Genomic DNA, 44662 nt, shown 5'->3' with positions numbered 1-44662 from the left:
CCGATATCACTATCGAGTGTACTAATGATGAGTCTTCTGCCAATACTGGTGTCGCTACAGGTTCTGATACTTGTGGTACAGTGACCATCACTGAGTCTGATGTTGAGACTGCCGCTTGTGGTAATACGAAAACTATTGTGCGTACTTGGACAGTAACTGATGAATGTGGTAACGCTGTTTCTGCAGATCAGACTATTACTGTTATCGATACGACTGATCCTATTATTAATGTTCCTGCAGATATCACTATTGAGTGTACTGATGATGAGTCCTCTGCCAATACTGGTGTCGCTACAGGTTCTGATACTTGTGGTACAGTGACCATCACTGAGTCTGACGTTGAGACTGCCGCTTGTGGTAATACGAAAACTATTGTGCGTACTTGGACAGTAACTGATGAGTGTGGAAACGCTGTTTCTGCGGATCAGACTATTACTGTTATCGATACGACTGATCCTATTATTAATGTTCCTGCCGATATCACTATTGAGTGTACTGATGATGAGTCTTCTGCCAATACTGGTGTCGCTACAGGTTCTGATACTTGTGGTACAGTAACTATCACTGAGTCTGATGTTGAGACTGCAGCTTGTGGTAATACAAAAACTATTGTGCGTACTTGGACAGTAACTGATGAATGTGGTAACGCTGTTTCTGCAGATCAGACCATTACTGTTATCGATACGACACCTCCAACAATTGATAATACAAATACAAGTGATATTGTTATTCAGTGTGGTGTAACACCTGATGGAACTTTAGAAGCTTGGCTTGCTAATAATGCTGGTGCTACAGCAAACGATACTTGTGGAAATGTAACTTGGTCTAACGATTATGGTGCTAATACCAATGTAGATTGTGCAAATGGTGCAATAACTGTAACATTTACTGCAACCGATGAGTGTGGAAATGCTGCTAGCACAACTGCCACCTACTCTATTATAGATACAGTTGATCCTGTATTAACAATTCCAGCTGATGTAACCATTGAATGTACTGAAGATGAATCTCCTGCTAATACAGGAACTGCAACTGCAACTGACGATTGTGCTTCACCTAATGTGTCATTCTCTGATAGTGAAGTTGCAAATTGTGGAATCACTAAAGTAATTACTAGAACTTGGACTGCTACTGATGCTTGTGGTAATAGCGTTTCTGCAGATCAGACCATTACTGTGGTAGACACGACTCTTCCAACATTTACGGTTCCTGATCCAATAACTATCGAATGTGATGTAGATTCAAATGATCTTACTATAACTGGAGATGTGTTTGATGAGGCAGATAACTGTTCAACAGGATTAGAAGCCGATTATAAAGATATAATCATACCTGGAAGTTGTCCTAATTCATTCGAAATTCACAGAAAATGGAGACTATTTGATGATTGTGATAATTTAGCAACTGAAGTTCAAATTATTACTGTTGTTGATACTAGAGGGCCAACATTTACGGTCCCTGCAGATATTACTATTGAATGTGACGTTGATCCAACAGATCTAACGATTACAGGTGATGTGACAGATGAAGCTGATAATTGTTCAACTGGACTTGAAGCAACCTATTCTGACAGTGTTGCCGCTGGAAGCTGTGCTAACGAATCAGTAATCACACGTACTTGGACTTTAACAGACGAGTGTGCTAATACAACAACTTTAGTTCAAACAATTACTATTGAAGATACTACAGCACCTACCTTTACGGTACCTGCAGATATCACAATTGAATGTGACGTTGATCCAACAGATCTCACAATTACAGGTGATGTAACGGATGAAGCTGATAATTGTTCTGCTGGACTTGAAGCAACGTATTCTGACAGTGTTGCTGCCGGAAGCTGTGCTAACGAATCAGTAATTACGCGTACTTGGACTTTAATAGACGAGTGTGCTAATACAACAACATTAGTTCAAACAATTACTATTGAAGATACTACGGCTCCTACCTTTACGGTTCCTGCAGATATCACAATTGAATGTGACGTTGATCCTACTGATCTAACAATCACAGGTGATGTAACGGATGAAGCTGATAATTGTTCAACTGGACTTGAAGCAACCTATTCTGACAGTATTGCTGCCGGAAGCTGTGCTAACGAATCAGTAATTACACGTACTTGGACTTTAACTGATGAATGTGCTAACACAACAACTTTAGTTCAAACAATTACTATTGAAGATACTACGGCTCCTACCTTTACGGTTCCTGCAGATATCACAATTGAATGTGACGTTGATCCAACAGATCTAACAATCACAGGTGATGTAACGGATGAAGCTGATAATTGTTCAACTGGACTTGAAGCGACCTATTCTGACAGTGTTGCTGCCGGAAGCTGTGCTAACGAATCAGTAATTACGCGTACTTGGACTTTAATAGACGAGTGTGCTAATACAACAACATTAGTTCAAACAATTACTATTGAAGATACTACGGCTCCTACCTTTACGGTTCCTGCAGATATCACAATTGAATGTGACGTTGATCCAACAGATCTCACAATTACAGGTGATGTAACGGATGAAGCTGATAATTGTTCTGCTGGACTTGAAGCAACGTATTCTGACAGTGTTGCTGCCGGAAGCTGTGCTAACGAATCAGTGATTACACGTACTTGGACTTTAACAGACGAGTGTGCTAATACAACAACTTTAGTTCAAACAATCACTATTGAAGATACTACAGCGCCTACCTTTACGGTTCCTGCAGATATCACAATTGAATGTGATGTAGATCCTACAGATCTCACAATCACAGGTGATGTGACTGATGAAGCTGATAATTGTTCAACTGGACTTGAAGCAACGTATTCTGACAGTGTTGCTGCCGGAAGCTGTGCTAACGAATCAGTGATTACACGTACTTGGACTTTAATAGACGAATGTGCTAATACAACAACTTTAGTTCAAACAATTACTATTGAAGATACTACGGCGCCAACTTTTGATGTAACACTTCCTACAGATGTAACATTAGAATGTGACGCTGTTCCTACAGCAGAAACCATAACAGCAACCGATAATTGTGGTGATGCAACTGTGACCTTAGTAGAAGATATTACTGATGGTAGTTGTGCTAATGAATACGTTCTAGTAAGAACATGGACAGCAACTGATGCTTGTGGAAATGAGACAATTCATACACAAACAATTACAGTAATTGATACAACGGCCCCAACATTCAATGAAAGCTTACCTGCTGACATGGATGCAGAGTGTGATTCAGTTCCAGAGGCAGCGATTTTAACCGCCACTGATAACTGTGGCGATGCTACTGTAGATTTTGAAGAAGTTATTACAGAAGGTGCTTGTATTGGAGATTATATTATTGAACGTACCTGGACTGCAACTGATGCTTGTGGTAATGATGAAGTTCATATTCAGATCATTACTGTTCAGGATACCACTGCTCCTACATTGGTAACACCAATCGATGATATTACGGTGGCTTGTGATGATATCCCAGATGTACCGAATTTAGTATTTGAAGATGCCTGCTCTAATAACATTAGCGTTGATTTCAATGAGGAATCTACTCAGGCCAATGACTTTGACGACTATGAAATTATAAGAACCTGGACCGTAACCGACGATTGTGGTAATGAGGCCATTTTCACTCAAAATATTACTGTTGAAATCAGTAATGTGATCACTGCATTCGATGCTAACCGTTGTGTGCTTGACGCTGAGTTCGATTTATTCGATCTGTTAGAAGGTGATTTTGATATGAATGGTACTTGGAGCGTTGTTGCTGGAAGTGCTACACTAGACGGTAGTTTCTTTGATCCTTCAACGGTTGAAGTTGGTATTTATACCTTCAAGTATGCAATTACTGAAGGACCATGTCCTACTGAAGTTGAAGTTAATGTAGCCATTGATGATGATTGTTTAGTATTAGCTTGTGGTCAGGATAATGTAGTGATTTCAAAAACAGTAACAGCTAATGGAGATAATTACAATGAGTTCTTTACAGTAACTGGTATTGAGCCTTGTGGTTTCACAATAGAATTACAAATATTCAATCGTTGGGGTGCGGAGATTTATAAGAATAACAACTACCAAAACGATTGGAATGGTGACGCCCACGGATCATCTGTAGGTGTCTCAGGAAAAGTCCCAACAGGAACGTACTACTATGTAGTTAATTTAAGAAATAGTGGATTAGCACCATTTGCAGGTCCAATCTATGTTGCAACTGATAAATAAACTTAACCGATGAAGTTATCTAAATTTTTAAGTATTGCGATCTTTATATTAGGTATTTCAACTGCCTTTGCACAGCAGTTACCTCAATTTACGCAGTACATGTTCAACACCATCTCTATTAATCCGGCTTATGCAGGAAGTAGAGAAACATTCAGCGCCGTTGGTCTACATCGTAGTCAATGGGTTGGATTAGAAGGTGGACCAGAAACACAGACCCTATCTGTACATTCCCCGTTAAGGAATGATCAAATTGGACTAGGTTTGTCATTTATCAATGATAAGTTAGGATATGAAAACTTCTCATATATCTATGGAGATTTTTCATATACCATCAGAACAGGTGCAAATTCTGAATTGGCTTTTGGTGTTAAAGCTGGATTTACTCATTATAATTTAGATGAAGAGTTACTTAACGACCCATCTGTTGTAAATGATCCATTCTTCAATGATGTATCTAATCGATGGAGTCCGAATATTGGTGCAGGGTTTTACTGGCACTCTCAAAGATGGTATGTCGGGTTATCTGCGCCGAGAATTCTGAATACAGATTATAATAATGGGCAACAAGGTCAATTAGACTATGTGGCTTTAGAACGTGTAAGTTACTATTTTACTGGAGGTTATGTTTTCGATCTTAGTGAAAACACAAAACTAAAACCATCTGTTTTATTGAAAGCTACAAACGGTGCGCCATTATCATTTGATATTTCTGCCAATTTCCTGTTTAATGAAACCTTTTGGATCGGTGGCGGTTATAGAATTAACGAATCTGCTGCTGCCATTGGTGGTATTGCCGATTTTCAAATTTCGAAACAATTGCGAATTGGTTATGCTTATGAATACCCAATTTCAGATATTAGAGCTTATACAAGTGGCACCCACGAAGTACTGCTTATGTTTGAAGTATTTAAGAGTAGACGTATAAAATCACCTCGATACTTCTAAAAAGAAACGATTATGAAAACAAGACTTTTAGCATTTTTATTTATACTAAGCTGTTCTCTATCGTACAGTCAGACCAAATTAGCTGATAAATTCTTCAAGAATTATGGCTATATAAAGGCTATTGAGCTTTATGAAAAAGCCTACGAAAATGGTGATGATAGTGCTCACGTATTGACACGACTTGGTGATGCTTATTATAATAATTCAAATTCTGAGAAAGCGGCTTATTGGTATGGCGAAGCTTTAAAAGCCTATAAAAAAATCGACGCAGAATATGTTTATAAATATATCCAATCCTTAAGAAGTATTGGAAACTATGAGGAAGCCGATAAGTGGTTTAAAGAACTGAGTGCGGCTCAGCAAGGCGACAGCCGACTTAAAGGTTATAATCCCGATGAAGTAGATATTTATGATAAATTAACCTCAAAGAATGAGGTGATTGTTAGAATTGATAATCTGGCATTTAACTCTGAAAACTCAGATTTTGGTGCATACATTTATGACGATCAGCTTTATTTTGCATCTGCTAGAAATGACAACGGTAAAGTTTATAGTTGGAATAAAGAACCATTTCTAGATCTATATCAGGTTGCACTTACAGACGATGATGGTGTTATCTCTTATGGTACGGCATCAGAACTATCTGGTGAAGCGGTGAATACAGAATATCACGAAGCCTCTGTAGCTTTAACAAACGACGGTAAAACCCTTTATTTTACGCGCGATAACGTTAACAAGCGTAACCGTTTAAAATACGATAAAAAAGGAACCACACATTTAAAACTTTATAAGGCGACTTTAGAAAACGATCAATGGACAAATATCGTAGAATTACCATTTAATGATGAAGTATTTTCTACAGGTCACCCAGCATTAAGTCCAGATAATAAGACTTTATATTTTGTTTCTGATCGTGAAGGAGGCCTTGGCCAGTCTGATATCTATTCAGTTTCTATAAATGACGATGGTTCGTATGGAACACCAGAAAATCTTGGTGAAAAAGTAAATACTGAAGGTCGTGAGATGTTTCCATTTGTGGCTAAGGATTCTACATTATACTTTTCTTCCGATGGTCATCTAAATTTAGGTTTGCTTGATATTTTCAGATCAGACATTTTAAAAGGCTTTCGTACCGACCCAGAGAATATGGGCTCACCTTATAATAGTGGCTATGATGATTTTGCATATTTTGTAAACTCAGACACTCAGAAAGGATACTTCTCCTCTAACCGACCAAATGGTAAAGGAAGTGACGATATTTACAGCTTCAACGCGCAACAATGTAAGCAAGAAATCGCTGGTACCGCGCGCGATAGTAAATCTAATGTTACGCTCATCAATGTGACCATCAGACTTATTGATGAAACCGGTAAAGTAGTTGACGAACTAAAGTCTGAAAATGGCGAATACACCTTTACTGTAGACTGTAATAAGACATATACTGTTGTGGGTAGTAAACCCGATTATAAAGATGACCAACAATCTTTGACAACGACAACAGATAACGATAAAGTGAACACTGTAGATCTTAACCTAGAACCCTTGATTATCGATAATCAGATCGTTATTAACCCAATTTTCTTTGATTTCGATAAGTGGAATATTAGAACAGATGCACAATACGAATTAGAAAATATAGTAGATGTAATGCGTAAGCATCCTACAATGGTTATTAAAATTGAATCGCATACAGACAGTCGTGGCGGAGATCGCTACAACTTGAAGCTGTCAGACAGACGGGCAAAATCGACTCGAGATTATATCATTTCGAGAGGAATTGATCCTAACAGAATTGAAAGCGCAATTGGATATGGTGAAACCCAATTACTCAACAAATGTGCTAACGGTGTAAAATGTTCAGAAGAAGACCATCAATTAAACAGACGTTCTTACTTCTACATTGTGAACGATTAATTTTACCCTCAAAATTACTTAAGTGAAAGCAAGCTCTTTTGGGCTTGCTTTTTTGTTTGAAATATTTACTTATTGATAAAGAGTGATAGCTTTTTTAATTATTAATTAAATTTATGATTGAAACAGCCATAATCTTGAAAATTGGATAAAAGAAGAGCTTATAACGAAGAATCTAAAAAACTATTAATTGTTATTGACATCGCTATTGAATCATTTCAGAAGTATATGCCAGTGGGTATGAATCAAAGTCAAATTGATAGGATTGTGAGTATTCATGAAGAATGGAAAAATGAGATTATAAATACAAGTCCAGAAAGTAAAAACCTTAAATCTTTAAAATACCGTATTGAAGATGTTTTTACCTATTTCATAGATGGATCGGGCGAGACAGTAGCTTATTTCTGGAAAAAATTGGAGGAAGAAAACCTTAACTATAAATATGAAAATAAACTCAAAAAAATTCTCAAACGAGGTACAATAAATAATATTCATGATTACAACCATGTAATAGACATGATTGTAGTTTCACAACAATTAGGTCTGATTAGTAGCGAAGATTCAAAGATGTTGAACAAGTTGCTAGGTGAATTTGAATCACGGAAAAAATAGTCACTAATACCTATAGAATCTTTAATAGGAATCTAATTTTACTTAGAATTTATAAAATCCTACTCTTTTTAATTAAACTAAAAAAAGCCACAACTTCCGTTGTGGCTTTCTGCTGCTATTAATCAACTTTTTATGCGGTTTAACGCTTAATGAAGATATTGGTAAAAAACCATTTCCCTTCATTATTTTGTTCGGCGGAAATATCAAAATCTGTATAATCGCCTTCTATATTATCTCTATGACTTGGACTGTTTAACCAAGCATTAACTACACCTTCTGCTGAATTAAATCCATAAGCTACATTCTCTGAAACCACATTGGCATTAGCATTTACTTGTAAGCTCTCTTTTCTTTGGAAAAAATTATCGTGTGATACATTATCTACCTCGATCATATAATCTGTATGCGTAAACGCTACAGCTTTAACCGTATTGTGGTCATTTAATGTTGGTAAGCCTTGAGTGATTCGGTGGGCATTAATAAGTTCCATGATCTCAATTTCGATGAGTTTCGCCTCAGGCGCAACTGGAACTTCAATAGCATCTATTTGTTCTTCTATACTTTCAGATGAACATGACGTAAAGCCTAAAAGGGCAACAATAGCCAGAAATGGCAGTAGTTTAGCAGCATTCATAAGTAGGTTATTTAGGTTTGGGATTACTAATTTAGTAGCCTACTTATGTATATTCGTTAAAGAAATGTTAAAATCGATTAAAAACATGTATTTCGTCGAAATATTTTGCAAAACATCGATTAAATGCACGTTGAAAAGAGAATTTTAAGCTTTTAGCCGATTATTTATGTCTTTTTATCGGATAAATAACTCGGGCTTATGGAGAAAGTCGTTCGATCTTCCAATTGTAGTCTTCTTGCAACTGATAACGTATTCTATCGTGTAAACGATTTGGCCTTCCTTGCCAAAATTCGAGTTCAACTGGTTTCACAATAAAGCCACCCCAATTTACTGGTCTTTCAATTTCTTGACCTTCAAGTTTAGATTCGAGAGCCTTCAATTTATCCTCTAAAACTTTCCTATCGGCAATGACTTCACTCTGATTAGAAACAATAGCACCTAATTGACTTCCACGCGGACGCGATTCAAAATAACCGTCGCTTAAATTTTCAGCTATTTTTTCAGCCCTACCTTTAATAATTATTTGTCGCTCTGCAGAATGCCAGAAAAAGGACAAACACACATTTGGGTTATTTGTTATGGCCTTCCCTTTTTCACTATCGTAATTGGTGTAAAAAATAAAGCCTTCGTGTGTGTATTTTTTAAGTAACACTACTCTACTTTTAGGATAGCCATCCAAGCCAATTGTCGAAATAGTCATAGCATTGGTTTCTTCTACATTAAAATGCGTATCTACTTCAATAAACCAATCTCGAAATAATTCTATCGGATTCTCGGGAACATTATTCAATAATAGTTCCCCTTTTTCGTAAGATTTTCTGTAATCACTAAGGTCTTTCTCCATCATATTGCGAAATTAATTCAATATTTTGTTTCTATCAAAAAAAGTGTAGCTTTGGAAGCCTATGACCAACAAGTTTCAACCTAACATGAGATTTGAAGATTCCCACTTTTCAAAAACCTTAAGCTACGATAAAGTTATATTAGATTTTGGATCTTATTATTTGTTCGATAATTTTTTCATTATGGAGGTTAATGAAGGTGAACATTTTAACTGGGACAAACTTAATAGTCTATTAGATTCTCTTAGAGCGTATTACGGAAATCATAAAACCTTAGCTTATATCGCTAATCGCGTTCACTCCTATTCTATTGATCCTGTGCTTTGGTCTTATTTTGATAAAGATGATAGTATTTTAATTGCTGCTTCTATCGTTAGTTATCGCGATTCAACCTACCTTAATGCGAATATTGAAAAACAAATGGCATCTATTCCTATGAAGCGTGCTTTAAGTCTAGAAGAGGCCATAAATTGGGTGCAGCATTTGAAGGAATTCAATTAAAACTCAAACTGCTTACCGTCCTTGGCTAACAAAACATTTTCAAATTCTTCTTTGGCTTGAGCTTCAAATTCGTCATAGCCATTATAGCGCGTAGAGAAATGCCCTAATATTAAATGACTAACATTTGCTTTTTTTGCAATTCTTCCTGCTTGTCTAGCGGTACTATGTTTGGTAGGTTCGCAAAGCACTTCATTTTTATCTAAAAATGTAGACTCGTGATAGAGCACCGTCGCATTTTTAATAATTGGTAGTATAGCTTCATTATAAGCGGTATCACTACAATAAGCATAACTTTTTGCCGGAACAGGATCTTTCGTTACAGTTTCATTTTTAATTAAAATACCATCTTCATTTTCAACGTCTGCACCTTGTTTCAATTTACGATAGTAAGCTACGTTGATATTGGCATTTAATACAGCATTTATGTCTAGTTTGCGCTCGTTCTCTTTTTCTTTGAATAAGAATCCATTGGTATAAACACGATGTTTTAAAGGAATTGTATAAACTTCGACTTTATCATCTTCGAAGATCAACTCAGACTCTTTTGAAGTGAGCTCATGAAAATATAATGGATAGCTCGTCCAGGATTGCGATAATTTAAGTTGAAGTGTAATCACCTCTTTAATCCCTTTTGGCCCATAGATATGAAGCTCTGTTTCTCGTGTCAACAATTGAAAAGTACTAACCAAACCGATCAATCCAAAATAATGATCGCCGTGAAGATGCGAGATAAAAATGTGTTTTATTCTTGAAAACTTTACTTTATTTCGACGTAGTTCAACCTGCGTTCCTTCACCACAATCAATAAGAAACATGTGGTTTTTTATTTCTAAAACTTGTGAGGTCGGATTGGTATTGGTACGTGGAGTAGCGCTATGACAGCCTAGGATGGTTAACTTCATAAATCAAAACCCTAAATCGCGTTCAATGTCTTCCATTTCAATAATATCATAGGCTTCTTGGATGGTTGGGACCACAACTATTTCATCTGGCATTTCATCTAGATCTACCTGATCTGAGACAACAACAAATGACTTTTTATCATTACGATGGTTATTACTGAGACGTAAGAACTCGATAATATCCTCGAGCTTAATTTTTTCAAGACTCGATAATCTTATGATAAGATGGTAGTTTTTATATTTATGATAAGACTGTTCAATATTATTCACTAAGGTCTTTACTGAGGCCTTTTCTTGAGCAATTATGGTAATATTTCCGTCTCTATCGATAATCATAGTCTACTGTTTTATTTTTGAAGCTAAGAGGTAAATAACCGCCATTCTAACAGCAACACCATTTTCAACCTGATCTAGAATTATGGCTTGCTTAGAATCCGCCACATCACTAGTAATTTCTACACCTCTATTTATAGGACCTGGATGCATAATCACTATTTCTTTGTCTAAACTGTCTAATAATTCTCTGTTGACTCCAAATTGCTGTGTGTATTCTCTAGTCGTTGGAAAGTAACTGATATCCATGCGTTCATTCTGTACTCTCAGCATATTGGCCACATCGCACCATTCAAGGGCTTTTCTTAAGTTGGTTTCTACTTTTACACCAAGTTCTTCAATATACTTTGGTAAAAGCGTTTTTGGACCACAAACCTTAACATTTGCACCTTGTAATTGCAAAGCATAAATATTAGAGAGCGCTACTCTACTATGCAGAATATCGCCAACAATCACTACATTTTTACCTTTAACCGTTCCTAATTTTTCTCTTATTGAATAAGAATCTAACAGTGCTTGGGTTGGGTGTTCGTGAGCACCGTCGCCTGCATTAACAATACTGGCATTAACGTGTTTTGACAAAAATACGCCTGCACCGGGATTAGGATGACGCATAACAACCATATCCACCTTCATTGATAAAATATTGTTTACGGTATCAATTAGGGTTTCACCTTTCTTTACGGACGACTGTGATGCTGAAAAATTAATAACGTCAGCAGAAAGACGCTTTTCGGCCAATTCGAACGATAATTTAGTTCGTGTTGAATTTTCAAAGAATAAATTGGCAATAGTAATATCTCGGAGCGAGGGAACTTTCTTAATCGGTCTATTGATCACTTCCTTAAACTGATCGGCCGTTTCAAAGATTAGATCTATATCTTCCTTTGTTAAGTATTTAATGCCCAATAAGTGATTTACACTAAGCTCACTCATAGTTTTAATTTTCTAATTATCAATAAGGTAAACGGTATCTTCACCTTCATTTTCTACCCAATTCACCTTTACTTTTTGGTGATCAATAGCATCTACTTGTCGACCTTTATAATTTGGTTGAATAGGTAAATGTCTACTAAATCGTCTATCTATTAATGTCAATAACTCGATGTTATTTGGTCTACCAAACGACTGAATGGCTGTAAGTGCCGATCTTATGCTACGGCCAGTATACAGAACATCGTCAATAAAAACCACATTTTTATCTTCTACAATAAAATCTATCTCAGTTGTATTGGCCTCTAATGGCTTGTCACCTCTTCTGAAATCATCTCTAAAAAAAGTAATGTCTAAATGACCTAATTGGATGTTCTTAATCTTATAATCTTCGGTCAACATTTGTGCTAAGCGATCCGCTAGAAATTTACCTCTTGGTTGAATTCCAATTAATACAGTTTCAGAAAAATCATCGTGGTTTTCAATAAGTTGGCAAGCCAATCGATGTAGTATAATATTGACTTCCTTAGAGTTGAGTAATACTTTTTGACTCATGCAGTATCCAAACGTTATTGGTTGGCAAAGTTAAGTTAAATAATTTGAGTTTCAAATTTATACATATGCATAAAAAAAGCCTTTCAAAAATTGAAAGGCTTTATATCATTCAAATGATAGGAAATTATTTCTTTCCGTCCATTTTATCTTTAAGTGCTTGTAAGGCATCGTTAGCGTCACCTAAAGTTGGTTTAGCTTCAGCTGCCTGAGCTTCAGCCTTCTTAACAGCTTGCTTAACGATTTTAGCCTCTTCTGCTTTAAATACTGCAGTATGAGACGCTACCACACGTTTGAATTCTTTATTGAACTCAATAATCTTGAATTCTGCTTCTTCGCCTTTCTTAAGCTTAGAACCATCTTCTTTTTCCATGTGTCGTGAAGGTACAAACGCAACGATATCTTCGTTAAAAGCTACAGTCGCACCTTTGTCTACAACCTCAGTGATTGCCGCAGTATGAGATGTACCTAAAGCGAAGTCTTTTTCGTATTTATCCCAAGGGTTTTCAGTAGTTTGCTTATGACCTAAAGATAGTTTACGACCTTCAACATCTAATTCTAATACGATGACGTCTAACTTATCACCTACATTACAGAATTCAGATGGGTGCTTAATTTTCTTAGTCCAAGATAAATCTGAGATATAAATTAATCCATCGATACCTTCTTCTAATTCAACGAATACACCGAAGTTAGTAAAGTTACGTACAATACCTGAATGCTTAGATCCAACAGGATACTTAGCAGTGATATCTGTCCATGGGTCTGGTGTTAATTGCTTAATACCTAAAGACATTTTACGATCTTCTCTGTCTAAAGTTAAGATTTGAGCTTCGATCTCATCTCCAACTGAAACAAAGTCTTGAGCAGAACGTAAGTGTGTAGACCAAGACATTTCAGAAACGTGCACTAATCCTTCAACTCCGTCAGCAACTTCAACAAACGCACCGTAATCTGCAATAACGACTACTTTACCTTTAACTTTGTCACCTACTTTAACTTCTTCACCTAAAGCTTCCCAAGGGTGCTTAGATAATTGCTTAAGACCTAACTGGATTCTAGATTTGTTCTCATCAAAGTCTAAGATCACAACATTTAACTTCTGATCTAACTCAACGATCTCATTTGGATGGTTGATACGTGACCAAGATAAATCTGTGATATGAACTAAACCATCTACACCACCTAAATCGATGAACACACCATAAGAAGTGATGTTTTTAACCACACCTTCTAATACTTGTCCTTTTTCTAACTGGCCAATGATTTCTTTCTTTTGCTCTTCGATATCTGCTTCGATAAGCGCTTTGTGAGATACTACGATATTTTTGAACTCATGGTTTATTTTAACCACCTTGAATTCCATAGTTTTATTTACATACTGGTCGTAATCTCTAATTGGTTTTACATCAATTTGAGAACCTGGTAAGAATGCTTCAATGCCAAATACATCTACGATCATACCACCTTTTGTTCTGCACTTTACAAAACCATTTACGATCTCACCAGAATCGTGTGCGTTGTTTACGCGATCCCATGCTTTGATTACACGAGCTTTTCTATGTGATAATACTAACTGACCTGTTGCATCTTCGCGTACATCAATTAATACTTCAACTTTGTCACCAACTTTAAGATCTGGATTGTAACGGAACTCATTAAGAGAAATTACGCCTTCAGATTTTGCATTGATATCGATAATAGCATCTCTATCTGTAATATGAATTACTTCACCTTCTACTACTTCGTCATCTAAAGTATCAACGAAGTTTTCAGATACTAATTTTTCAAATTCTGCTAATTTCTTGTCCGCTACTTGCTCAATTCCTTCTTCGTAATTGTGCCAATCGAACTCCTTTAAGAATTTTTCTGGATTTGCTTGAGCTTCAGAGATTACTGGAGCTTCAACTTGAGTAGCTTCAGTTGTTTCAACTTCAGCCTTTTTTGTTTTCTTGTCAGCCATTGCTGATTAAAATTTGTATTCTGTAGTTTTGAAAGTTGTGCGGAAACCCTACAGAAGCTAATTAATTATTTGATTTCATTTCCCTTTCTTACTTTCACAAGTCCGCTAAAAAGGAGCGCAAAATTAATCATTTTCAAACAATTAACAAATTAAAACAACTCTATTTATTGAGGATTATCTAAGATTCCGACGTAAACAGCAAAAATGCTATAAAAAAACGTCTCGTGTGACTTTGCAAAAAATTATGTGTCTTAAAAATAGATATCAATATAATGGCATTAATTAGCATTAAAAATTGGTATATTTACAATTACTATTAATCTTAAATCAATACAATTATGGTTAGAGCTAAATACCAAGCTGTACTAGACTTGGGCGAAAAATTAAACATTCAAAACGGAGATGTTAGCGAGGACAACGGCGTACTAAAAGTTAAAGGTACTGCTGCTACTCAGTATGAAAAGAATTTACTTTGGGATGCTATCAAAGCTGCAGGTGGAGAGAATCCTTCAGATATAAAGGCTGATATTAGAGTTGCTGATGAATCAGTTTATGCTAGACATACAGTGGCTTCAGGAGAAACTTTAGGTAAAATTGCTAAGCATTATTATGGCGATGCTATGAAGTACAAGGAAATTTTTGAAGCTAATACTGATATTCTTAAAAATCCGGATCTCATTTACCCAGACCAGGAGTTAGTTATTCCGAATCTATAATTAAGACAAACTTATTTAAAAAGCGGCCTTTGATTACTTCATGTAATCGAAGCGTCGTTTTTTTTATATCATCTCCTGAGCAAGTTTTAAGAGCTTGTCTAGTTGAGATTCTATGGTCAAGTCAGAATTGTCTATTTCAAGGGCATCTTCGGCTTTAACCAAAGGTGAATCTTCACGCGTAGAATCTATGCGGTCTCTAGTTGTAACATTTTCTAGAACATCATCATAACTTAGATTATGACCTCTTTCTAACAGTTCTTTGTAGCGCCTTTGTGCTCTTGTTTCTGCTGAGGCGACCATAAAAATCTTTAATTCGGCCTTGGGAAATACAACCGTTCCGATATCTCTGCCATCCATCACGATCCCTTTGTCTTTTCCCATGATCTGTTGTTGTTCCACCAACTTTTGTCTTACTTCTGAAACGGCTGAAACAAGACTCACATATCGAGAAACTTCGAGTGTTCTTATTGATTTTTCAATATTTTCACCATTTAAGTACACCTCTGCAAAACCTAATTCTTCATTGAACTTGAAGGTGATATGAATTTCTGGTAACCTATTAATTAATTCCTCTTCATGAAAAAACGATTCACCAATTAGTTCATTTTCCAAAGCAAAATAGGTCACTGCTCTGTACATGGCACCAGTATCAACATAAATGTAATTTAGTTGCTTGGCCAATTGTTTGGCGATGGTACTCTTTCCTGTTGAAGAAAAGCCATCAATAGCAATGATAATTTTGTTCTTACCTTCTTCTTCCATCTAAATCTATTTGAAGTCCAAAAAAGCTTGTATTAGAGGCGGATGTGTACCTAGCGTGGGTGTAACTAAATCGCATTGAGTTTAATCTAATTCCAACACCGACAGACAATCCAGAAAAATTCCTCTGGTCAACAATTCGCAATTCTTCAGCTCTTCTAAAGTTATAACCAAATCTCAAATTAAATCCACGATCTGGCCAAAGTTCTGCACCCAAAATTAAATGACGCAGCGTATTATTCAAAAATCCTACTTTTTCCTGCGTCTGATTACCATCAAGATCAGTAGTAGCTCTAGCAGGGTTAGAAACACCAATAGGCCACTCTTGTAAATTCTCTAAGGTCAAATGCCAACGAATTGGGACGTTTTCTAGAGTTTGAGACATTCCGAAGTTAACTTCAAATGGCAATGGCTCATTTTGACCTGCATATGTTGTAAACTGGGTGCCCAAATTTCTAACAGTCAATGCTGCATGAAAATCTAATTTTTCATTAATATACATAAAACCAATATCAACAGCACCTCCGACGGAGTTATATTGCTCTAACAAAGATGTAATGATCTTTAAATTAGCGCCTATATAGAAATCTGTAAATGGAATATTATAATTATAGCCGGCTGAGATCGCCGCTTCATTTCCGCTAAATGTTCCTGTTGGCATTCCGTTTACATCGTAACCATCAAAAGTCCCGTAATTAATATAGGTTACCCCAAAATGAAAGGTCTGTACATGTCTGTCCCAAGTATAAGCATAAGCCGCAGTTCCGTAGGTTATTCCGCCTAAAAAACTAGAAACATTTACTGCTAATTGATTGTGCATTTGCCAATTCAATGAAGCCGGATTATAGAGAGCTTCAGTAACGTCGTGATCAAAATTGGTGATGATTTTACCACCTAGAGCAGCTTGTCTTGGCGAGGACACTAAATTGAGGAATTGATAAGTAGATTCGCCACCCAATTGCGCAAACATTGGTAATGCTAAAAGCATAAAACAGAATTGGGTAACCCTCTTTATCATAGATTTTGCAAAATAAATAAATCTATCTTAAAACGATGATATGATTTTTTTATTTTTTGGGTGAAGTTCTTTTCTACTTTAGCCTTAGCGTCTGCCCTACTTTTATAAGGTTACTGCTAAGATCATTAAGGGCTTTGAGCTCATCAACTGTTAGTCCGTTTTTCCGTGCGATACTATATAAGGTATCTCCTTTGGAAACGATCCAGGTAGAAAGATCTTCGTCGATCTGTTCATTAAAATTAGCAATGCGAAGTTCTTGACCCACAATGATAAGGTTTGAAGTTAGTCCATTATTAGTTTTTAGTGCATCTACAGTAAGTCCATAAAGTTTTGATATGCTATACAAGGTTTGATCTTCTTCAACGATATGAAAATCTGTAGAGCTCTTCATGTATTTCGTTCGACTAGAAGTTACCTCTTCCGTCTCAGCTTCTGGCTCTACTTCTTCCACAACTTCTACAACCTCGGGCAATGTTTCTATATCGAGCTCTCGAACTCTAATGATTTGACCTTTATCAACTAAAGTGGTTTCCAAATTATTGAGCCGCTTTAGTTCGGTGAGCGTCGTATTGTATTTATTTGCGATATCGAGAAGTGTTTCCTTTTCCTGTACGGTGTGAAAATCCGAAGTACTTTTTACAGTTACAGAATCCTTAATTTCAACTTTAGTCATCTGAAGACTATCAGCTTTTACTGATTCATCCTTGATCATATCACTAACCAAAATGATCTCACCAGTTTCAATATTCAATTTTGCTGGTTTTCCATCTAGCAAGACATCCTTATATTTTGAAGTATCCTGAGCAAATGAGAATAACCCGAACACTAAAGCAATAAAAACCGAAAGCCTTATTCTATAGCGTCTTTGCATGCTTTACTTTTTGATTTGTAATGGCAATATCTAAAACTTCGCTCATATCTTTCACGTAGTGAAATGTTAAGCCCTTTAGATATTCAGGCTTAATTTCATCAATGTCTCGCTTATTATCCTCACATAGTAAGATCTCTTTTATTCGAGCACGCTTCGCCGCAAGGATCTTTTCCTTAATGCCTCCAACAGGTAATACTTTTCCTCGTAAAGTAATTTCGCCTGTCATGGCTAGGCTTTTCTTCACTTTTCGTTGAGTAAATAACGAGACCAAAGAGGTTAGCATTGTGACACCAGCGCTAGGTCCATCTTTTGGAGTGGCACCTTCTGGTACATGAATGTGTACATTATACTTGTCGAATACTTCAGGATCGATATCAAAATGGTCGGCATTCGCCTTAATATATTCCATGGCGATGGTTGCCGATTCCTTCATGACCTTTCCTAAATTACCAGTAATCGTTAGACTGCCTTTTCCTTTAGAAAGGATCGATTCTATAAATAAAATGTCGCCTCCTACACGCGTCCAAGCTAATCCTGTAACAACTCCGGCAACGTTATTGTTTTCATATTTATCGCGTTCAAGTCTCGCGCTTCCTAAGACTTCAATGATATCTTCATTCGAAACTTTCACATTGTAAGTTTCGTCCATCGCAATATTCTTTGCGGCATAACGCACCATTTTTGCGATTTGCTTTTCAAGACCTCTAACACCCGATTCTCTGGTATAACCTTCAACAATTTTTTCTAATTGTGGCTTGCCAATTTTAAGGGCTTTGCCGTCTAATCCATGCTCCTTCAATTGCTTTGGTAACAAATGGCGTTTAGCAATCTCTACTTTTTCTTCGATCGTGTAACCAGTCACATTGATGATTTCCATACGATCTCGCAAAGCAGGTTGAATGGTATTCAGACTATTTGAGGTAGCAATAAACATCACTTTAGAAAGGTCGTAGCCCATTTCAAGGAAATTATCATAGAACTCACTATTCTGCTCAGGGTCTAATACTTCGAGCATAGCTGAGGATGGATCACCTTGATGCCCTGCTGAGAGCTTGTCGATTTCATCTAAAACGAACACCGGATTTGAAGTTCCGGCTTTTTTCAAACTTTGAATAATTCGACCTGGCATGGCACCAATATATGTTTTTCTATGACCACGAATCTCGGCTTCATCTCTGAGTCCTCCTAAGGAGATACGCACGTATTCTCGGCCCAGAGCTTCTGCAATTGACTTTCCTAAAGATGTTTTACCAACACCAGGAGGTCCATATAAACAAAGGATCGGTGACTTCATATCGTTGCGAAGCTTCAAAACAGCCAAATATTCGATAATACGTTTTTTAACATCGTCTAATCCGAAATGATCGCGATCTAAGATCTTCATGGCGCGTTTAAGATCGAATTGATCTTCACTAAACTCATTCCAAGGTAAATCTAAAAACAGATCCAAATAATTGCGTTGGATGGAATATTCTGCAACTTGAGGATTCATACGTTGCATTTTGGCTAATTCTTTATCAAAATGCGATTTGATCTTCTCATTCCATTTTTTAGTCTTTGCACGCTCGCGCATTTCTTCAATTTCTTCGCCATAAGAGACGCCACCACCCAATTCTTCCTGAATGGTTTTCATTTGCTGATGCAAGAAATACTCGCGTTGCTGCTGGTTCATATCGCTTTGAACCTTGCTCTGAATGTCGTTTTTAAGTTCAAGTTTTTGATATTCGAGGTTCATGAACTTCAAGGTTTGAAGCGCACGCTCTTTTAGATCATTAACCTTCAGTAATTCTTGTTTTTCCTGAACTTTTAAATTCATGTTAGAAGACACAAAGTTGACAAGAAAGGAATTACTTTCAATATTCTTTATAGCGAATGAAGCTTCCGTTGGAATGTTTGGGCTTTCCTTAATAATTTCTAAAGACAGATCTTTGATAGAATCAATAATTGCATTGAATTCTTCATTATCTCTGTCGGGCTTACTTTCGGGCAAGTCGGAAATTTTCGCCGTTAGATATGGCGTTTCTGAAATTAGTTCATTGATTTGAAACCGCTTTTTCCCCTGAATGATCACTGTAGTATTACCATCAGGCATTTTAAGAACTTTCAAGATTCTTGCAACCGTTCCGGTGTTGTATATATCTTGTGCTGAAGGTTTTTCTACAGACTCATCTTTTTGTGCTACCACACCGATAACTTTTCCGCCTTTATTAGCGTCATTTATCAGTTTAATAGAAGTATCTCTTCCTGCAGTAATCGGAATTACAACACCAGGAAATAAAACTGTATTTCGAAGCGGTAAAATGGGTAAAGATTCGGGTAAAGACTCACTATTTATAAGTTCCTCGTCTTCAGGTGTCATCAACGGAATTAATTCTGAATTCTCGTCAAAATCCTGAAATGACAAACTGTCAAGACTTAAAAAATTTGATTTCTTCATATTATTTTTAAGCCAATCTGTCATTAAAAATTTCAGATTAGCATTTGTTTAAAAGTATTAATAATTAACTTTATACTGAATATCAACACATTAGAAGATATTCAAAGTTATTCACACTTATATAATTTCAATTGTTGTGCCATTACCTTTAGAAAAATTAAAAGTTTTTTCGGTTAAACTGTAACACTTCATGAAACGTTTCATCTTTATACCAAAGCAATTGTTTTTTTGACATCAACCAATCAAGATATCGAACAGTTATTATTGCTTTGTAAATCTAGTAACCAACGTGCGCAGTTGGAAGTTTACAACAGATATAACAAAGCCATGTATAACACAGCCTTAAGAATTGTAAAGGATTCTTACAAGGCTGAGGATATAATGCAAGAGTCATTTTTGACCGCATTTACAAAACTGAATACACTAGAAGACACCAACTTATTTGGTGCATGGTTAAAACGTATAGTCGTAAATAATAGTATTGCACATTACAATAAAACCATAAAGCAAAATGAAGTGCCTCTAGAACAAGTGATGTATAAAGTTGAAGACGATAACGGCATTAAAGAACATGACCAAAAACGTGATAAAGTAAAACACATTATGAGTGTTATGAAGACCTTAAAACCCAATTATAGTTTAGGATTGTCATTACATCTCATTGAAGGTTATGATTATGAAGAAATTTGCGAAATCATGGATATATCTTACGCCAATTGTAGAACTATGATTTCGAGGGCTAAAGAAAGTTTACGTAAAAAACTAGTGCAAACTGTTTAAAACAAAGAATAATGGAAAATGATAGAATAGACGATCTGTTTAACGACCTGCAAGGTGAATTTGATATCAATGAGCCAAATGGGGGTCATCAGCAACGGTTTTTAAATAAATTGAATGCAGATCAACTTACTTCAGACGTAAGTGATATTAAATCTTCATCTGGTTTTAATTGGAAACCATTCTTAGCCATTGCTGCTTCGCTAGTAATTTGTTTCACTGCATTCACTGCGATCAATAGCGATTCCGAAGTTATGGATCTGGCTAGTGTTTCTCCTGAAATGTCCGAAACGCAAGATTTCTTTACCGCGACCATTGAAACTGAATTAAAAAAGTTAAACCAGGAGCGTTCACCACTAACCCAGCAAATAGTAACAGATGCTCTTGAACAAATTAAACTATTAGAAAACGATTACGAAGATTTAAAAGTGAGTCTTACCGAAAACGGAAACGATCAGCGTGTTATTTATGCTATGATCAGTAATTTCCAAAGTAGGATTGATATTTTGAATGTAGTACTCGAAGAAATTGAAAAAATAAAACAACTAAACACCAATACTGATGAAACAACAAATACCATATAAATTAGTCTTGTGCTTTTTGCTCATTCCTTTTATTGCATTAGCAAATACTGGTGTTGATGCAGGAAAAGTCACAAAAGAAAAGACCATTAAAAAGTCTTTTAACGTAAGTAGCAATGCCACTTTAAAGGTGAGTAATTCCTTTGGTAACTTAAATGTTATAACCTGGGATGAAAACCGAATTGAGTTTGACATCTCAATAAAAGTTAGTGGAAATAACAATGAAAAGGTCGAAGAACGACTAGAAGGTATAGACGTAGAGTTTAGCTCTAGTTCGAGCATGGTAGAGGCCATTACTAAGATCGAGAAAACCAAAAATAATTGGTGGAATTGGGGTAAAAAGATGAACCTCAAAATGGAAATCGATTATGTAATTAAGATACCAATGTCGAATAATGTAGACCTTAAGAACAAATTTGGTACTATTAATCTAGATAAATTAGAAGGTGCTGCCAATATTCGATGTGATCACGGAAAAATCACCACGAAAGAATTATTGTCTAATACTAACGATATTAAATTCAACCATACTAAAAACAGTTACTTTGAATATATCAAACAAGGCAATATCTCTACAACACATAGTGATTTTACTGTTGCCAAAGTTGAAAATCTGGATCTAAAAGCAGATCACACGAAGTCAATTATTGAAGTAGCTGAAAACGTAGATTTTAAATGTTCTTTCGGTTCATTAAAGATCGACAATGTCAATGAATTAGATGGAAAAGCCCAGCACTTAACTGCGCGAGTAGGTAATCTATTTAAAACAGCAAACTTAAATACAAGTCACGGTTCCTTAAAGATTTCACGGATTGCTTCAAAAGCGAATTCTGTAGATATTAAATCACAGTTTACGGGTATAACTTTGGGCTACGATTCAAGCTTCAATTTTAATTTCAAGCTCGATTTCCAACATGGTTCATTAAGAGATTCTGAAGGATTCAACTTTGTGAATAAAGACGTGGATCGTCATCACAAAAAGTATAGTGGCTACCATGGATCACAAAATTCTGGGAATACAGTTTCTATTACTACTCAACATGGTAGTGTAAGCTTTAAAAAACAATAATTATAGAATCAATTCACCTTCGCACTAGGCTTTGGTGAACATAGAAAACGAATAAAAACCAAACAATTAAAACGATGAAATTATTAAAATCAATTACAGTATTTGCGTTCTTGTTATGTGTATCAACATCTTGCGCACAATGGAAAAAAGTGAAAGGTGATGGAAACATTACTACAGAATCGAGATCAACTGGCGATTATGATGGCGTTAGTGCTGCAGGCTCAATGGACATTAAGCTTGTTGAAGGAAGCGAAGGAAACATCAAAATAAAAGGCGATGCTAACCTTATGGAATATATTATTACCGAGGTAAAAAATGGTAAACTTCATATTAAGACCAAAAAAGGTGTGAATCTTAAACCATCTAAATCAATTGAGATCACCGTACCATACGAATCTATTAGCTATGTAGCATTAGCGGGTTCAGGTGATGTTGAAAACTCAGGAACAATTAGATCTAATGATTTTGAGGTGTCTTTGGCAGGCTCTGGTGATATTGATCTTAACATTTCAGCCGATTCTGTTAAGAGTAATATTGCAGGTTCTGGAGATATTTCTTTAAGTGGATCAGCGCAAAACCTCGAAACAAATATTGCCGGATCTGGTGATTTTGAAAGTAAAGGTCTTGATAGCAAAAATGTAACTACCAAAATATCTGGTTCGGGCGACGTGAGTGTAGTATGTAATGGTGCATTAAAAGTCCGTATAGCAGGATCTGGTGATGTTTCATATTCAGGAACACCAACATCGAAGGATACAAAGGTTTCAGGCTCTGGAAGCGTAAGCAACTAGACCGTTAAGACCAATCAAAAAAATGAAAGGACAAGCGCTAAGCTTGTCCTTTTTTATTTCTATTTCTAAGTTTAATCAAATAGGAAACTCCTCAAAGATCTCGCTAATCATTCTTGTCATCAGAGTTTGATCTGATATATGTGCTTTGAAGTCTTCGGCAATTCCTACCCAAACCAATTCCTTTGATGCTTTACTGAACACTTGTACAATTAATGTTCCCTTTTTATAAGGCTTATTGTAAAGCGCATCTTCGCTATTGCTAAAATAGCGTTTGTAATCTGTTGAACTTATCGCAGCGTAATTAGGACTAGCTCCTGAGGTACTTCCACCAGAAGGGGCTTGTTCATAATTATTACGTGTATTTTGAAGATTACTTTTAATTTCATTTGAAGTACTTAACAAAACAAGTAAATCTGGATTTCCAGTATCAATACTAAAGCCTTTTTCTACCATTTTATCATTCATAGTTGCTATTAAAGAAGCTTCTATTGATTTGTCCTCTGAAGTATTAAATTCTTCAATACTAAAAGAAGTATTAGGTAAATACGCAAATGTTTTAAATTTGTTAAAATCGTCATCTGTGTACTTTTTTGATCTAATATTTGAAGCACAACTCATAATAATGAGGAGCCCAAAAAGAGAGAATAGTTTAAATAAATGTTTCATAGCTAATGTGTTTATTAAGTAATAAATTAGTTAATTAAATATTTGATTTACAACTCAATAAACCATTTCACATTTAGTGATTATTTAAATAAAGCAGCTGAAAATCAAATGACAGTTATTTAAAGATAATACTTAATTGATTATCAGGATTATAGAAAACTGTTATTTTTATGTTAATCAGATTTAGGCATAAATGCCTAGAAAATGACAACAACAATATCCGATTTGTTCTCTATTCAAAAAATTTATTCTTCTGAGATCTTGACGTTTTTAATGGTATTCAAAATCAGAAGCCCGATAATAAAAAAGGTAATTAGAAATAAAATAGAATAGCGCATACTACCGGTGATCTGAGCCACAAATCCATAAAGGAATAAGCCAATAGTAAGACCAATCTTTTCTGCAACATCATAGAAGCTAAAGTAAGACGCGGTGTCTTCCGAACCGAAAGGAATGAGTTTGCTATAGGTTGATCGCGAAAGCGCTTGAATTCCTCCCATTACGAGTCCAACAGAAGCCGCAGTAATATAGAATTGTATTGGCGTTTTTATAAAATAGGCGAAACCACATATTAATATCCAAATGGCAATCACTGAGATAAGGGCTTTTATATTGCCTATTTTCTTTGAAAGTTTGGCCGTATAGTTAGCGCCAACTATAGCAATTAATTGAATAAGCAGAATACTAATTATTAAACCGGTTGTTGAATCTTGAGTTCCCCAATCGAGCTCTTCTACTGCAAAATATGTTGCTGCCAGCATTATTGTTTGTACCGCCATACTGTAAATAAAAAATGCTGATAAGTAGCGTTTCAATATTCTATTTGATTTAAGGGCATGCCATATCTTCTTTAATTCATTAAATCCAGAAACGAGAACCGTCTTTGTGACTTTATGACCTTCATTGGTTCCAGTTGGCAAATACCTAAAGGTGTATTGTGCAAATAAAATCCACCAGACACCAACCATAATGAAGGCGATTCGTGTAGGCTGAGCGTCGTTCTGAAAGCCAAACCAATCATATTTCAATATCATAACTAGATTAACAACCAACAATATTACACTCCCAATATAGCCTAGCGAGAATCCCTTGGCACTTACTTTATCTTGTTGTTCAGGATAAGCGATATCTGGCAGATAGGAATTATAGAATACCAGACTTCCCCAAAAACCAACAAGACCAAAAATATAGCAAACCATCCCAAAGACTATATTTTCAATTGAAAACCAATAGAGTCCAATACACGAAATTGCACCCAAATAACAAAAGAACTTCATGAATGATTCCTTATTACCAACATAATCTGAAATCCCAGATAGAATTGGTGACAAGAAAGAAACGATGAGAAAACTAAAGGCTGTTACATAACTGATTAACGAGTCGTTATTTATCTCATAACCAAGAAACTGAACTGTATCATCTAATATTTTCCCAGTTTCTTCGTCCTTAATTATAGTTAACGCACCATAAAATATTGGAAAAACAGCTGAAGAAATTACTAATGGATATACAGAATTTGCCCAGTCATAAAATGCCCATGCGTGCAAAAGTTTTTTACTTCCTTTTTCTAGTTTACTCATATCTGAAAATTAAAAAAGCTGCCCTAATTGAGCAGCTTCTAAAATAGTTAATTATAATTTAATATCGTATTAATTTATAGGTCGGAATGACGTCACACCGTACTTTTCGGCTTCAGCTTTCGCTTTCGGTGCTAATTCTGTAAGATTTGAAATTCTAGTATCATTATTTGGATGTGTACTTAAGAATTCTGGCGGTGCTTGCCCTCCACTATTCGCTTTCATACGTTTCCAAAGCTCTGCCGCCTCATCTGGATTATAACCTGCAATTGCCATAAGATATAAACCAATTTTATCAGCTTCGTTTTCGTGCTTTCTACTATAAGCCAGAATTCCAAGACTTGAACCTATACCATAGGCTTGCATCCAAGCTTGTTGAGATTCTGCCGAACCTCCGCTTGTACCAATCGCAACTCCTGCAGCACCAATTTGCTGTATTAATCCTTTACTCATACGTTGCTGGCCATGGTTTGCTAAAGCATGTGCTACCTCATGTCCCATAATTGCCGCAACACCAGTTTCATTTTGTGCTATTGGTAATATTCCAGTGTAAAAAGCAATTTTTCCACCTGGCATACACCATGCGTTCACTTGTTCAGATTCTATCAGCTTATATTCCCATCTGTAATCATCTAAATAACCTTGATAATTATTTGCGTTTAACCATCGTTCTGCTGCAACTGCAATGCGTTGCCCCACACGTGTTATCATTTCAGCATCTTTAGTTCCTGTAACAACTTTACTCTCACTTAAAACCTGATTGTATTGAGCAAAGGAAGACGGAAATAATTGATCGTTTGAAACCAAGGCTATGGTCTTCTGACCAGTAAATGGATTAGTTGCACATGATATAATCACGGCAAGTATCCCTATGTAGACAAGTGCTTTTTTAAAATTCATTGCTATTGATTTAATGTAGTTATTAAAAATACGAAAATCTATTCGCAATTATAAGACACGAAATTAATTTTTGGGTCACTTTGTTTTTGAAGGTTTCCCTATAATATGTAATTCTGAAAAGTTCTTATCTACTACAAAAGATACAGCACCATTAGATTTAAGCTGTTTTAAAGAGATGGTTTCGTTATCTAATTGAATCTCTTTAATATCGAATGGCAATCCGTGAATTTGAATTTTAAAGGTCTCGTAAGAGGTAATAAACTTTCCTTCTTTATATTGATTGATGATCAACTCGTTAGTTCTACCCGTTAAGGTGAAGTTTCTCAAACTATATCGTCCTTTTTTGTAGTCAAATCCATCGTTAGCATCGCTGTATAACTCGCTTTCCTCTTTACCCTTCTTGAAATAAACATCTAAAGTGATCTCTTTAATTTCTTTTTCGCCAACGTATTGCTGAATAGGATACTTCGGAATAATTGCACCTTCCTTGATGTAAATTGGCATACTGTCAATATCAGCATCTACCCACATCTCTTTACCACCTTTTACAACTTCATCATTCCAGAAATTATACCAATTTCCTCGTGGTATATACATACGACGCCCTTTGGCATTTGGTTCTAATACCGGACAAGCGAGAATTTGTTCACCTAGAATAAACTCGTCAGTTCTGTAATGCGTATGCACATCGTCCTGATCGTAAAGCACAAGCGATTTCAACATTGGTGTGCCGTGATCGGCATAATTCCAAAACGCGGTATAGATATAGGGCAATATTTGATATCGAATTTCAATAAACTTTCTTACGATATCAGTAACATCTTCATCGAATGCCCATGGCTCTTGATCACCATGATCTCCAGAAGAGTGTACTCTAAAAAACGGATGGAAAATTCCTAGCTGAATCCATCTTGCAAATAACTCCCCTTGCGGCTGTTCGGCGAATCCACCGATATCACTTCCGGCGAAGCCAAAGCCAGACATCGACATGCGCTGTGCTTGAATATTTGCAATCCATAAATGCTCCCAGGTTGCTACATTATCGCCTGTCCAAGTGGATGTGTAACGTTGTGTGCCAGAGTATGCAGCTCGTGTAATGACAAATGGTCGCTTAGGATATGAGTATTTTTTTAGTCCTTGATATGTAGCTCTGGCCATTTGCATGCCATAGACATTATGTGCCTTTCTGTGACTACAAGGATTACCATCGTAATCGTGACGCACATCATCAGGGAACGTTTTATTCGGAACCTCCATCACGGCAGGTTCATTCATATCGTTCCAAACACCTTTTATTCCGACTTCTTCTATCAACTCTTTGAATAATCCAGACCACCAATCACGAACTTCAGGATTGGTAAAATCTGGGAAATAACATTCGCCTGGCCAAACTTTTCCTTTCATATACGCGCCATCTGCACGCTTACAGAAATAGTCATTTTCTAAGCCTTCCTTAAAGACCGAATAGTTTTTATCAATTTTGATTCCGGGATCGATAATCGCTACAGTTTTAAAGCCCTGTTCTCTCAGTTCTTTTACCATGCGTTTCGGATCTGGAAAATAGTCTTTATTCCAAGTAAAACATCGGAAACCGTCCATATAGTCAATATCTAAATAGATGGCGTCACATGGAATTTTTAGTTTTCTAAAGGTAGAAGTGATCTCCTTTACCTTACTTTCTGGATAATAACTCCATTTACATTGATGGAACCCTAGAGCCCACATTGGCGGCAAATGATGTGGCTTACCTGTAAGATCGGTATAACTTTCAACAACATCAGACATCTTTGACCCATAGAAGAAATAATAGTTCATCTCTCCTCCTTGAGCCCAAAAACTGGTTACATTTCTGCGTTCGTGCGCAAAATCGAATGATGCTCTGAACGAATTATCAAAGAAAATTCCATAGGCTTTACCGTGGTGGAGACCAGTATAAAATGGAATGGCCTTATAAATAGGATCTGTCTCTTTTCCGTAGGCATAGGAATCCGTAACCCAATTGGTATATCGTCTGCCCTTAAGATTAAGGTGATTTGGCTTGTCTCCTAACCCATAATAACTTTCACCATCATTAGAGACTTTACTCATCTTTACAATGTTACCTCCATATTGGTAGCTTTCCTCCCAGTGAAATCCTATTTCATCCTGATTGATTAGCGTATTATCCTTGGCATCATAAATTGATATTCTTAAACTTTCCTTGGATATTTCACAGCGTAACTTTGAGGTTGTTACAATAAACAGATCGTCTTTTTCTTCGATATCGAGTTTATTGTAACCAATACTAGCGTATTTGGTTATGGCATAAGAAAAATCTTTGTCGAAATTGCCAACGGTAGTATATCTAAAGCGAAGTAAACTATCTCTTAAAACTGTAAGTTGAAGAATGACATCATTACTAGTTGTGAAATACAACTTATCTACATCCTTTTCAAACTCAACTATCTTTGAGGGAAATTGATTCCCCTTGTGTTCGATTTCAGTATTTACAATCATAGCTAGATTTTAGGTAAATCACGTAAAAAAACGGAAAAATTAGAACTTAAGAAAGTGTATGCAATTCTTTTTATTCAGAATTGTCAACTACATCGATTTCGGAGACTTATTTAATTGAAATGTCAGTTTTTTAGCCTGTTTTTTAAGAATTATTTTGAGTATTTAAAGACTACCATTCCAAGTGGCGGAATGTTAATTTCAACCGAATCATCTCTAAATTGCCAAGGTTCAGACTTTGTTGATTGTACTTTATTTTTATACTCACCAGATCCGAAATATTTCTTCAAGTCACTATTGAACACCTCTTTGAGTTTTCCTTTTCTAGGAACGCCCATCTTGTAGTTTTCTCGAGGTACTGGAGTCATATTACAAGCAATAATAAGATCGTTCTCCTTGTCGTGACCTTTTCGAATATAAACCAATACAGAATTCTCAGCATCGTTGTAGTCTATCCATTCAAAACCTTCTCCCGAGAATTGTTTTTCATATAAGGCCGGCTCTTTCTTATAAAATGTGTTCAAATCCTTGATTAAGGTTTGTACGCCTTTATGCGGACTGTATTGTAACAAGTGCCAGTCTAAACTTTCTTGGAAATTCCATTCTTCACTCTGACCAAATTCAGCACCTTGAAACAATAGGTTTGTCCCAGGATGTGTAAACATATACGAATACAGTAATCTCAAGTTTGCAAATCGTTGCCATTCATCACCAGGCATTCTTCCTAAAATAGAGCGCTTTCCATAAACGACTTCGTCATGACTTAAAGGCAACATGAAGTTTTCCGTAAAAGCATAGGTCATACTGAAGGTAAGATCATTTTGATGATGTCTTCTGTAAATAGGTTCTTTGGCGAAGTACTGCAAGGTATCGTGCATCCAACCCATCATCCATTTCATACCAAATCCTAGTCCACCGAGATACGTTGGCTTTGATACCATTGGGAATGACGTCGATTCTTCTGCAATCGTTTGAACATCTGGGAACGCACTATATACGGCCTCGTTCATTTCGCGCATAAAGGAAATGGCTTCTAAATTTTCGCGACCTCCAAACATATTTGGTTCCCATTCACCTTCTTCCCTACTGTAATCTAAAAACAACATAGAGGCCACGGCATCTACTCTTAGACCATCAGCATGGAATTGATCTAACCAAAATATCGCATTACTGATGAGGAAAGATTTAACCTCATTACGGCCGTAGTTAAAAATCAAACTTTTCCAATCTGGATGATAGCCTTTGCGGCGATCGGGATGTTCGTATAAGGAAGAACCGTCAAAGAAACCTAAACCATGAGCATCTTCAGGGAAATGTGATGGTACCCAATCTAAGATAATTCCGATATCGTTTTGATGTAACTTATCTACTAACAATTTGAATTCTTCAGGATAACCAAAGCGCGAAGTCGGCGCAAAATATCCTGTAAGTTGATAACCCCATGAAGGATCATAAGGATATTCCATAACTGGCATTAACTCCACATGAGTAAAATTCATTTCTTTAACATACGTCACCAATTCGTCCGCCAATTCTGTGTAAGATAAAAACCGGTTTTCTTCAACTTGTTTTTTCCAAGATCCCAAATGCACTTCGTACACCGAAAATGGCGCATCAATCGCATTGTGATCTTTACGATTTTTCATCCATTTGCTGTCTTTCCAGCTGTAATCGTCGTCCCAAACGATCGAAGCTGTTTGAGGCGGATGCTCACATCGTCTTGCATATGGATCTGCCTTTTCAGTTTTTATGTCGTTATGGTGACTGTGAATCTTATACTTGTACTTATTGCCTTTACCAACGCCAGGTATGAATCCTTCCCAAATACCGCTTTCATCCCATCGTACCATTAATTTATGGTCGCCTTCAAGCCAATAATTAAAATCGCCTACAACTGAAACAGACTTGGCACTAGGAGCCCAAACTGCAAAATAGGTGCCTTCAACACCATTTACAGTGGTAATATGAGAACCGAATTTTTCGTATAATCGGTAGTGCTTACCTGACTTGAACAGATCTATATCAAAATCTGTAAATAAACTGTGTGCAATAACTTCTGCCATAAATTAGTGGTTGATAATGTTTGAAATTCCTTTAAGTGGAATTACCGCCCATCTCGGACGAGAATTTAGCTCATAACCTAACTCGTAGACTGCTTTTTCTAGCATAGCATATTTCAATAAAAATATACGTTCTTGGTTATAGCCAATGTTTATGTTTGCATTCTGAATCTCAACAACATAAGTGCCTAAAAACACATTTTTGAGATATCGATATAAAATTTCTCCAGCCTCAAATAACTGATCCTGAGAATGATTGTAGCTGTTCAAATTATTGAAAATAGTTGCATAGATCGCATAATGAAAAGATCTGAATAATCCTGCCACGTCCTTTAATGGCGGCTGTTTCACTTTACGATCTCGAATGGTGCTTTCAGGTTCACCTTCAAAATCGAGGATATAAAAATCATCATCCTGAACTAAAACTTGTCCTAAATGATAGTCACCATGTACTCTTAGTCTTTCGCCCTTAAGTTTGGTCCAGTCGAAATTCACAAAGCGTTTTCGTATTTCATTCTTTTTTTCTAAGAATTCATTCGCTAATTCTAAGGCTAAACCTTCAAGCTTATGCAAATTATTTTCAACAGCATTTAATCGGTTTTGAAATTGATATAAAAGTCTATTTTTTAACCAAACCGTATAATCGCCATTAAAGCGTGCTGGCGTGAATGAGGTGTCTTCAAACTCAGAACCTAAAGCAATGTGCATTTCTGCTGTGCGCTGTGCTAAAGTCTGAATTTTTGTAAACACATTTAAGCCTACCCAATCAATAATCTGTGGCGGAATGTCTCTAATGGTCATGCGCTCAAAACGATTAGCAACAGGAAGGGATTTAATATCTATATTCTTTGTTTCAAGATTGGTAAAAACCTTGAAGAGTTCTTTCAGCATGTAATCCCAAGCATCACCTTGATTGGGCACTAATTCGTTCATTAATGCGATGGTGATATTAGTGTTTTCCTGATCTTTAATTTGAACACTTCCCAGATAGGCTGGTGTATTTTTAAAATCTTTCTTTTCAGACAAGAAACGACTCATTTCGTAGTCTGGATTGCGATCAGCATAGATACGTCTGAAGAACTTCAAAACATACTTCTCGTTATAAATAATCGAAGTATTACTTTGCTCCATACCCATAAATCGCGACGATTCATATTGGCAATCCTTAAATAGAATGCTCTTTTTGTATTGAACGCGTGTTCTATCTTTAGGGACTGCGGTTAGAATTCGTTCAAAAACAACTTTTCTAAAAGCTTCGAGGTTAATAGCATCAATGATGTAGCCTTCTTGATTCTGAATACTTATAGGAAGTATGCGATCATCTTTAGCAAAACTTTCATCCGAAACAAAAGCAATCGGCAAGAAGTAATGCTGATAGAAGGCCTCGTAAAAGTTGACCTCTAAAATAAGACCGTAGTAAACCTCCTCATTCTGTTGAATTCTGAAATATTCAGCCAGTTCTATATATTTGAGTTTACTCGATTTACCGCCATACCAGCGTTGCTTTACAATGTAATTCTCGAGAACATCAGACAGAAAAGTCTTTACAAAATCCTCATTTTCCATTAATTGCTCCCACTGCACATCAAAATTGTACGGTGTTTTCAGATTAACAGTGGTGGATTTCTTCTTGGTCATTTCTATTTATTTATCTTAAAGATATGAAATGGTAAGGTTGGGTGCAACTCTACAAAATTCCATTCGCTGTGCCAATTATAACTGCTTCCAGTAACTAAATCATTAACAGTAATTTGATGCCCAGCATGAATACCTAATTCGGCAAGTGGCAACTGCACGGTTCCTTGTTGTAAATAGTAATGGTCTAAACTTACAATGATCAATAACTCGTCGCTGCGGTCTTCATTCCATTTGTAGTACGCCATTAAATTGTCATTCTCGATATGACAGAATTTTATGTTATTCGTTTGTTGTAAAGCTTCGTGTTGATGACGAATTTGATTAACTCTCGAAATGATGGTTGTTAACTTATTCTGAACATTCCAATCGTAATGTTTTACTTCGAATTTTTCAGACATATAGTATTCTTCCTTCCCTGGAATTGCATCATCAATCATTTGTTCAAATACAGGGCCATAAATTCCTATGTTTGAACTTAATGTAGCAGCTAAAACATAGCGCTGGATGTATTTTGATTCGTTTGAAGCTTGAAGGTGATAAGGATTGATGTCTGGCGTATTTGGCCAAAAATTAGGACGCATATATTCACGCTGATCGGTCTGAGTTAACTCTGTCAGATATTCCATCAGTTCGTGTTTTGTATTCCGCCATGTGAAATACGTATAGGATTGTGTGTATCCTTGTTTTGCAAGTTGTTGCATTACCTTTGGTTTGGTAAAGGCCTCGGATAAAAACAACACATCTGGATGCTTTTTCTTTACTTCGGAAATAGCCCAATTCCAAAAATAGTAAGGTTTTGTATGCGGATTATCTACCCTGAAGATATTGATCCCGCACTCCTCTACCCAATACAATAAAATATCTAAACATTCTTGCCAAAGGTTTTTATAGTCCTTGCTTTCCCAATAGATCGGCAATATATCTTGATATTTTTTAGGTGGATTTTCTGCATATTGAACCGTACCATCTGGACGCCACTTAAACCAATCTGGGTGTTCTGTTACCCATGGATGATCTGGCGCAGCCTGTAAGGCATAGTCCATTGCCACCTCTATATTTAATTCTTTTGCTTTCTTAACTAAGGTTTTGAAGTCTTCAAGCGACCCTAATTGTGGATGAATATCCTTATGTCCTCCATGCTTTGAACCAATTCCCCATGTAGACCCTGAATCATCATCATTAGCCTCTGTGGTATTGTTTCGACCTTTTCTATTAACCTCACCTATGGGATGAACTGGCGGAAAGTATAAGGTATCGAATCCCATTTCTGCAATTCGCGGTAATAATCGCTCACAATCCTTGAATGTACCGTGTTGACCTTCAACTTCTGACGAAGACCTAGGGAAAAATTCATACCATGTGCTGAATAATGCTTTTTTTCGATCCACATAGATCTGAAGCTCTTTAGATTCGTTTGCTAAATGCTTTTCAGGATATTTAACGAATATTTCATGAAGTTCAGAGCTCACCGCTTCCTTAATCGCTTCATTATATTTAGATTCGTCTTCAAACGCATCAATACAGTAATTGAGGTAATTCTGTTCTTCCTTGGTTGCTTTTTTAATCAAGGGTTTCAAATACAAAATACCTTCAAGCAATTCTGATTTTACGTGTTGATTGTCGTCGATCTTTCGTTCTATACCGTGCTGCCAATTCAAACCATAATCTACCCAACCTTGCACTTTATAACTATAGAACCCTTGTTTTTCAACAACAAATGATGTTTTCCATTCGTCATTAACCACATGGTGCATTCTGGCTTCATTCCACTTTCTAGCCTTTTCATGTTTAAATAAAACCGAAGCAGCAATAACGTCATGTCCGTCAACGACAACATGCGCATCGACATTTACAACTTCGTTTACAATACGTTTTATGAAAAATTCACCGCAGTTTATTTGAGGTCTAACTGCGTCTATAACTACTCGCCTTTGGTTGTACATAGTCTTGGTTGAAAGTTTATTACGCCACGAAAGTACTATACAATCCTGACATATAAAAGCTATTAAAATCTGTAGAAGAACTACAACGTTTGAATTGGATAACTATTTTGAAAAAAGCTAAAAATGGTTATTGAATGATCGTTTTTGAAGGAATTATGGCGTCTTTCTTTACTACTACGATTCCATCTTTCACGAAGTAATTTTCGGTTTCAACATCTTCGAGATGGCTACCGCCGTTAATCCGCACATCGTCACCGATTCTGCAATTCTTATCTAATATTACATTTTTAATAAAGCAACGCTCACCAATACCCATATAAATTTTGATATTGTTTTTTTCTACTTCTTCAAGGGATTCGTAATGATCATTACCCATCATATAACAATTAATTACCGTGGACTCCGCACCAATTCTTGACCTAATTCCGATTACTGAACGTTCAATTTTTGCAGCATGGATTAAACATCCCTCAGAAATTACGGTTCTGTCTAATAAAGTTCCCGATATTTTTGAGGTAGGTAAAATTCTTGCATTCGTATAGATTCGCTGCGTATTATCGTAAAGGTTAAACTTTGGGATTTCGTCTGTGAGTCCCAAATTTGCCTCGAAGAAGGAGTCAATATTACCAATATCAGTCCAGTAGCCTTCAAATTGATAGCTCAGTGTTTTGTGATTTTTTATCGCATCTGGAATGATCTCTTTACCAAAATCAACCTTATCTGGTTCTTCCATAAGCTGAACAAGCAGATCACGGTTAAATATATAAATGCCCATTGAAGCAAGGTATAATCGCCCTTCATTTTTCATTTCTTCGCTCACGGGTGACGTCCATTCTGGCAATAATGATGCATCTGGTTTTTCAATAAATGATTGAATGATATTGTTATCGTCCGTCTTTAATATGCCAAATGAAGTAGCATCTTTGCCATTTACAGGCTGCGTAGCAATAGAGATTTCTGCTCCACTTTCTTCATGTGCCTCAACCATTTTATTGTAATCCATTTGATACAACTGATCTCCAGAAAGGATAAGCACATACTTGAAATCGTGCTGCAATAAATGGTGCATACTTTGACGCACTGCATCAGCTGTTCCCTGAAACCATTTGTCGCTATTAATAGTTTGCTCTGCGGCTAAAACATCAACAAAAGCTGTACTAAAAAAACTAAAATGATAAGTGTTTTTTATATGCCTATTCAGCGAAGCTGAATTGAACTGCGTTAAGACATACATTCTTTTAATGTCTGAATTGATACAGTTTGAAATTGGTATATCTACCAATCTGTACTTACCAGCTATAGGCACCGCTGGTTTTGAACGGTTTGCGGTGAGAGGATATAGTCTCGAGCCTTGACCACCTCCCAAAATGATGCTAATTACTTTTTGATTAATCATTGCTACTTTATTAACGATTTATATATGTCTACGGTTTGTTTGGCGATGGCTTTCCAATCGAAAAAATCTTCCACGCGCTTTCTTCCTTTAATAGCCATTTGATCTCTGAGTTCTTTATTCGCCGTAAGCTTATTGATTCCATAAGCTAAATCTCTGGAAAATTTATCGGGATTCACAGGTTCGAAAGGTGCAGAAGACTGTTGCTCTAAATTAATTAGAAGACCCGTCTCTCCTTCTACTACCACCTCCTTAATTCCTCCTACAGCACTAGCGACAACTGCAGTTTCACAAGCCATTGCTTCAATGTTTATTATACCAAAAGGCTCGTAGATTGAAGGGCAACAAAATACGTCGGCATGCGAATATAATTGAATGACGTCCTTCTTTTCAAGCATTTTGTCGATCCAAAAAATATTGTCTCTATTTTTTGAAGCTTCAGCAACGGCATCTTCCATTTCTTTGGCAATTTCTTTTGTGTCTGGTGCTCCAGCGCATAAAACGACCTGAGTGTCGGCATCAATATACTTGATTGCATTAACCAAATGAATAATTCCTTTTTGCCTTGTAATGCGTCCAACGAAAAGAACATACGGTTTTGATTTATCAATTCCATAATGATCCAACACATCCGTTTCATTTACAACCACATATTCCTTAAGGTCAATACCATTGTAAACCACCTGGATTTTTCCTTCATCGACATCGAAATGTTTTAAAACATCTTCTTTGGTTTCTTCGGAAACCGCAATAAGACAGTCTGCCATTTCAATAGCTGTTTTTTCTACCCAGGATGAAGCATCATAGCCTCTTCCTAACTGCTCACGCTTCCAAGGCCTTAAAGGTTCTAGGGAATGTGTTGTTAAAACTAAAGGCGTACCATAGCACAATTTAGCCATAATCCCAGCAAAATGAGAATACCAGGTATGACAGTGAACAATATCAGCGTCGATAGATTGGGCGTTCATATGTAAGCCTGTACTAAGCGTTTTAAAAACCGCTTTAAGTTTATCATCACTGATGTCAAATACCCCATCTTCGAACGGATACCCTTTCACGCTCAATGAGTTACTACTTTTGTCCTGATCTCCAAAAGCTCTTACTTCAACTTCAATAAGTTCGGCTAATTCCTTTGCCAAATATTCAACATGTACACCTGCGCCACCATAAACATATGGCGGGAATTCACGTGTTAGAAATAATGCTTTCATAATCTAATTTTTACGAAGAAAATAGCCTCAATAAATGAAACTGTAAATTAACGAATTAAAGTGATTTTTCAAGCTATAATATCAAATTACTTAACAAAAACATAAAGTTTGACCATGCTGTAATTCTCTTATAATGTTAACGACCAAGAAAGCGATCAATTTTTTGTAATTTTACCATATGAAAAAGAATTTATTATTAGTATTTGCAGCTGTGCTTTTAAGTTGTAATGGCATTGCTCAGAAAGATGACACTGAGAAGAAGGAAAGCTTTCCAATTACCAAAACAGAAGCCGAGTGGAAAGAACTGCTAACTGACGATCAATATTATGTATTGCGAAAGGCAGGTACCGAACGACCATTTTCAAGTCCATTAAATAAGAATTACGACAAGGGCGTTTATCATTGCGCTGCATGTGACACACCATTATTTAAAAGTGAACACAAGTTCGACTCAGGGACAGGATGGCCAAGTTTTGACCAAGAAATTGAAGGGAATGTAGCTTTCTCAACAGACTATAAAATTGGCTATGCACGCACCGAAGAGCACTGTGCTACGTGCGGTGGTCACTTAGGTCATGTATTCAATGATGGTCCAAGAGCTACTACTGGTAAGCGACACTGCATTAACGGCGTGGCATTAAAGTTTGTGCCAGACGCCACCGAAAAAGATGAATAGTTACCTAGAAAGTGTATTAAAACAATTTGAATATTACAAAAGCCTTGGTGATAAAACCATGGCCCAGCTGACCTTTGACGAACTCAAAAAAGAGTTTGCAGATGATTCAAACTCTATAGCAATCATTGTAAAGCACATGGTTGGTAATATGTTAAGTCGCTGGACAAACTTTTTAACCGAAGATGGTGAAAAAGAATGGCGCCACAGAGATGGTGAATTCATAGACACTTATAATACTAAGGAGGATATCCTTACCTCATGGAATACTGGTTGGGCTTGTTTATTTAATGCACTAAAACCACTTTCAGAAAAAGATCTAGAGCGCATAATTTACATCAGAAATCAAGGGCATACGGTCATTGAAGCCATCAATAGGCAAATGATGCATTACGCATATCATACTGGGCAAATTGTGTTTTTAGGCAAACTCATTAAGGGTAGCGCGTGGTCGTCTTTATCTATTCCGAAGGGAAAATCTAAAGACTATAATTCTGAAAAGTTTTCAAAAGATAAGGGCAAGAGACATTTTACGGATGACCTTTAGATTAAAGTTTCAAGCTATCAGATGCTAATTCTCTGCTCCTCTTACACTTATATTTCGTGTTGAAGCCTTCAAAAATCTATTCGGAATTTGTTACTTTTGTACTCTCAAATTTTCAACTAAAAAATTACTCATGAGTAAATACGATATTATAGTTTTAGGAAGTGGTCCTGGTGGCTATGTTACAGCTATTAGAGCATCTCAATTAGGATTTAAAACCGCCATTATAGAAAAAGAAAGTCTTGGTGGCGTATGTTTGAACTGGGGCTGTATCCCAACAAAAGCGCTTTTGAAATCTGCACAGGTGTTCGAATATTTGAAACATGCTGAAGATTATGGTTTAAAAGTGAAGGATGCTGAACACGATTTTGATGCTGTTGTAAAACGTAGTAGAGGCGTTGCTGATGGCATGAGTAATGGTGTAAAGTTCTTAATGAAAAAGAACAAAATTGATGTTATTGAAGGATTTGGTAAGGTAAAGCCCGGAAAGAAAGTTGACGTTGATGGTACCGAATATAGCGCTGATCATATCATAATTGCTACAGGAGCACGCTCTCGTGAATTACCTAGTTTGCCACAAGATGGTAAAAAGGTGATTGGATACAGACAAGCAATGACTCTAGATAAACAACCAAAGAAAATGATCGTGGTTGGCTCTGGTGCAATTGGCGTAGAGTTCGCTTACTTCTACAACTCAATGGGGACAGAAGTTACCATCGTTGAGTACATGCCAAAGATCGTTCCTGTTGAGGATGACGAGGTTTCTAAGCAATTAGAGCGTAGCTTCAAAAAATCTGGAATTAAAATAATGACTTCTGCCGAGGTTACTTCTGTAGATACATCTGGTAAAGGTGTTAAAGCAACCGTAAAAACTAAGAAAGGTGAAGAAGTATTAGAAGCTGATATATTATTATCTGCTGTGGGTATTAAATCTAATATCGAAAATATTGGTTTAGAAGATGTTGGAATAGCAGTAGACAGAGATAAGATCTTAGTGAATGACTATTACCAAACCAATATTCCTGGTTATTATGCCATTGGAGATGTTACGCCGGGGCAAGCTCTTGCTCACGTGGCATCAGCTGAAGGTATATTGTGTGTTGAAAAAATAGCCGGACATCATGTGGAAGCGTTAGACTATGGTAACATCCCTGGATGTACCTATTGTTCACCTGAGGTTGCTAGCGTAGGTTTAACTGAAGCTCAAGCTAAAGAACAAGGCTTCGATATTAAAGTTGGTAAATTCCCATTCTCTGCTTCTGGTAAGGCGAGTGCTGGTGGAAATAAAGAAGGTTTTGTCAAAGTTATCTTCGATGCTAAATACGGCGAGTGGTTAGGATGCCATATGATCGGTGCAGGAGTTACGGATATGATCGCAGAAGCCGTTTTAGGCAGAAAACTTGAAACTACTGGTCTCGAGGTTTTAAAAGCAGTACATCCTCACCCAACCATGAGTGAAGCTGTTATGGAAGCCGTTGCCGATGCTTATGACGAAGTGATTCATTTATAGAATTATTTAAAAAATATAGAAAAGCGATTCAATTGAGTTTGAATCGCTTTTTTTTATTAGAACTTATATCCTATTCCAAAATTAAAGGCATGTCGTTTTTCATAAATCGGATTTACTCCAAACCCTTGAAAAACCGGAAATTGATTGGTTAATCCATGCGTATATCTGGCATCAATAAACCAATGTGAATTGATATTGTACTGTGCTCCAATAAGAAATGACATCCCCCAACGTTTATTCCGAGATTCTTCATTTAGGTTTTGTTGTTCAAAAGAAAAATCTAACTGAGGACCAGCAAAGAGTTCAAACTTTTTTGAGATTTTATATTTTAATAAAACAGGAAGCTGTAAGGTTGAAGATCCTGAGTAGTTATAGTTTGCTTCGATCTGCAAGGCCCATTTTTTAGTCAACTCTGATTCTAAAAATATACCTCCATAATACCCACTACCGGTTGGGTTTTGGCCTGAAGTATTCAAGAAATAAGTGTTATACCCTGCTCTAATTCCGAAGTCGAATTTTGATTCTTCCGTCTTTGTTCCTTCTTGCGCACCGATACTACTTAAAGTTAGTGCAAGCATTACTACTGATAAAATGGTTTTCATGATTGATTGTTGTTAGAATTAATGAAACAAACCTACTACGGCAGAATGTTAATTAATCACAATCAAATCACAATCAATTCGAAAGCTTAGGTTAATAGAATGTAAAAACTCTTAATTTTTTAGGATAAACCAATTAAATGCGATAACCTAATCCTAGAAATAAGACATTGGGAGAGAGCTCTTCGAAACCAATAGTATATTTCATATGCATGCTCACCTTAGACGTAAAATCATAGTCTAAACTTAGGTCGGCGCGTACCTTGAATTTGTTTGAAAAAAAGTCGAAGAAATAATTCAAACTTGGTCCAACTAAAATATGAACTGAATTGTATATGTCGTATTTTAAATAAATAGGAGCATTAATAAATCTAAAATCTCCAATACCCTTATAGAGTACTTCAGGCTGAATATGAAACCCATTATCTATTGGGAAATCAACAAAAACACCACCATAATAGCCTATTTCAGTATCTGGATTGGTTCCGAAGTCTCCTTCGTTCACTTTAAAAAACGTAAAGTTTAGTCCCCCTTTAACACCAAATTCAGTTTGAGCAATGATAAAATTGCTTAAAAAACAAAAGATTAAAACACTTAGAATACTTTTCATACTTAATAAAGGAAACTTTCAACGGCCAGATCATAACTTTTGAGTCCAAACCCTAGAATCACTCCTTTTGCATTTGGAGATAAGTAAGAATGGTGTCTAAATTCTTCTCTGGCATATGTATTAGAAATATGTACTTCAACTACTGGTGTGTCTATTGCTTTTATGGCATCACCAATTCCTACCGAAGTATGCGTATAGGCAGCAGCATTTAAAATAATTCCATCGTAAATAAATCCGACTTCTTGTATTTTATCAATTAATTCGCCTTCAATATTAGATTGGTAGTAATCTATAGTAACATTATGAAACTTTGATTTTAGCACTTCAAGGTATTCTTCAAAGGTTTGAGTTCCGTAAACTTCAGGTTCGCGCTTACCAAGCAGATTTAAATTTGGGCCGTTAATTATGATCAGTTGCTTCATAGAGTAAAGATATTAAATTAAGCCCATAAAAAAAGGAAGCTGAATGCTTCCTTTTTCTTATTTAATTTAATTCAGAATTAATCAATTCCGAATTCTATACCTGCGCTTATGATATCCCAAGAGCCTCCATCTACGCTCACACCTCTGTAGGCTGCAACGATATCAATAGCTTCTGAAACGCTATACTGAACGCGTGGTGAATAATAGAATCCTCCATCATTATTATCACCAATTCCGATAGCATAACCCAAGTCTGCACCTAATGTAAAATCAGGAGCAACCTCAAAACGACCAGAAGCCGCTATAGGAATAAATTGCACATCGTCAATATCAAAACCATTAATCTCATCACCAAAAGAATGAGAGTAGCCAGTAGCTACACCAGCATCAAATTCATCAGATATTTCGAATAAATACCCTAAATCTACGGCAATAGCAAACGTTGCTAAATCACCGGCGTCTCCAATTGGTAAACCACCACTAATACCAGCTCTAAACTGACCTTGGGCGTTTACTGAGGCAAAAGCGAATACTGCAAATACAGCTAAAAATAATTTTTTCATATAATGAAATTTTGGTTAATAGTTGCAAATCTAGGTCATAATTGAAACACCAATCATGACAATTATCAGTAAAAGATAATAAAAAAACCGAAGTTTAAGACTTCGGTTTTAATTTAATGTTCGTTTTAAAATTTAAAATCGATACCCTAAACCAACTTGAAAGAAGTTAAATCTGGTCTTTACATCAAATCCTTCAAACCCAACTAGATCGCCATCCAATCTGTCAGAAATTCCGAAGGTATAACGTGTATCGATAAAGATGTCTTCCGAAATGTCATAAGATGCTCCAATAGACAATCCTATACCTAATCTATTAAGACCTTCAGCATCTTCTTCATTTAATAAGTAGTCTAATTGTGGACCTGCATAGATCCCCAATTCATTATTGGCGTTAAACTTCATTAATAATGGCAAAAATAAGATACTACTACTCTCTCCATCTTGACTGTAGTTAGCGAAAAGTAATTCAGGTTGAAAATCGAATTTATCAGAGACCTCAATTTCACTGGTTAAGCCAACGTAAAAACCAGAAACATTATCTGAACCTGATGCACCATCCACCTTTACTTTAGCAATAAATGATGTATAACCAGCCTTAATTGCTAAGTTACTTTGTTTAGAATCGTTATCGTCTTGCGCATAACTGTTAAGTGTAAAACATGCTATAAGAATAGCAACAAATAGTGTTTTTTTCATTTTTAAGTTTTGAGATTAATTGAATATCAAATGTAGGAATATGATGACCTATTTCAAGAATTAAAATGTTAATTTTTGAAGGCATTTATCGAAATTTTTGACAAAAAAAAGAGGCGAAAATCGCCTCTTTAATATTGTATATGATTATTGGTTACAGTCCGAACTCTACACCTAAAGAAATAGAATCCCAAGAACCACCATCAAGGCTAACTCCGCGGTAAGCTAATACTATATCAATTGATTCAGAAACGCTGTACTGTGCACGTGGTGAGTAATAGAATCCACCATCGTTTCCATCAGGAGCAATTCCGATACCGTATCCTAAGTCAGCACCTAAAGTGAAATCCTCAGAAACACCGAAACGTCCAGCTGCACCAATTGGTAAGAAAGTAGCGTCATCGATTTCAAAACCAGCGACTTCATCACCAAAATAGTGACCTATTCCGACAGTTGGGCCAGCATGAAAACTTTCAGATACTTCAAATAAGTAATTAGCTTCAACTACAATTCCTAAAGTTGATAAATCACCAGCGTCACCGATTGGTAAAGCACCACTAATACCAGCTTTAAATTGACCTTGAGCACTTACTGAAGCAAAAGCTAAAACTGCGAATGCAGCAAAAAATAATTTTCTCATAATTTTTTAAGTTTTAAAATTGATTAGTACAAACTAAAGCCTTTTTTTTGAAATAATAAAGTTTCTTAGTGCAGTTATTAACAATTTTGTAAACATAAATTTTTAAATTATTGATAATCAAATATTTAAAAATTACGTTATTAACATTATTTTTAGAAAATTCGATGAAATACGTAGTCATTTTATTACATTTGAGCGTTTATGAGTGTTTTTCTACATGAATTGGTCCAATGCTTTAAATGATTATCAGCACTATCTCAAAATTGAGCGTGGTCTTTCCCATAATTCTATTGAGAATTACAGCTACGACATTAAAAAATTGATTAATTATCTTGAAGAGAATAGTTTAGGCTACTCCCCTTTAGACATTACTCATGAACACATTAAACAGTTCATCTATACCATATCTAAATCAATTAAACCAAGGTCTCAAGGTCGTATAATTTCAGGATTAAGGAATTTCTTTGATTACCTAGTGTTTGAGAATTACCGTAACACAAATCCAATGGATTTGATTGAGTCTCCAAAGATTGGTAGAAAATTACCCGACACCCTTTCTGTGGCTGATATAGATCTTTTAATTCAAACTATCGATCTCAGTTATGAATATAATGGGGTTAATCTTGGGGAGCGTAATAGAGCCATAATTGAAACCTTGTATAGCTGTGGATTGCGTGTAAGCGAACTAATAGATCTGAAAATTTCAGACTTATTTTTTGAAGAGGGATTTATAAAGGTTACTGGTAAAGGCAATAAACAGCGTTTTGTGCCAATTGGTGATACCACACAACGCTATATCAATATCTGGATAGACATTAGAAATCATATTGATATCGAAACTAGTTCTAAAGATATTTTGTTTCTTAATTACAAAGGAAAACAACTTACTAGAGCTATGATTTTCACGATCATTAAAAAACTAGTTGAAAAATCAGGATTGAAAAAAAGCGTATCTCCCCACACCTTCAGACATTCATTCGCAACTCACCTATTAGAAAATGGCGCCGACCTGAGAGCCATTCAAATGATGCTAGGACACGAAAGTATTACCACTACAGAAGTTTATATGCATGTAGATCGTTCGTACCTAAGCGATGTTCTCAATAAATTCCATCCAAGGAAATAGCTCAGTCTTTAATAAGTAATCAGTATCCAGTGTTCAGTAATCAGTAAAC

The 44662-nt window shown here is 36.2% G+C and carries 40 protein-coding genes; 14 read left to right on the top strand and 26 right to left on the bottom strand.

Features of this window, described 5'->3' with window-relative positions:
- The 4 genes from DDY94_RS11660 to DDY94_RS11645 all read left to right on the top strand — a co-directional run.
- A partial coding sequence (locus DDY94_RS11660) for a gliding motility-associated C-terminal domain-containing protein (RefSeq protein WP_111684290.1) occupies positions 1-4205 on the top strand: 4205 nt, incomplete at its 5' end.
- Between the two features lie 9 nt (positions 4206-4214).
- On the top strand, positions 4215-5150 hold the full coding sequence (locus DDY94_RS11655) for a PorP/SprF family type IX secretion system membrane protein (protein WP_111684289.1): 936 nt from the start codon (positions 4215-4217) through the stop codon (positions 5148-5150).
- Between the two features lie 12 nt (positions 5151-5162).
- A complete protein-coding gene (locus DDY94_RS11650; protein ID WP_111684288.1) occupies positions 5163-7064 on the top strand; it encodes an OmpA family protein in 1902 nt (633 codons plus the stop codon).
- A 141-nt stretch (positions 7065-7205) separates the two neighbouring features.
- Entirely contained in the window at positions 7206-7673 is a 468-nt protein-coding gene (locus tag DDY94_RS11645) for a hypothetical protein (protein WP_111684287.1), read from the top strand.
- A 139-nt stretch (positions 7674-7812) separates the two neighbouring features.
- Here DDY94_RS11645 and DDY94_RS11640 read toward each other — a convergent pair whose 3' ends face one another.
- Complete coding sequence (locus DDY94_RS11640) at positions 7813-8307, bottom strand: CAP domain-containing protein (protein ID WP_111684286.1); 495 nt, start codon at positions 8305-8307, stop codon at positions 7813-7815.
- 196 nt (positions 8308-8503) lie between these two features.
- Entirely contained in the window at positions 8504-9151 is a 648-nt protein-coding gene (gene pdxH, locus DDY94_RS11635; RefSeq protein ID WP_111684285.1) for a pyridoxamine 5'-phosphate oxidase, read from the bottom strand.
- An 85-nt stretch (positions 9152-9236) separates the two neighbouring features.
- Between pdxH and DDY94_RS11630 the strand changes: the two genes are divergently transcribed.
- Positions 9237-9650, top strand: a complete 414-nt coding sequence (locus DDY94_RS11630) for a hypothetical protein (protein WP_157957308.1) — start codon at positions 9237-9239, stop codon at positions 9648-9650.
- On the opposite strand, the gene DDY94_RS11625 is transcribed toward DDY94_RS11630, so the two are convergent.
- The 5 genes from DDY94_RS11625 to rpsA all read right to left on the bottom strand — a co-directional run bounded on the left by DDY94_RS11625 (position 9647) and on the right by rpsA (position 14333).
- Positions 9647-10552 carry a ribonuclease Z gene (locus DDY94_RS11625; protein ID WP_111684283.1) on the bottom strand — a complete coding sequence of 302 codons (906 nt, stop codon included), beginning with the start codon at positions 10550-10552 and terminating at the stop codon, positions 9647-9649. The genes DDY94_RS11630 and DDY94_RS11625 overlap by 4 nt on opposite strands.
- 3 nt (positions 10553-10555) lie before the next feature.
- The gene (locus DDY94_RS11620; protein WP_111684282.1) at positions 10556-10888 is read right to left on the bottom strand and encodes a ribonuclease Z; all 333 of its coding nucleotides are present in this window, start codon (positions 10886-10888) and stop codon (positions 10556-10558) included.
- A 3-nt stretch (positions 10889-10891) separates the two neighbouring features.
- Positions 10892-11821, bottom strand: coding sequence for an aspartate carbamoyltransferase catalytic subunit (locus tag DDY94_RS11615; RefSeq protein ID WP_111684281.1), 930 nt, complete (start codon positions 11819-11821; stop codon positions 10892-10894).
- A 12-nt stretch (positions 11822-11833) separates the two neighbouring features.
- Entirely contained in the window at positions 11834-12373 is a 540-nt protein-coding gene (gene pyrR / locus DDY94_RS11610) for a bifunctional pyr operon transcriptional regulator/uracil phosphoribosyltransferase PyrR (protein WP_111684280.1), read from the bottom strand.
- Positions 12374-12497: 124 nt separating this feature from the next.
- Positions 12498-14333, bottom strand: coding sequence for a 30S ribosomal protein S1 (gene rpsA, locus DDY94_RS11605; RefSeq protein ID WP_111684279.1), 1836 nt, complete (start codon positions 14331-14333; stop codon positions 12498-12500).
- A 338-nt stretch (positions 14334-14671) separates the two neighbouring features.
- On the opposite strand from rpsA, the gene DDY94_RS11600 reads away from it, so the two are divergent.
- Positions 14672-15049 (top strand): LysM peptidoglycan-binding domain-containing protein, encoded by a 378-nt coding sequence (locus DDY94_RS11600; protein ID WP_198658951.1) that lies wholly within the window; start codon positions 14672-14674, stop codon positions 15047-15049.
- Positions 15050-15112: 63 nt separating this feature from the next.
- Here DDY94_RS11600 and cmk read toward each other — a convergent pair whose 3' ends face one another.
- The 4 genes from cmk to lon all read right to left on the bottom strand — a co-directional run bounded on the left by cmk (position 15113) and on the right by lon (position 20134).
- A complete protein-coding gene (gene cmk / locus DDY94_RS11595; protein WP_111684277.1) occupies positions 15113-15811 on the bottom strand; it encodes a (d)CMP kinase in 699 nt (232 codons plus the stop codon).
- On the bottom strand, positions 15795-16826 hold the full coding sequence (porQ, locus tag DDY94_RS11590; protein ID WP_111684276.1) for a type IX secretion system protein PorQ: 1032 nt from the start codon (positions 16824-16826) through the stop codon (positions 15795-15797). The genes cmk and porQ overlap by 17 nt, the downstream gene beginning before the upstream one ends.
- Positions 16827-16899: 73 nt before the next feature.
- The gene (locus DDY94_RS11585) at positions 16900-17697 is read right to left on the bottom strand and encodes a LysM peptidoglycan-binding domain-containing protein (protein ID WP_111684275.1); all 798 of its coding nucleotides are present in this window, start codon (positions 17695-17697) and stop codon (positions 16900-16902) included.
- A complete protein-coding gene (lon, locus tag DDY94_RS11580) occupies positions 17681-20134 on the bottom strand; it encodes an endopeptidase La (protein ID WP_111684303.1) in 2454 nt (817 codons plus the stop codon). Before lon ends, DDY94_RS11585 begins: the two co-directional genes overlap by 17 nt.
- A 228-nt stretch (positions 20135-20362) precedes the next feature.
- Here lon and DDY94_RS11575 point away from each other — a divergent pair, with 228 nt between their 5' ends.
- The 4 genes from DDY94_RS11575 to DDY94_RS11560 all read left to right on the top strand — a co-directional run bounded on the left by DDY94_RS11575 (position 20363) and on the right by DDY94_RS11560 (position 23352).
- On the top strand, positions 20363-20914 hold the full coding sequence (locus DDY94_RS11575) for an RNA polymerase sigma factor (RefSeq protein ID WP_111684274.1): 552 nt from the start codon (positions 20363-20365) through the stop codon (positions 20912-20914).
- An 11-nt stretch (positions 20915-20925) separates the two neighbouring features.
- A complete protein-coding gene (locus DDY94_RS11570) occupies positions 20926-21495 on the top strand; it encodes a hypothetical protein (protein WP_111684273.1) in 570 nt (189 codons plus the stop codon).
- On the top strand, positions 21473-22561 hold the full coding sequence (locus tag DDY94_RS11565) for a DUF4097 family beta strand repeat-containing protein (RefSeq protein ID WP_111684272.1): 1089 nt from the start codon (positions 21473-21475) through the stop codon (positions 22559-22561). Before DDY94_RS11570 ends, DDY94_RS11565 begins: the two co-directional genes overlap by 23 nt.
- A gap of 74 nt (positions 22562-22635) precedes the next feature.
- Entirely contained in the window at positions 22636-23352 is a 717-nt protein-coding gene (locus DDY94_RS11560) for a head GIN domain-containing protein (protein ID WP_111684271.1), read from the top strand.
- Between the two features lie 75 nt (positions 23353-23427).
- On the opposite strand, the gene DDY94_RS11555 is transcribed toward DDY94_RS11560, so the two are convergent.
- The 9 genes from DDY94_RS11555 to glgA all read right to left on the bottom strand — a co-directional run bounded on the left by DDY94_RS11555 (position 23428) and on the right by glgA (position 37233).
- Positions 23428-24018: a DUF4136 domain-containing protein gene (locus DDY94_RS11555; protein WP_111684270.1), complete on the bottom strand. Its 591-nt coding sequence runs from the start codon at positions 24016-24018 to the stop codon at positions 23428-23430.
- Positions 24019-24263: 245 nt separating this feature from the next.
- Positions 24264-25598 carry an MFS transporter gene (locus DDY94_RS11550; protein ID WP_111684269.1) on the bottom strand — a complete coding sequence of 445 codons (1335 nt, stop codon included), beginning with the start codon at positions 25596-25598 and terminating at the stop codon, positions 24264-24266.
- A gap of 69 nt (positions 25599-25667) precedes the next feature.
- The gene (locus tag DDY94_RS11545; RefSeq protein WP_111684268.1) at positions 25668-26495 is read right to left on the bottom strand and encodes a M48 family metallopeptidase; all 828 of its coding nucleotides are present in this window, start codon (positions 26493-26495) and stop codon (positions 25668-25670) included.
- 75 nt (positions 26496-26570) lie between these two features.
- Complete coding sequence (locus DDY94_RS11540) at positions 26571-28991, bottom strand: glycoside hydrolase family 31 protein (RefSeq protein ID WP_111684267.1); 2421 nt, start codon at positions 28989-28991, stop codon at positions 26571-26573.
- 149 nt (positions 28992-29140) lie between these two features.
- Entirely contained in the window at positions 29141-31051 is a 1911-nt protein-coding gene (gene glgB / locus DDY94_RS11535; protein WP_111684266.1) for a 1,4-alpha-glucan branching protein GlgB, read from the bottom strand.
- A gap of 3 nt (positions 31052-31054) precedes the next feature.
- Positions 31055-32686: a trehalose synthase gene (locus tag DDY94_RS11530; protein WP_111684265.1), complete on the bottom strand. Its 1632-nt coding sequence runs from the start codon at positions 32684-32686 to the stop codon at positions 31055-31057.
- 2 nt (positions 32687-32688) lie between these two features.
- A complete protein-coding gene (locus DDY94_RS11525; protein WP_111684264.1) occupies positions 32689-34629 on the bottom strand; it encodes an alpha-1,4-glucan--maltose-1-phosphate maltosyltransferase in 1941 nt (646 codons plus the stop codon).
- A 127-nt stretch (positions 34630-34756) separates the two neighbouring features.
- On the bottom strand, positions 34757-36025 hold the full coding sequence (locus DDY94_RS11520; RefSeq protein WP_111684263.1) for a glucose-1-phosphate adenylyltransferase: 1269 nt from the start codon (positions 36023-36025) through the stop codon (positions 34757-34759).
- A gap of 2 nt (positions 36026-36027) precedes the next feature.
- On the bottom strand, positions 36028-37233 hold the full coding sequence (gene glgA, locus DDY94_RS11515; protein WP_111684262.1) for a glycogen synthase: 1206 nt from the start codon (positions 37231-37233) through the stop codon (positions 36028-36030).
- Positions 37234-37411: 178 nt separating this feature from the next.
- On the opposite strand from glgA, the gene msrB reads away from it, so the two are divergent.
- From msrB to lpdA, 3 genes are all read left to right on the top strand, one after another.
- Positions 37412-37909: a peptide-methionine (R)-S-oxide reductase MsrB gene (gene msrB / locus DDY94_RS11510; protein ID WP_111684261.1), complete on the top strand. Its 498-nt coding sequence runs from the start codon at positions 37412-37414 to the stop codon at positions 37907-37909.
- Positions 37902-38453: a DUF1572 family protein gene (locus DDY94_RS11505; RefSeq protein ID WP_111684260.1), complete on the top strand. Its 552-nt coding sequence runs from the start codon at positions 37902-37904 to the stop codon at positions 38451-38453. The genes msrB and DDY94_RS11505 overlap by 8 nt, the downstream gene beginning before the upstream one ends.
- Positions 38454-38583: 130 nt before the next feature.
- Positions 38584-39960, top strand: coding sequence for a dihydrolipoyl dehydrogenase (gene lpdA / locus DDY94_RS11500; protein ID WP_111684259.1), 1377 nt, complete (start codon positions 38584-38586; stop codon positions 39958-39960).
- Positions 39961-40016: 56 nt separating this feature from the next.
- Here the strand turns inward: lpdA and DDY94_RS11495 are convergent, their stop codons facing one another.
- The 6 genes from DDY94_RS11495 to DDY94_RS11470 all read right to left on the bottom strand — a co-directional run bounded on the left by DDY94_RS11495 (position 40017) and on the right by DDY94_RS11470 (position 43487).
- A complete protein-coding gene (locus tag DDY94_RS11495) occupies positions 40017-40562 on the bottom strand; it encodes a porin family protein (RefSeq protein WP_111684258.1) in 546 nt (181 codons plus the stop codon).
- 133 nt (positions 40563-40695) lie between these two features.
- Positions 40696-41169, bottom strand: a complete 474-nt coding sequence (locus tag DDY94_RS11490) for an outer membrane beta-barrel protein (RefSeq protein WP_111684257.1) — start codon at positions 41167-41169, stop codon at positions 40696-40698.
- Positions 41170-41171: 2 nt separating this feature from the next.
- Positions 41172-41591: a type II 3-dehydroquinate dehydratase gene (gene aroQ / locus DDY94_RS11485; RefSeq protein ID WP_111684256.1), complete on the bottom strand. Its 420-nt coding sequence runs from the start codon at positions 41589-41591 to the stop codon at positions 41172-41174.
- 77 nt (positions 41592-41668) lie between these two features.
- On the bottom strand, positions 41669-42154 hold the full coding sequence (locus DDY94_RS11480) for an outer membrane beta-barrel protein (RefSeq protein ID WP_111684255.1): 486 nt from the start codon (positions 42152-42154) through the stop codon (positions 41669-41671).
- A 132-nt stretch (positions 42155-42286) separates the two neighbouring features.
- Positions 42287-42850, bottom strand: a complete 564-nt coding sequence (locus tag DDY94_RS11475) for a porin family protein (RefSeq protein ID WP_111684254.1) — start codon at positions 42848-42850, stop codon at positions 42287-42289.
- 151 nt (positions 42851-43001) lie between these two features.
- Entirely contained in the window at positions 43002-43487 is a 486-nt protein-coding gene (locus DDY94_RS11470; RefSeq protein WP_111684253.1) for an outer membrane beta-barrel protein, read from the bottom strand.
- A 217-nt stretch (positions 43488-43704) separates the two neighbouring features.
- On the opposite strand from DDY94_RS11470, the gene xerA reads away from it, so the two are divergent.
- The gene (xerA, locus tag DDY94_RS11465) at positions 43705-44613 is read left to right on the top strand and encodes a site-specific tyrosine recombinase/integron integrase (protein ID WP_111684252.1); all 909 of its coding nucleotides are present in this window, start codon (positions 43705-43707) and stop codon (positions 44611-44613) included.
- The last annotated feature ends 49 nt before the right edge of the window (positions 44614-44662 follow it).

This window comes from Winogradskyella tangerina (assembly GCF_003260205.1).
Taxonomy (GTDB): Bacteria; Bacteroidota; Bacteroidia; order Flavobacteriales; family Flavobacteriaceae; genus Winogradskyella; species Winogradskyella tangerina.
The sequence above is the reverse complement of the archived record's forward strand: the minus strand, read 5'-3'. Positions and strand labels throughout refer to the sequence as shown.

Bases quoted from the DNA above. Each gene is read 5' to 3' on its own strand.
- DDY94_RS11655 (WP_111684289.1), top strand. From the start codon at position 4,215: ATGAAGTTATCTAAATTTTTAAGTATTGCGATCTTTATATTAGGTATT.
- DDY94_RS11650 (WP_111684288.1), top strand. From the start codon at position 5,163: ATGAAAACAAGACTTTTAGCATTTTTATTTATACTAAGCTGTTCTCTA.
- DDY94_RS11640 (WP_111684286.1), bottom strand. From the start codon at position 8,307: ATGAATGCTGCTAAACTACTGCCATTTCTGGCTATTGTTGCCCTTTTA.
- pdxH (WP_111684285.1), bottom strand. From the start codon at position 9,151: ATGGAGAAAGACCTTAGTGATTACAGAAAATCTTACGAAAAAGGGGAA.
- DDY94_RS11630 (WP_157957308.1), top strand. From the start codon at position 9,237: ATGAGATTTGAAGATTCCCACTTTTCAAAAACCTTAAGCTACGATAAA.
- DDY94_RS11625 (WP_111684283.1), bottom strand. From the start codon at position 10,552: ATGAAGTTAACCATCCTAGGCTGTCATAGCGCTACTCCACGTACCAAT.
- DDY94_RS11620 (WP_111684282.1), bottom strand. From the start codon at position 10,888: ATGATTATCGATAGAGACGGAAATATTACCATAATTGCTCAAGAAAAG.
- DDY94_RS11615 (WP_111684281.1), bottom strand. From the start codon at position 11,821: ATGAGTGAGCTTAGTGTAAATCACTTATTGGGCATTAAATACTTAACA.
- pyrR (WP_111684280.1), bottom strand. From the start codon at position 12,373: ATGAGTCAAAAAGTATTACTCAACTCTAAGGAAGTCAATATTATACTA.
- rpsA (WP_111684279.1), bottom strand. From the start codon at position 14,333: ATGGCTGACAAGAAAACAAAAAAGGCTGAAGTTGAAACAACTGAAGCT.
- DDY94_RS11600 (WP_198658951.1), top strand. From the start codon at position 14,672: ATGGTTAGAGCTAAATACCAAGCTGTACTAGACTTGGGCGAAAAATTA.
- cmk (WP_111684277.1), bottom strand. From the start codon at position 15,811: ATGGAAGAAGAAGGTAAGAACAAAATTATCATTGCTATTGATGGCTTT.
- porQ (WP_111684276.1), bottom strand. From the start codon at position 16,826: ATGATAAAGAGGGTTACCCAATTCTGTTTTATGCTTTTAGCATTACCA.
- DDY94_RS11585 (WP_111684275.1), bottom strand. From the start codon at position 17,697: ATGCAAAGACGCTATAGAATAAGGCTTTCGGTTTTTATTGCTTTAGTG.
- lon (WP_111684303.1), bottom strand. From the start codon at position 20,134: ATGAAGAAATCAAATTTTTTAAGTCTTGACAGTTTGTCATTTCAGGAT.
- DDY94_RS11570 (WP_111684273.1), top strand. From the start codon at position 20,926: ATGGAAAATGATAGAATAGACGATCTGTTTAACGACCTGCAAGGTGAA.
- DDY94_RS11565 (WP_111684272.1), top strand. From the start codon at position 21,473: ATGAAACAACAAATACCATATAAATTAGTCTTGTGCTTTTTGCTCATT.
- DDY94_RS11560 (WP_111684271.1), top strand. From the start codon at position 22,636: ATGAAATTATTAAAATCAATTACAGTATTTGCGTTCTTGTTATGTGTA.
- DDY94_RS11555 (WP_111684270.1), bottom strand. From the start codon at position 24,018: ATGAAACATTTATTTAAACTATTCTCTCTTTTTGGGCTCCTCATTATT.
- DDY94_RS11550 (WP_111684269.1), bottom strand. From the start codon at position 25,598: ATGAGTAAACTAGAAAAAGGAAGTAAAAAACTTTTGCACGCATGGGCA.
- DDY94_RS11545 (WP_111684268.1), bottom strand. From the start codon at position 26,495: ATGAATTTTAAAAAAGCACTTGTCTACATAGGGATACTTGCCGTGATT.
- DDY94_RS11540 (WP_111684267.1), bottom strand. From the start codon at position 28,991: ATGATTGTAAATACTGAAATCGAACACAAGGGGAATCAATTTCCCTCA.
- glgB (WP_111684266.1), bottom strand. From the start codon at position 31,051: ATGGCAGAAGTTATTGCACACAGTTTATTTACAGATTTTGATATAGAT.
- DDY94_RS11530 (WP_111684265.1), bottom strand. From the start codon at position 32,686: ATGACCAAGAAGAAATCCACCACTGTTAATCTGAAAACACCGTACAAT.
- DDY94_RS11525 (WP_111684264.1), bottom strand. From the start codon at position 34,629: ATGTACAACCAAAGGCGAGTAGTTATAGACGCAGTTAGACCTCAAATA.
- DDY94_RS11520 (WP_111684263.1), bottom strand. From the start codon at position 36,025: ATGATTAATCAAAAAGTAATTAGCATCATTTTGGGAGGTGGTCAAGGC.
- glgA (WP_111684262.1), bottom strand. From the start codon at position 37,233: ATGAAAGCATTATTTCTAACACGTGAATTCCCGCCATATGTTTATGGT.
- msrB (WP_111684261.1), top strand. From the start codon at position 37,412: ATGAAAAAGAATTTATTATTAGTATTTGCAGCTGTGCTTTTAAGTTGT.
- DDY94_RS11505 (WP_111684260.1), top strand. From the start codon at position 37,902: ATGAATAGTTACCTAGAAAGTGTATTAAAACAATTTGAATATTACAAA.
- lpdA (WP_111684259.1), top strand. From the start codon at position 38,584: ATGAGTAAATACGATATTATAGTTTTAGGAAGTGGTCCTGGTGGCTAT.
- DDY94_RS11495 (WP_111684258.1), bottom strand. From the start codon at position 40,562: ATGAAAACCATTTTATCAGTAGTAATGCTTGCACTAACTTTAAGTAGT.
- DDY94_RS11490 (WP_111684257.1), bottom strand. From the start codon at position 41,169: ATGAAAAGTATTCTAAGTGTTTTAATCTTTTGTTTTTTAAGCAATTTT.
- aroQ (WP_111684256.1), bottom strand. From the start codon at position 41,591: ATGAAGCAACTGATCATAATTAACGGCCCAAATTTAAATCTGCTTGGT.
- DDY94_RS11480 (WP_111684255.1), bottom strand. From the start codon at position 42,154: ATGAAAAAATTATTTTTAGCTGTATTTGCAGTATTCGCTTTTGCCTCA.
- DDY94_RS11475 (WP_111684254.1), bottom strand. From the start codon at position 42,850: ATGAAAAAAACACTATTTGTTGCTATTCTTATAGCATGTTTTACACTT.
- DDY94_RS11470 (WP_111684253.1), bottom strand. From the start codon at position 43,487: ATGAGAAAATTATTTTTTGCTGCATTCGCAGTTTTAGCTTTTGCTTCA.
- xerA (WP_111684252.1), top strand. From the start codon at position 43,705: ATGAATTGGTCCAATGCTTTAAATGATTATCAGCACTATCTCAAAATT.